We start from the raw sequence: 57,671 nt of genomic DNA on the forward strand, positions 1-57,671 counted from the left end.
CGGTGGCGGGGGGCGGGGGCTAGTCGTAGGAGGCGTCGGTTAGGAGTTCTGAGGCTCGGTCGGGTTCGTTGAGGACGGCGCGGATGACGTGGCGGCGGTCCCAGCGGGTGCTGGCCCAGGCTAGGGCTTTGGCCAGGCCGTCGAAGGTGGCGGCGTGCGGGGCGCCGTCGGCGTCGACCCACCAGGAGACCTCGACGCCGTCGACGGTGAGTTCCTCATGCTCCCACCACACATCCGGGACCTCGGGGACGAGTTCGCGGACCAGCTCCGGTACGTCGGCCGGCGTTCCTGTGCCGTCGATCTTGCCTTCGGCAACTTCTTGGGCGAGCGGTACGTCGAGGAGGTCGCTCAAGCCGTCGGCCGCGGCGCCGGAGGCGACCACGAAACCGCCGAGATCGGCGCGCTGCAACCACATCGGGCTGTCCGCGACGACTGCCGCATCAGCCTCGACCACCTCGGTCCAGCCGTCCTCCCCGAGCACGCGAACGTGTTCTGGAGCTTCACCGGGAAATAAAGGCAACGTCCCCAGCTGCCGCCAGAAACGCAGAAGAGCGCTCTCTGAGATCTCCTGCTCCGGATCGGCCAGGCGCTCCAGCACCAGGCTGATCCCGTCGGCGTCGAGATCGCCGACCTCACGCACCAGACCGACGGCTGAACGGATCTCAGGATCGAGATCACGGGTCCACGCGGGGGCTTCGTCCAGAAACGCCGCGAGAACGTGATCCGCCTCGGGATCAGCGCGGCCGGCCAGCGGTTCGCCGTCGTCCAGGAGAACGCGTTCTCTGATCCACCACGCGGAATACGATGGTACGCCGAGTGGCCGGTCGTCGGGCCCGACCACGCGCACCTGGGTCACGAGAGCACGGCGTAGCTCGGGAACGGTTCCCAAGATCGCGAGAACGCGCGGCCAGGCGTCGTCCTTGATCCAGTCGAGATCGCGGATCGCGGTCAGTTCGCCGACGGTTGCGCCGTACCGGGAACCGTCCGGCGCAACGTCGTACGCCCAGTCCTCGATTGCATCGAGATCCTTGAGTGCCTCCGGCAACCGGTCCAGAGCGACATCGGAGGACGTGACAGTCCCGAGAGTCGCGAGTACGCCGACCGCCGCCAGCGCGGGCAGTCCGTACCGCTCGACGAGCGCAGGATCGATCGGCGCAACCTCCTCGTCGTCCAGCACCGCCTCGGCGTCGGAGCCGGGGACCACGAGGGCGTTTGCCGGGACCAGTTCGCCATCCACATCACGCAGTACGAGATCGGACAGCCACCAAAGACCCTCGGCCTGTGCCGGGTCAGTCGCCACCAGACTCAGGACGGCGTGCGCGACCGCGTCCGGGTCGTCTGCCTCCGCGGAGTGCTCAACAACGGTCCGTACGGCGCTGTCTTCCAGCAGCGAGCGTGGTGATGCCGGGATCGCGCCGAGCCGCTCGAGCGCCGGGTTCACGGCAGCCGGGTGGACGACGCGAACGCCGTACTCGCCGAACTCAGCGAGGACATCAACAGGGAGCTCCGGACCGGGCAGCAGCAGTGCGCGTGCACCGCGGACCAGGCGGCCGTCGGCGAGCGGAACCGGCAACGTACCAAGGGATTCGCGCAGGAGCGCGTCCGTCACCATGCCAGACAGCGATCCGTAGAGAGCGCTCCACCACTCCGGCGACTCGTCGGCTGCGGCGGTCCCGAGCTGATCGACTACCTCGGCCAGTTCGAGCCGGCGGACCCCGAGTGCATCCAGCGCGAGCCGATCCTGGCGGGTTGAACCGATGAGCCCGGGGACGATCGGAGCCAGTACCCGGTTGAAGGCCTCATCGGCACCTTCGACCACCACCGCATCCCGTGGTCGCAGCAGAGCCCCGTCCTCGACGGCGCGCACGATCGGCGTCCCCGGCAGTACCGCGAGAATCGCCTCTCGCAACGCCTGATCCAGCACACCCGCCGCGAGTCCGGTGGGAACAAGCCGCAGCACGTCCTCCTGGCCAGACCCCGTGGTGGAGTCCGCGCTTGGGGGTGAGGCCGCAGCTTCGGCGCGTTGGTGGAGAAGTTCGGCATACGCCGTGGCTGCCTCTCGGACCAAGCGGTCGGTCAGCGGTCCCTTGGCGACGTGGCGGCGGGTTGGGTCCAACGGGAAACTTGCCAGCAGCAACGCGGGCAGAGAGAGCGCTTCCTCCGTCGGAGTCGGCGCCTGAACGACGTTCGGGAGAACGGTGCCGGGATCGCGTGGGAGCGCCCAGAGCACGGAATAGTACGGGCGAGAGCGCTCTTCGATGGGCCGGTCCGCGAGCAGGCGTTCGCGTTCTTCGGCGTCGAACGTTCCCGCGGTGCGGTGGATCCACCAGCGAGATCGCGCGTTCTCGAGAACGCGGGTCCCGTCAAGGGTCTCGAGAACGATGCTCTCGAGGCCAGGGAGCGCGAGCAGCAGCGGATCTCCGGCTTCGGCCAGCAGACGACTCACGAGAGCAGCCGCGGCCTCGTCGCGCAGCGGCAGGATCACCGCGGTGTCGTATCCGGTGGGCGGTTCGCCCTCGGCATCGAACGGCAGCCGCAAGACCGGGACCTTGCCGTCACGCCGCCGAACCTCGGTGTCGAGCCCGGCCCCGCCCCGCGCCGCGATCGCCGCAGCGGTATCGGCCTTGGAGAACCGCACACCACCGGACCGTGACAACACCACCGGCTCGTCCGACACCGCAAGGACGGCCGCGAAACCCACACCGAACCGCCCGACGGCACCATGCCCGTCCGCCGGCGATCCGGCCGGCAACTCATCGCGTTTGGCCGAGGCGCGTAGCGTGGCGAGCGATTCCACACCTTCCGCGGAGAGCGGCGTACCGGTGTTTGCTACGACCAAAGTGTTCCCACGGAACTCGAACAGCACCCGGCCGGGAACGCCGGCCCGGACAGCAGCGTCGGCAGCGTTCTGGGCGAGCTCGACGACCAAGCGATCGACGTACCCGCCGAGAGCGAGATCTTCCTCCGCGTTGGCGTCCTCCCGGAACCGCACCGGCGCTGCGGACCAGCCTGCCAGGACGCGTTCGCGAATCCCGGCCGTTCCGAACACATCGTCGCTCACGCGGTGCAGTATGCCGGGGCGTGGGCCGACCGGTACGGCGAGGGTGCCCGCCGGGGCGCGGTGATCTGCCCCGGCGGACCCTGGATCACTGGAACGAACAGCCCGGGTTCGCCGCGTCCTCGGACAGCGGCGCGCCCTTCGGGTTGAAGTAGTAGACCAGCAGCACGATCGGCTTGTCGGTCAGATTGCGCCCGATGTGGACCTGGTGGTCGGGCTCGTGGAAGACAGCGCCCTTGTTGTAATGACCGTCGGACTTGCAGTCGCTGCCGAAGTGGTCGAGCGTGCCTTCGGCCACCTTGGCGATCAGGTTGCCGTCGTGGAAGTGCCAGCCGGTGGTCCCGCCCGGCTGAATGGTGATCTTGCGGTAGACGACGTCCGTGTCACCGACCGTCTTCTGCCACAGGATCTCGCCGGTGACGCCGGACGGCGGCGTCGCGTTCGCCGCGACCGGTCCGCCGACGAGCGTCGCCGCCGCCAGTCCGGTGATCGAGAACGCCGTGAGCGCTCCCCGCGTGACTCCGCGCATGAGTTTCCCTTTCAGAGAGTTGTTGGTTTCGTCAGCTGAAGACCGGAGAGCTGTCTGCGTTGTGACACTGCCCTCCCACAATCCGGTCAGTCACATTCCGGTCAGCCACATTCCGAACAGTTATGGTGCCACCTCGCGGCTATGGTTGAGCGGTGATCCCACCCGGCAGTCGGTACGTCGCCCTCGGAAGTTCGTTCGCAGCGGGTCCCGGAATCGGCCCGATCGTGCACAAGCCAGCAGGCCGATCGGGCCGCAACTACGCGCACCTCGTGGCCGTGGAGCTCGGTCTCGAGCTGACCGACGTCACGTATTCCGGCGCGACCACCGCTCACCTGCTCGACACCCGCCAGGACGACGCGCCACCCCAACTCGATGCCGTCGGCCCCGATACTGCCCTCGTCACGATCACTGCCGGAGGCAACGACCTCGAGTACGTCGGCACCTTCATCCGCGGGAGTGCGCTGAACACCCTCGCCAAGCCGGCGACCCTGCTCGGCCGCCGGGTCGCGAACCGGATCCGCGCGCGCGTCAGCTACCTCAAGGACGATGCCGACTACCAAACTGCCGCCGACTCGCTGACAACCGTCGTCGAGAAGGTCAGAGAGCGCTCTCCGGCCGCTCGTGTTCTGCTCGTCGACTATCTGACCCTCGTCGGCCCGAGCACCCGCCCGCGTCTCGACGTACCGCTGAACGAAGAGCAGTTGCCGAGCGTCGCGATGATGGCCGACGGCCTTGCCACCGCTTTCGCCAAGGCCGCAGCCGCCACCGGCGCGGACCTGATCGCGGCCTCCGCAGCCAGTCGCGATCACGCCATCGGCTCCCCTGAGCCATGGACGACCGGTTTCACCCTGCGCCCACCCGGCTTGCTCGGTGGCTTCGTGCCATACCACCCGAACGCAGCCGGCATGCGTGCCGTCGCCGATCTCGTGGTCGATCGTCTCCGCGCCTGAAACTGTCGGCGGCCGTTGTTACGTTCACGGTGCAGGTTCGGAGAGAGGACGAAATCATGGCTGAGGTGGCACTGCGGGAGGTCGAGGACGGCGACCTCGACGCACTGTTCGAGCAGATGCGGGATCCGGAGTCTGTCCGGATGGCCGCCTTCACCGCCCGGGATCCCGACGACCGCGCTGCCTTCGACAAACACATCGCACGGCTGAGATCGGATCCCGAGCTGACCTTCCTGGTGATCACCCGGGACGGCGAGCTGGTCGGGACCATCGGCAGCTTCGAGATGGAGGGCGACACCGAGGTGACCTACTGGGTCGATCGGTCCATGTGGGGGCAGGGTGTGGCCGGCCTAGCCCTCGCGCTGCTGCTCGAGCGCATCACGGTCCGGCCCATCCACGCACGCGCGGCCAGTGACAACGCCGGTTCGATCCGGGTGCTGGAGAGAGCCGGGTTCGTCGCCATCGGCACCGATGTTGGCTACGCCAATGCACGTCAGGCCGAGATCGAAGAGACTATTCTCCGTCTCGGCTGACGCTACTCGGGAGCCGGTACGCCGAGAGTCCGCCGCAGGAAGTCGAGTTCGCGGTGCAGCAGGTTGGCGATCGTGTCCTCGTCGGAGATGCTGTGCCCTTCGCCGGGGAGGACGATCAGTTCGTGCTGCTTGCCCGCTGCGGACAACGCTCCACTCAGGCGAAGCGCGTGCGAACTCCAGACGTTGGTGTCCGCGAGCCCTTGGACGATCAGCAACGGCCGGGTGAGCTCGGTTGCGTAGGGCAACAATGATCCGCGGCGATAAGCCTCGGGCTCCTCATCGGGATGCCCGAGGAAGCGCTCTTTCCAGTAGCTGTCGTACTGGCGCTGGTCAGTGACCGGCGCACCAGCGATCCCGGCCCGGAAGACATCCGGACGATGGATCACCGCGGCAGCTGCCAAGAAGCCGCTGTAGCTCCATCCACGCAGGGCAACGCGCTCCAGATCCAGATCGCCGTACCGCTCGGCAACATGATGCAGGGCAGCGATCTGGTCGTCGAGTGCGGGACCCTTCACGTCGCCGTGGACAGCACGCTCGTACGACGGTCCGCGGCCCGGCGTACCTCGCCCGTCGGCGCTGATCACGACGAACCCTTGCTCGGCGAACCACCGCGACACCGCATAGTACGGCGCCGGATACGCCATCACGAGCTGGAAGCCGGGACCGGCGTACGGGTTCAGGAGGACCGGGAGGTTCGGCATGCCGGGGCGATGCCAGGAGGGCCGGAAGACGGCGGTGCGCAGTTCGTCGGGGCCGGCCTTGATCAGCTCGACGTCGAGCTCGAGATGCGGTCGCTCCGGGCGGGACTCGATGCGGTGGCTGTTGATCGCGATCCGGCGCCCGGTCATGGTGCGGCGATCGAGCAGCAAGGTGCCTTCGGCAACGAATCCGTCGTTGACGCCCGGTTCCGTGGTGAGCGGACGCAGTTCGTCGTCGTAGAGGTAGAGCTGAGTCTCGGTCGGTTCGGTCTGCGCCAGGAGAGCGATCCCGGCCGACGACACGGACCGGATCTCGGCAACCTGCAGGCCCGGCCCGTCGCCGGATCCGCCTCGAGGAGCTGAACGCGGCGCTGGTCGCGACTCTGCACCGCGAACAGTGGCTTGTCCGTCGTCCACGTGGCCTGCACCAGGTACTCGAACTCGACGTTGTCCCACTCGACTTCCAGCTGACTGCCGTCCAGAGCGATCAGGCTGAGCGTCACGTGTGCGTTGAGTGTGCCCGCGCGGGGATAGCGGATTCCCTTCGGCGAAGCATCCGGATGGGTTGGATCGGCGAGGTAGCGCAGCTCGACCCGGCTCTCATCGACGCAGGCAACCAGGAGTTGGGCGCCGCTCGGGGACCACCAGATCGCGCTCTCTCGTTCCATCGACAGCGCCGCCGCGAACTCGGGAACGCCCCATCGCACGGCCTCGCCGTCGGGTTTCGCGACGGTACGGCGATTACTGCCGTCGATCCCGACGATCTCGAGCGCCCCGCGCTGCGCGAAGGCGATCACGGTCGCGGTCGGATCGATCCGGGCGGCGTCGACAGCACCGATCGGCAGGTCGATCCGTTCACCGGTCTCCAGGTTGGTGACCGAAACACCTTCCGCGGTCTGCAGGCAGACGCGTGCGAGCGCCGTACTGTAGCCGTCGGCCGGGCCGATGCGCTGTGCGCGACCGCGTTGGGCGTCCACGGCCCAGAGCGAGCGGTCGCGATTGAACATCGCGTACCGACCGGTGCTGTCGAGCGCGAGACCCGTGACGGCTCCGGCGGTGAAACGTCGCGTCCGCGCGTACTGGCGAGGAAGGTCCTCCGGCGGCGGCGTCACTCGGCGGCCTCGAGGAGGGTTCGGAGGAGGGCTTCGAGGTGGTCCTGGTCGGCTTCGGGGAGAGTGCGCACGAGGGATTGCTCGACGTCCTGGATGTCGCCGATGCCGCGCTGCCAAATGTCGAGGCCGGCCGGGGTGAGGCGGGCGAGGACCTTGCGGCGGTCGTCACGGTCGTGGTGCCGCTCGACGTAGCCGCGGCGTTCCAGAGCGTCGAGGCGGTTGGTGAGCGCGGCGGGCGACATGGAGAGATGTTTGGCGAGCTCGCCGGGGGTTGCCTGGTACGGCGAACCGTTGCGGCGCAGCAGGTGCAGTGTCTTGAACTCCCACCATTGCATCTCGTACTTCGCCAGCACGGCGTCGCGACTGCGGTCGAGATACTGGCCGAGTGATTGCAGACGGACCGCGATCCCCTCGACGCGGCGGTCGAAGCCGGGGATCTCGCGTTCCCACTGGTCGACGTGCCAGTTCACGAAGTCTTCTTTCACCGGCCTGATCTTTCACCGACTGAAGCTTAGTTGTCAAACATTTCGACGTCGAAGTACTTTCGGTGCACCAAGTTTTCCGGATCGGTGAGGAGACGTCAGATGGTGCAGGTCGAGGTATCGGCAGTAGTGGCCGCGGCGGGGCAACTGACCTTGGCGGGGCAATGGGGAGTTGCTCGCGCGCTCCTGGAAGCGACGCAGGCGACCGAGCCGGTGGATGTTCGGACGGTCGCGCTGGCGCTGGCCGAGGTGTCGGTGGATGAGGACTTCGCGCGGCGGACGCAGACCGGAGAGCGCTCTCTGGCGGCGCTCGGGCGCGCTCTCGAATTGTTGCCGGACGCAACGGTTCGCTGGGATGCCGCGTTGCTGCAACTGCGGTCGGAATACTCCCCGGCCCTGTTCAGCGGCGCGGCCGAACGCGGCGAGTCTCTGGTGGCCCAAGCCGTTGTCCTGCGGGACATCGCCCCGGACGACCGGCGGGCCGGAACGGCCGCCTTCTACGCCGGTGCGATCGCGGACAATCTGCTGAGCGACTCGGACACCGCATTCCGGCACTACACCGAGGCCCTGAAGCTGGGCGAGAACGCGAGCGACGATCTCGTGATCTCACTCGCGCTGCGGCACCTCGGAGATCACGCGCACACGGCCGGCGATCTGCAACTGGCGCGGGCGCAGTGGGAACGCTCGACGGAGCTGCGCCAGAAGATCGGGCATCTCTTGGGAACGCTCGCTCAGCAGGTCCTGCTGTGCGTGTTACTCAAGGCCGAGGGCAACGAGGCGGGATCACGGGCACTGGCAACGGAGGTGCACCGCTGGGCCGGTCAGGCCGGCATCCCGTTCATCGAGCAGCAGACCGCCGAAATGATGGTTTGACTGGCAGCCCGAACTCCGCCGGTACGCCGGGGCTGTACAGCACGTGGTCGGGAGGCCCCGCTGGTTCGGGCAGGCCGACCGACGGGAACAGACCCGGCATGTGCAGCTTGGTGACTGTTGCGGAGTGAAGCTCCCAGGCGGGGTGCTGGTTCGGCAGGTACCAGGTGCGGCCGCCCCGATGGGCATGCAAACCCCAGCGGGCCGTGAGGAAATCGGACAACGGATCAGCGCGGACTGCCAGCCCGGTGTCGACCGTGATCAGGGCGGCCACGGGCACACCGGGCCGGCGCAATCTCGATGTGTAGGTCTGCGTACTCCCTGAACTGCTGTGGGTCATCTCGGCCCAGCGATACGGGAGCGCGAAGACCGCGCGGGCGATCGCCACCACCGCGAGACGGTTCGCATCGAGGCTCAGGAAAACGACACCACGACGGCCGGCATCGTCGATCGAGTAGAGCCGGATATTCGTTTCGAGGAAGGTGCCGACGTACGGGACAGCAGGGCCGAGCGGGAGACCGGTACCGACCATCCGGAACGGGACCAGGCCGATGTAGGTGCGTCCCTCGAAGACATCCGGTCGAGTGCCGGGCGGGAAGAAGCGCGCGACGACAGCGGGATCCACTGCCCAGTGCAGGAACGTGAGGTCGAGCCATTGCTGCCGCAGTATCCGCGGGCGCCGCAGCTCCGGCGCGACCGGCCAGCTGACGCGATCACTCATGGCGCCGAGCGTATCCGGTAGCGGACAACAAGTGGCCGCTACTGTCCCTAAGGTCGACAACATGACAGCGAACGAGTTCCGGGTCGAGATTCCGCAGGCAGAACTGGACGAATTGCGACGGAGGCTGGAGACGGCTCGCTGGCCGAATCAGCTGGCCGGCGTCGAGTGGTCATACGGCGTCGAGCTGGGCCGGCTGCGGGAGTTGGCTGAGTACTGGCGAACGTCGTACAACTGGCGGCGCTTCGAGGACCGGATCAACGCGATCCCGCAGTACACGACCGAGATCGACGGCCAGCGCCTGCACTTCCTGCACCTGTCCAACCCGGGCAAGCCGGTCCTGCTCCTGCTGCACGGCTGGCCGGGTTCTGGCGCCGACTACCTGAGCGTCATCGAGCAACTGGCGGCCGACTTCGCCTTTGTGGTGCCGTCCCTGCCCGGCTTCGGGCTATCGGGGCCGACGGCAACGACCGGCTGGGGCGCCGAGCGGATCGCCCAGGCCTGCATCACGTTGATGGAGAACCTGGGCTACGACCGGCACGGCGTCCACGGTTACGACTGGGGTGCGCGGATCGGCCCCGTCATCGCCCGGTCGGCGCCGGACCGCGTGCTCGGCCTGCACCTCGACAGCTACCTCGCCTTCCCGCAAGAAGACGAGGAGCTGACCGAGGCCGAGCAGAAGATCCTCAGCGGACTCGACCGCTGGGAATCCGAGCGCTCCGGCTACGCCGCGATCCAAGGCACCCGCCCCCAGACCCTCGCCTACGCCCTCGACGACTCCCCCATCGGCCAGCTCGCCTGGTTCCTCGAGTGGTACGACGACTACGGCCACCGAGTAGGTGCCATCAGCAACGACCTGATCCTGGACGCGGTCACCCTGACCTGGTTCACCGGTACGGCGGGCTCGTCCGGCCGCATCTACCGCGAAGCCGCCGCAAGCTGGGGCGCCGAGATCGAGTACTGCCCCGTGCCGACCGGCCTCGCCGTCTTCCCCAACGACAGCACCGTCCGCCGCCTCGCCGAACGCGAGTTCAATGTCGTCCACTACACAGAGATCAGCGAAGGCGGCCACTTCGGCGCCCTCGAAGTCCCCCACCTCGTTGCCGCAGACCTCAAGTCATTCTTCACAAGCTAACCGACTCAGGCGAGTGTCGCCGGGGTCTCCCGCAGGGTGACGTTGGCGTGGCTCTCCTGGAAGCTCTGTTCGGATACCAGGGTGAGCCGGGCGGTGGACTGGAACTCCGGCAGTGTGGTGGAACCGCAGGAGACCATCGTGGTCTTGAGCTTGGCGATGGTCACGGCGAGGCCCTCGTTGAGGTCACCGGCGTAGGGCACGTAGCCGTCGACGCCTTCCTCGAAGATCAGCCCCTGGCCGCCCTGGCCGTAGCGCTGCCAGTTGCGCGCACGGTTCGAGCCTTCACCCCAGTACTCCTTCACGAAGCCGTCATGCGTGGCGAGCTTCGCGCCGGCGGCTTGGTCGAAGCGTGCGAAGTACCGTCCCATCATCACGAAGTCGGCTCCCATCGCGAGCGCCAGGGCCACGTGATAGTCATGCACCAGCCCGCCGTCGGAGCACACCGGCACATACTCGCCGGTGCGTTCACGGAAGGCATCCCGGGCCGCGGCAACATCCAGGACGGCGCTGGCCTGTCCACGACCAATGCCTTTCTGGTCACGGGTGATGCAGATGGAGCCGCCGCCCACACCGACCTTGACGAAGTCGGCACCGGCCTCGGCGAGGAAGGTGAAACCCTCGCCGTCGACCACGTTGCCGCCGCCGACCGGGATCTCGGGATAGTGCTTCTTCACCCAGGTCAGGGCCTGCGCCTGCCAGTCGCTGTAGCCATCTGACGAGTCGAAGCACAACACGTCCGCACCCGCTTCCAGCAAGGCGGGGACTCGCTCCTGGTAGTCGTGGGTGTTGATACCCGCGCCGACGCGCAGACGCTTGGCGGCGTCCACGACCTGATCCGGGAAGCGCTTGTTGTCGGCGTAGTCGGATCGGAAGACCAAGTACTGCAGGTGGCCCTCGTCGTCCAGCACCGGGAGACAGTCGAGCCGTTCGTCCCACAGCCGGGCGTTGGCCTCGGACAGAGTGGTGTCGGGCCCGGCGTGGGGCAGGTCCGCGATGGGGATCATCCGGCCGCTGACCGGTCCGTCGAGGTCGTGCCGCTGCGGGTGGAAGTCACGTGAGGTCACCAGGCCGAGCAGGCGGCCGGAAGCACTCCCGTCGTGGGTGACCGCGGCGGTGCTGTGGCCGGTACGACGCATGACGTCGACCAGCAGGCTCAAGGTGTCGTCGGAATGGACGTTCGTGTCGCTGGTGACGAACCCGGCCTTGAAGTTCTTCACTCGGCGGACTGCGGCTGCCTGGTCCTGGATCGGCTGGTTGTGGTGCAGAAAACTCAGACCGCCGTTACGCGCGAGGGCGATCGCGAGTTCCGGTGTGCTGACGGCCTGCATGATCGCGGAGGTGAACGGGGACTGCAGTTCGATCGCCGAAGGTTCTCCCCCGCGGTATCGCACCAGAGGCGTGCGCAGGTCGACCGTCGCGGGCGAGCAATCGGTCCGGGTCCGGTTCGGCAGGAGCAGGAACTCGTTGAACGTTCGCGAGACCTCGGCGATGACCTGTGCCACTCGTTGCTCCTGATCCGTCGACGGGGTGCGGTCGTGACCTGGCACCCTATCGGCTGCCCATCGCCGGCCAGCAGACACCTGCGTGTCGCTGTCCAGCAGCACAGTGCTTCCAGTCGACGACATACTCCCCCCACTCGCCGGTGGGGGGCCCTTAGCTAAGCGGCCTTGGGCCCACCCACCAGACGCCCCGGGTTGCGGTGGTTAGGAGGAGAAGGCTGCGTCGAAGGAGGCGGTGGGTGGGTCGAAGGCTAGGGTGCGGACGAAGGTGAGGGCTTCGGCGGCGCCGACGAGGCGGTCCATGCCGGCGTCTTCCCATTCGACGGAGATCGGGCCGGTGTAGCCGATCGTGTTGAGCATTCGGAAGCAGGCTTCCCAGGGGACGTCGCCGTGGCCGGTGGAGACGAAGTCCCAGCCGCGGCGGGGGTCACCCCAGGCCAGGTGGGAGCCCATGCGGCCGTTGCGGCCGTTGCCTACCTGGCGTTTCGCGTCCTTGCAGTCGACGTGGTAGATGCGGTCCTTGAAGTCCCAGAGGAAGCCGACCGGGTCGAGGTCCTGCCAGACGAAGTGCGACGGGTCCCAGTTCAGGCCGAAGGCCTCGCGGTGGCCGATCGCTTCCAGGGTGGCGGTGGTCGACCAGTAGTCGTAGGCGATCTCGGACGGGTGCACCTCGTGGGCGAACCGGACGCCGACCTCGTCGAAGACGTCCAGGATCGGGTTCCAGCGGTCCGCGAAGTCGCGGTAGCCGGCCTCGATCATCGCCGGTGGGACCGGCGGGAACATCGCGACGGTCTTCCAGATCGACGAGCCGGTGAAGCCGACGACGACATCGACACCCAGCGCCCGGGCGGCCCGGGCAGTCGTCTCCATCTCCGTGGCCGCGCGCTGCCGAACGCCCTCGGGGTCACCGTCGCCCCAGATGTGGGCCGGCAGGATCGCCTGGTGCCGCTGGTCGATCGGGTCGTCGCAGATCGCCTGGCCGAGCAGGTGGTTCGAGATCGTCCAGACCTTGAGGTTGTGCTTCTCCAGGATGTCCAGCCGGTCTCGCACGTACGCCGGGTCTTCGGCAGCGCGCCGTACGTCGAGGTGGTCGCCCCAGCAGGCGATCTCCAGGCCGTCGTACCCCCAGGAGGAGGCCAGCCGGGCCACCTCCTCGAACGGCAGGTCGGCCCACTGGCCGGTGAACAGGGTGATCGGTCGTGCCATGCCTTCTCCTCCATTTTTACTATCGATGCAGTTGACTGAAGTTGGTGTCCCCGGCGGCACCGGAGCGCGGGTACCGCCGGGGACGAGGACCGGATGGTCCCCCGCCGGCCGCCGGAGAGCGCTCTCTGGTGTTCCCGGGTGGGGCCGAACCACCCGGGAACGGAGCGTTCTCCCGCAACGGCGTTCATGAGATCCCGCTCTCACGGGATCGGGATCGTTAGCGGATCTTGCTCCTCAGGTCCTGGCCGACCGCGATCAGCAACGTCCGTGTGGGCACGTCCTTGACCGTCTTGGCCTGGTGGAGGAACAAGTCGATGGCGACGCGGGCGACCAGGGGCTGGTTCCGGGCGACGGCACGTTCCGCCAGCCCGAGCTGCACCTTCATCGCCGTGGCTGTTCCCGCTGGGATCTTCCCGGCGGCACGGAAGCGCTCGACGAGCTTCACCGCCTCCGGGTACGACGTGACGACGGTGAACGGCACCGTCGTCACCGACTTGTTGCCTGCAGCATCGAGCGCGGTAGCGGTCAACTGATGAGCACCGAGCCCGAGCGCAGCACCGTCAAGCTTCCCGCCGGCCGGCACTGGCTTCCCATCGATGGCCAAGGTCACGCTGGCCGGACCGGACCCCGCATCCGCAGCCTTGGCACTGACGGTCGCCGTTGACGCGACCCCGAGCGACGCACCGGCCGCGAGACCACTCACGGTTGCGGTCGGCGCCGTACGGTCGATCTTCACCGTCACCGTCGACGGTTCCGACACATTGCCCGCGGTGTCGGACGCCCGCACCTGCAACGTGTGCGTGCCGTCGGCCCTGAATTTCACCGGAGCCGTGTACTCGGACCAGTTGCCGTCGCCAACCTTCTGCTCGAGATACGTCTGACCACCTTGGTCGTCCGTCCCGAGAGCAGTTGCCGTGACCTCGTCGACCCACCAACCGGCCGCACCACTTGGCGTGGCCGGATTCAGCGAGAGCGCCACCGTCGGCGCCGTCGTGTCCCGGACCAGCTTGAAGTACTCGAACCGAGCCGTCTTCGAAGCGACCTGGTCGACCCCGAACGCATAGACCCCGAACTTCGCCCCAGTCGCCAGCGCAGTGTTCGCCACCGACTGCATCGCAGTCCAGGTCAACCCGTCCGAACTGTAGGAGCCGGTGAAGTTCGACCCCTTCTTGGCCAACCGGAACCACCAGATGCCCTGCGTCGCCCCAGCACCCGGCTGCGGCTGCTGCAGTACGTCGCCGACCTCACTCCGCAACTCCAAACCCCGAGCAACCGGAGAACCGGACGGGTTCGTGGTCAGGTAGTCCAGCTTCACGTAGTTCGCGTCGTCCTTGTAGACCATCAACCCGGCCTGCTGAAACGCCTCGTCGAACGACGAACCGTCCACCTTCGTCTCGATCGTCCAGTCACCGTCAGGAGCCGGCTGCAACATCAGGTTCCGCGGGTTCGTCGCCGTCCCCTGGTAGATGTCGCCCTTGCTGGTGTCGATCTCGAGACCGCCACCGGTGACCCGGTACGCCGCGGGATCCGGCCGCACGGTCTCCGCCCAGCGGCACGCGTCGAGCGTCGTACCGGTGAACTCGTCATCCGGCGCCGGCTGCTCGGCGGTGTCGTCCGGCGTCAGCTGGAAGTAGTCGAACGCCGCCGTGATCGGGAGTGCCTCGGTCCGGTTCGCCAGCCCGAACATTCCGATCCGCGGGTTCGAGATCCCGGCCAGCTGCTTGGTCTCCGGCATCTCGGTGAAGGTCGCGCCATCAGCCGAGTACGACGCCTTGAGGTTCGCGCCGTCGGAGGTGAACCGCACCCACACGGTGTCCGGGTACGCCGCACCCAGGTTGGCCGTGTTCGATCCGGTGACCTCGTTCGGTACGCCGTTCTCCTCGCGGATGAACTGGAAGATCCGATCGGCCGCCGACGGCGCACCGGTCGACCGGCCCTGGATCACCATCTTCGCGTAGTTGTCGTCGTCGCCGTACAAGAGCAACCCGGCCTGCTGATACGCCAGCCGAGCCGGCATCGTCAGCTTCGTGGTCGCCTGCCAGCCACCGGCCGGCAACGGCTGCAGCACGAGGTTCGGCGTACCCGTGTTTCCGGTGCCATAGATGTCAGTTGCCGTCAGCGGGAGCGACAACTTGCCATCGGCAACCGACATCTCCTGGTTGCCTCGGACAACCGATGACCAGCGACCCGTGTTCAGAGCAGTCCCGTCGAATCCGTCGGAACGTCCGGTCAGGCAGGTCGGGAGCGACGGCGAATCCACCGTGACCACGACCTTCGCCGTACCGGCCGCACCTCGGGCGTCCGTCACAGTCACGACCGCGGTATGCGTCCCTGCCGTGGTGTAGGTGTGACTGACCGACGCTCCGGTGGCCGTCCCACCATCACCGAAGCTCCACGCATAGCTGAGCGGCAGGTCGCCTTCCGGATCGGTCGCAGCCGCCGTGAAGTCGACCTTCAGCGGTGCCTTGCCCTGCGTGGTCGAGGCCTCCACCGTCACCGCCGGGCGCTCGTTCTCCGTGACGCCCTTGCCGATGAACTTCACCCAGTTGACGTTCAGCTGCCCAGTCGTCTTCACGAAGTACAACGGGCCGCTCGCCAGCGACGCGCCACTCACCGGCGCGGTGAAGTTGCCGTACGTCTGCCAACCACCGGTCGGCGTCACCTGAATGGTCGCGATCACCGGACCATCAGTGGGCGAACCCTGCCGGACCTGCACAGTCGCACCGAGCTCCGGAGATGCCGCCCGCAGTTGGAGCTGCCCGATGTTGGTCAGGTTGGTGGGCTTCCAACCCCACCAGTCGCCGTCCTCGATCCAGCCGATGTTCTTGCCACCGCCGGCAGTATCACCAGTGTCCTCAGTCTGTACGCCGGGTGTCGTACCCGGACCGCCGGTCTCGCTGAAGTACTCGGCCTCACGCAGTTTGGGTTGCAGCTGGACGATCTTCTCGGTGGTGATCCGGCCGGTCCCCGGTGCACCCTTGTCGGTGTACTTCACCTTGATCAGGCCGAAGATGTTCGCCCCGACATGGCCCTGGTCGCCGTTCACCGGGATGACCGCCCCGCAACCGCGGTACTCCTCGTAGTCGTGCGCGTGCTCGTCATGCCCGAGCGCCGGCTTCGTGACGACGTCGTTGCAGTCGACCGTCCCGTCCTCGGGATCCGTGACCGTCACCTTGTAGCGAACGGTGTCCCCGAAGTCGAAGAACCCACCGTCCGGCGGAGCCTCGACGGTGATCGTCGGCGCGGTGTTGCCGGCCGTGATCGTCTGATTCGAGACCGCCGTCCGCCCGTCCGCATCCGACACGGTCAACCGGGCCGTGAACACGCCTGGCGTCGTGTAGGTGTACGACGGTTTGGCCTCGGTACTGTCGGTCGTCCCGTTGCCGTCGAAGTCCCAGGCGAGCGTGATCGGCTGCCCGTCCGGATCACGCGACCCGGTCGAGTCGAACGCGACGACGAGCGGAGTCGGCCCGGATGTCTTGTCGGTCGAGAACTGGGCGATCGGCGCCCGATTCCCTTGCACGTAGTCGATCCGGTAGATGCCGGAGTCGGCGTTGTTCCCGCCGAAGCCACTCCCCCACTCGATCACGTACAGAGCGCCGTCCGGCCCGAACTGCAACGCGTGCGGCCGGATGAAGCTCAACCCGGACAGCATCCGGGACACGTCATTGACACCGCTGCGGGCGTCGTTCAGCTGGACCGAGAACAGCCGGCTGTCGTTCCAGTCGGCGAACACTGCCTTGCCGTCGAAGTACGCCGGCCACTTGCGATCCGACGTACTGGCGGCGTCGAACTTGTACGCACCACTCGTCATCGGCGCGCCGCTGCCACCGATCTCCGGAACACCCGTGGTCGACTTACCCATCCACAGCGAGGCCGGGATTGCCGCCGGCAACTGGTTGATACCGGTGTTGTTCGGCGAGTTGTTGACCGGAGCGTTGCAGTTGAAGGTCGCTCCCGACGTGCCGGTCGCGAAGTCATGATCGTTGTACGGCGTATTCGCGCCGACGCAGTACGGCCAACCGTAGAACCCGGGCTTGTCGAGGACATCCCATTCGACTCGACCATCCGGACCACGCGTCGGGGATACCTGGCCGGCGTCCGGACCGTAGTCGGCGACGAACAGGTTGTTCGTGGTCGGGTCGATGCCGATCCGGAACGGGTTCCGGAAGCCCATCGCGTAGATCTCCGGCCGGGTCTTCGCCGTACCGGAGGGGAACATGTTGCCGTCCGGGATCGTGTACGTCCCGTCCGCCTCCGGGTGGATCCGCAGGATCTTGCCGTTCAGCACGTTGCTGTTCGCGGAGCTGCCCTGGGAGTCCCAGGCCGAGCGGCCCGCGCGCTCGTCGATCGGTGAGTAGCCGTCGGAGTCGAACGGGTTCCGATTGTCGCCGGTGGCAACGAAAAGGTTGCCGTTGCCATCGAACTCCAGTGCGCCACCCGCGTGACAGCACTGGTCGCGCTGGGTGTCGACCCGCAGCACCTGCTTCTCGCTGGCCAGTTCCAAGGTGTCACCAGTCACCTTGAACCGGGAGACCCGGTCATGTGGATCGGGCCCGGCCGGCGAGTAGTACAGATAGAGGAAGCCGTTGGTGTCGAAGGCCGGGTCGAGCGCGATCCCCAGCAGCCCGAACTCCTGACCCGTATAGACACTCAGGGTCCCCGCCGTCACCACGGTGCCGTCAGTCTTGACGATCTTCACCGCGCCGTTCCGGTCGATGTAGAAGACCCGGCCGTCCTTCGCGATGGTCAGTTCCATCGGGTTCGACGTGTTGTCGTCGAGCGTGACCTTCTGGTAGCTGTCGCTCAGCGACGCACCGCAGTCAGCCGGCAGCACGCCTGCCGCAGTCTTGATACCGCCCAGCATGACGTTGCGGAACTCCGGTTCGGAGAACGAGGCGATCGTGTGACCCATGCCGGTGTACCAGGCGCGGCCGCCGTCGTAGTCCTGGCACCACGTGATCGGGTGCTCGACGCCCATGTTCCCGCCGGTGTACGTCGATTCGTCCAGCGACTCCAGCACGTGCACGGTTCCGCGCGGGTTGGTCTTGTAGTTGTACCACTCGTCGGTCCGCTGCCAACTGGTCGGCGCTTCGGCGGTCGACGGGTGCGCGTGATCCTCGGTCTTCACGGTCGCGGTCGGCGTACCGGGTGGGTGGCTGTCGAAGTAGCTGCCGACCAACTTCCCGTACCACGGCCAGTCGTACTCCGTGTCCGACGCCGCATGAATGCCGGCGTACCCGCCACCGCCCTTGATGTAGCGCTCGAATGCTGCCTGCTGATCGGCGTTCAGTACGTCGCCGGTCGTGGACAGCCAGATGACCACCTCGTACTTGGCCAGCTCGGTGTCGTTGAACAGCGCGGCGTCCTCGGTCGCGGTGACCGTGAAGTTGTTGCCTGCAGCAAGCTCCTGGATCGCCTGGATCCCCGCCGGGATCGAGTCGTGCCGGAAGCCGGCGGTCTTGCTGAAGATCAGAGCGTTGAAGGTTTCGTCACCGTGGCCCGGATGGGCCCGGGCGGGTAGCGGGGCCAGTAAGGCCGCGATCAGGGCGAGCACGAGCGCACACATGGCTGTGCCGTGCCTGCGTAGCTGGATCATGCGGAGCTCCTCATGGGTCGGATAAGGTGCGCGCTCCATCTATTCCCGTGCTCTGCCCTGCGCGGGACGTAAGTACTACCAGCTGAGTCAGCGAACGCCGAGCAGGTGCTCCATCGCCAGCTGGTCCAGCTTCTCGAACCCGAGTCCGCGCTCGGCCAGCGCGTTCGGGTCGTAGGACTGGGCACGGAGGTCGGCCAGACTCTCACCCTCGGCCAGGGTGGGTTCGGACAACTCCGCGACGCGGGCCGCGGCCAGCGCTTCGGTCACTTCCGGGTCGGCCCGGAACGCCGCCACCTTCTCCCGCAGGATCAGGTAGTTGCGCATACAGCCCCGCGCGGTCTCCCAGACGCCTTCCTCGTCCTCGGTGCGCGGCGGCTTGTAGTCGAAGTGCACGTATCCGTCGTACCCGGGCTGTCCTTCGGCGCCCTGCAGTACGTCGACCGTCCAGAACGCCTCGCGGAGATTCCCGGCCCCGAACCGCAGGTCCTGGTCGAACCGCGGACCGTGCTGCCCGTTGAGGTCGATGTGGTAGAGCTTCCCGTGCCACAGCGCCTGGGCGATCCCGTGCGCGTAGTTCAGGCCGGCCATCTGCTCGTGCCCGACCTCGGGGTTGATCCCGACCAGCTCCGGGTCCGCGAGATCGTTGATGAAGGCAATCGCATGGCCGATCGACGGCAGCAGGATGTCACCGCGCGGCTCGTTCGGCTTCGGCTCGAGGGCGAACCGGATGTTGTAGCCCTGCTCGCGCACGTACGCGCACAGGATGTCCATCGACTCCTTGTACCGGTCGAGTGCGGCCCGGACGTCCTTCGAACCGCCGGACTCCGCACCTTCGCGACCGCCCCACAGCACGTACGTCGACGCGCCCAGCTCGGCGGCCAGGTCGACGTTGCGCAGGATCTTGGCCAGCGCGTACCGCCGTACCTGGCGATCGTTGGCGGTCAGGCCGCCGTCCTTGAAGACCGGGTGGCTGAACAGGTTCGTGGTCGCCATCTCCACGACGATGCCGGTCTCGGCCAGTGCCTTGCTGAAGCGTTCCAGGGTCTGGGTCCGGGTGCTGTCGTCCGGCACCAGGTCGTCGTCGTGGAACGAGATGGCGGCGGCGCCGAGCTCGGCGAGCTTCTCCACCGCGTGGACCGGGTCCATCGCGGGGCGGACCGCCGTACCGAAGACGTCGACGCCTTCCCAGCCTACGGTCCAGAGACCGAAGGAGAACTTGTCATCTCTACTAGGCGTATATGAGGTCATGCTGGAATCTCCTGCCATTGTCGGGACGTCGAACTGGCCTCGACGGCGGCCAGCACTCGCTGGACCCGCAGCCCGTCCGCGAACGACGGCGCCGGATCGGTGCCCTCGGCAATCGCAGTGACCAGATCGACGACTTGGTGTGTGAATCCGTGCTCGTAGCCGAGCAGGTGACCGGGCGGCCACCAGGCCTCGACGTACGGGTGTGTGGGTTCGGTCGCGAGGATGCGGCGGAAGCCGGCCGTCCGGGAGTCTTCGGCGGCGTCGTAGTAGTGCAGGACGTTCATGTCCTCGAAGTCGAAGGCGAGACTGCCCGCACTGCCGTTGATCTCGATCCGGATCGCATTCTTGCGGCCGGTCGCGAACCGGGTCGCCTCGAAGACACCGAGTGCGCCCGACGCGAACCTGGCCAGGAACACGGCCGCGTCGTCGACCGTGACCGGCCCGCGCTCCGTCCCCGCCGTACCGGACAAGCCGGTGTGCTCCGAGGCCGCCACCGGACGCTCCTTGACGAACGTCTCGAGCTGACCGCTCACCTCGGCGATGTTGTCGCCGGTGATGAACTGCGTCAGGTCGATGATGTGCGCACCGATGTCACCGAGCGCCCCGGAGCCCGCCTTCTCCTTGTCGAGGCGCCATGACAGCGGCGCCTCGGGGTCGGCGATCCAGTCCTGCAGGTACTGCGCGCGGACGTGCCGGATGGTACCGAGCTTGCCCTCGGCAACCAACTGCCGGGCCAGCGCTATCGCCGGCACCCGGCGATAGGTGAACCCGACCATCGAGCGGACGCCCTTGGCACTGGCTTGTGAAGCTGCCGCAGCCATCGCCTCGGCCTCGGCGACCGTGTTGGCCAGCGGCTTCTCGCACAGCACGTGCTTCCCGGCCTCCAGGGCCGCGATCGCGATCTCGGCGTGGCTGTCACCCGGCGTACAGACATCAATGACCTGTACGTCGTCACGCGTGAGCAGCTTGCGCCAGTCGGTCTCGGTCTCCTGCCAGCCGAGTTTGCCCGCGGCGGCCTGGACCGCGTCGGCGTTGCGGCCGCACAGCACCGTCATCGCCGGGTCCAGCGGCAGGTCGAAGAAGCGCGGTGCGCTCCGCCAGGCCTGCGAGTGGGCCGCGCCCATGAACGCGTAGCCGATCAGGCCGATGCCGAGGTTGGTCATACTTGCTCCTCTTCAGCTCTCGCTTGTCGATCAGCTTTCGAAGGCTGTGGGCAGGTACTGGTCGACGTTGTCCTTGGTGACGACCGGCGCGTACAGCTGGATCTCGCGCGGAACCTCGACCTCCACCAGGTCGCCGAGGGCCTTCTTCTGGACCAGCAGCCGGGCCAGCCGGATGCCGTCGGCACCCTGCGTCGACGGGTAGATCACGGTCGCCTTCACCAGCGACGTACCGGACTTGATGTCGCGCATCACGTTCGCCGAACCGGCGCCGCCGACCACGAAGAACTCCTTGCGGTTGGAGTTCTTGATCGCGGCCATCACGCCGACACCCTGGTCGTCGTCGTGGTTCCAGATCGCGTCGATCTTCGGGGCCGCCTGCAACAGGTTGGCGGCCTCCTTCTCGCCGGACTCGACGGTGAACGCGGCCGCAACGCGGTTGCTCACCTTCAGGCCGCAGTCGGCGAGCGCGTCCTTGAAGCCCTTGCTGCGGTCCTGAGTCAGCCCCAGCGAGTCGATCCCGGCGATCTCGGCGACGATCGAGTCCTTCTTGTCCTTCAGCTGGGAGCAGACGTAGGTGCCGGCCGACACCCCCATACCGTAGTTGTCACCGAGGATCGTGGTCCGTGCAGCGGCCGGGCTGTTGAACTCACGGTCGACGTTCACGACCGTGATCCCGGCCTCCATCGCCTTGGTCGCGACCGCGGTCAGCGCCGGGCCGTCGAACGGCAGCAGCACGATCGCGTCGACCTTCTGGTTGATGAAGGTCTCGACCTGGCTGATCTGCTGGTTCGGGTCGTTGGTGCCCTCGGCAACGAGCAGCTCGACGTCGGAGTACTTCTTCGCCTCGGCCTGGGTGGCCTTGGTGATCGCACCCATCCAGCCGTGGTCGGCCGCGGGCGCGGAGAAACCGATCTTGACCTTCTTGCCGGGTTCGTCGTTCTTACCGGCCGAGACGCCCTGCGGCGCCGCGTTGTTGTTGTTCTCGGCTTCTGGGGTGTTGCTGGTACACGCCGCCAAGGCGAGGACGCCGAGTCCGGCAATGGCGATCGTTCGGGCGGAACGGGACATCTTTGTCTCCTTGGCTATGAACTGGTGGTGCGTCTGGCGAGGCGCTGCTGGAGAAGAACCGCGATCACGATGATCACGCCCTTCGCCACCGACTGCGCGGAGAAGCTGAGGTTGTTGAGGGTGAAGACGTTGTTGAGAGTGGTGAAGATCAGGACGCCGAACACCGTGCCGACGATCGTGCCGCGGCCACCGGACAGCAGCGTGCCGCCGATCACCACCGCAGCGATCGCGTCGAGTTCGTACAGCTGACCGTGGGTCGAGCTCCCCGTGGTCGTGCGGGCCATCAGCATCACCGCGGCGATCCCGCAGCACAGGCCGGCCAGCACGTACAGCGCCACCGTGTGCCGCTGGACCTTGATGCCGGCCAGGCGAGCGGCTTCGGTGTTGCCGCCGACAGCGAAGGTACGGCGGCCGAACGTGGTGCGGTTGAGGACCACCCAGCCGGCCGCGGCGACCAGCACGAAGATCCACACCAGCGTCGGTACGCCGATCAGCGAGCCACCGAAGAGATCCACGAACGATCTGTTGTTGACGATCTGGGTCCTGCGGTCGGAGATGATCTCGGCCAGACCTCGCGCGGCCGCCAGCATCGCCAGCGTCGCGATGAACGGCACGATCTTGCCGTAGGCAATCAACAGGCCGTTCACCAGTCCACACGCGCCGCCCACCAGGAGGGCCGTGGAGACCATGAAGATCCAGTGATAGTCCGTCGCCAGCTGCTGGGTGGCCAGGGTGGTCGCCCACACCGAGGACAGAGCAACCATCGCCCCGACCGACAAGTCGATACCGCCACCGGTGATCACGAACGTCATCCCGATGCTGACCACACCGATCGTCGCGGCCGCCCGCAGGATCGTCAGCACGTTGGGCCCGGTCGCGAAGGTGTCGCCCGATGTCGCCACTCCGACGATGCAGAGCACGACCAGCGCCAACACCAGTCCGAGGTTCCGGCCGGCTCCAGTGCTCAGTAGACCGCCGGCTCTCTGCGCTGTCGGCGGGGCGACCGTCGCCTGAGTCGATGCTGTTGTGTCCGAAGGTGCCTCACTCACACTGAACTTCCCTCCATCACCAAATCGAGGACCTGGTGTTCGTCAATCTCTTGCGCGGGCCCCGTGTGGACGGCACGCCCCTCCCGCAGTACGACGACCCGGTCGGCCAGACCGAGCACTTCTTCGACCTCGCTGGAGACCAGCACGATCGCAACGCCACTGGCGGCCAGCTTGCGGACCAGGGCGTAGATCTCGGAGCGGGCGCCGACATCGACGCCGCGGGTGGGTTCGTCGAGCAGCAGCACCCGGCAGTCCCGGAGCAGCCAGCGAGCCAGCACGACCTTCTGCTGGTTGCCGCCGGACAGGTTGCGCACCGGCTGATCGACGCCAGGCGGGCGGACGTCGAGAGACTCTGCGAGCTGTACGGCGGCCGCGCGCTCGGCGTGGTTGTTCAGGAACCCGCCGCTCGCGAAGCGCTGCATGGACGACACGGTGATGTTCTTGTAGACGGCCTCGTCCAGCAGCAGCGCCTGACTCTTGCGCTCCTCCGGTGCCAGTCCGACACCGGCCTTCACTGCGGACTGCACCCAGCCGGGGCGTAACGCCGTACCGTCGACGCGGACCGATCCGGTCGCGGGCTTGCGAGCGCCGTACACGGTCTCGAGGACTTCGGAACGGCCGGAGCCGACGAGGCCCGCGAAACCGAGGATCTCACCGGCGCGGACGCTGAAGCTGATCCCGGCGAACTCTCCCGGGCGGGAGAGATCGGTGACCTCGAGAACGACCGGGGCGGTGGTCAGGATCTCGGCGCGGGGCGGGAAGACGTATTCGATCGAGCGTCCGGTCATCAGCCGGATCAGCTCCTTGGTCGGTGTCTCGCGTGCGTCGAGGCCGGTGGCGACGGTCGCGCCGTCCTTGAGAACGGTGACGCGATCACCGATCTCGCGGATCTCCTCGAGCCGGTGCGAGATGTAGACGACCGCCACTCCCTGCGCCGTGAGACCGCGGATCACGCGGAACAGGTTCGCGACCTCTTCGGGATCCAGTACGGCGGAGGGCTCGTCCATCACGATCAGGCGTGCATCCCGAGAGAGCGCTCTCGCCATGCTCACGACCTGCTGGCCCGCGGCCGGGAGAGAGCCGACCTCACGCCGTACCGGGATCTCGCCGTGCCCGAGACCCCGCAGGATCTCCCGAGCGCGGGCCGCAGCCTCGTGCCGGCGGCTGAACCCGAAGCGGGCCGGCTCATGGCCGAGAAAGATGTTCTCGGCCACCGACAGACCGGGAACGAGGTCGAGCTCCTGGTAGATCGCCGCGATCCCGCGCTGGATCGCGGCCGTCGGGGTGTTCAGCTGAACCTCGTCGCCGTTGATCCGGATCGTGCCGGCATCGGGCTGGTGCGCCCCGGTCAGCACCCGGATCAACGTGGACTTGCCCGCGCCGTTCTGGCCGAGCAGGCAGTGCACCTCCCCCGCGCGGACGTCCAGATCGACCCCGTCCAGGGCCCGGACACCCGGGAACTCCTTGACGATCCCGGTCATGGTGAGGAGAGCGCTCTCTGTGAGCACAGCTCCGCTCTCCCGGCCGGCCGGGGCCGGTGGGGTGGATGGGGTCATGGGGCGACTCCTTGTTCCGTGCGGCCGATCGTGGTGGGGTCGACGAAGACCTGGTCGAGGGCGATCTGGGCGCCGCCGCGGACGGCGGCGGCGAAACCGAGCTCGGAGCGGACCACGCGGCACCCGCCGCCGTCCGGCGCGATCACCCGATCGCGGAGAGCCTGTTCCAGCGGCTGCTTGAGCCAAGGTCCGAGGACCGCGAAGTATCCGCCGAGCACGAGGACGTCCGGGTTCAGGATGTTCACCAGGATCGCTCCCCCGATCCCCAGCCAGGCGCCGACGTCCTCCAGCGCGGCCAGCGTGCGCGCGTCGCCGTCCTGGGCGCGCTGGGTGATCACGGCCAGCCGCTGCTCGACATCGAGCGTCGGGTTCCGCACCGGGTCGTCGGGATCTGTTGCCTTGTGCAACAACGCGCTGAGGCCGACCACGGTCTCCCAGCAGCCGGTCCGGCCGCAGCCGCAGATCCGGCCGGACGGAGCGACCGGCATGTGCCCGACCTCACCGCTGAAACCGCTGCCGCCACGCAGCAGGTGCCCGTTGGACACGACGCCGCCACCGACGCCGAACGCTCCGGTCAGGAGTACGAGATCCTGCACCGGTCCATCCTTGCGCAACTCCGAGTACGCCGCGAGGGCTGCGAGATTCGCTTCGTTGTCGATCAGCAGCGGATACGACCGGCCGCCGAGACGCTCGCGCATTTCGGCTGCAACCTCCAGCTCGCCCCATCCCAGGTTCGGAGCGAGGCTGAGAGCGCCGGTGTCGCTGCGGACCAGACCCGGGACGGCCAGGGTGACACCGGCGAGCTGGCCGGACCGCGCTTCCACCGCGACCAGGGTTTCCCGGATCAGCTCGGCCAGCCGGTCGAGCGTCGTACCGGGGTCCAGGTGAGCGACGTCCACGGGAACGCGACGCTCGAGAACGGTTTCTCCGGAGAGATCGAGTGCGGTGACCGCGAGATAGTCGACATTGATCTCGGCGCCGACGCCGCAGACGCCGCTGCCGTCGAGCTCGACCAGCTGGCCGGGGCGACCGAGTGCGCGGGTGGAGTCGGCAGAGCCTTCGCGGAGCAGGCCGCGCTCGACGAGCTCGGCGACCAGGCTGCTCACGGTCGCCTTGTTCAGGCCGGTGTCGGCGGCGATCCGGGCTCGGGACTTCGGGCCCGATTCGCGGACGTGGCGCAGGACGACCGAGAGGTTGTTGCGGCGCAGCGAGACGTGATCGGCCGCGACCGCGCGATCTCCGGGACGGCGTCCATCGGTCAATGTCATCCGCCCCACCCCCAACCCTCTGCCCTGTGAGCCCGATCACAGACTTTGTCTGTTGAGCCAACAAACTAAGTTTCGGACAGTTTCGCGTCAAGGGGTTGTCACGATCGATTTCTTACAACACTCTGTTCACAATTTGCACGCTCCTCCTCCCAGGAGACCGCCCATGAAGCTTTCTCGTCGTACCCTGCTCGCTTCCGCTGCCGCGGCTACCGCAGCGGGATCCCTTCCACAGTTCAGTTATGCCGCCAGTCCGCCTGGTGACGTCGTCGGGAAAGTGACCGTCGGCTACCAGGGCTGGTTCGCCTGCCCCGGCGACGGTGCACCGATCAACGGCTGGTGGCACTGGAGCCAGAACTGGGGCCAGCCGCCCTCCCCCAGCAACACCGCCATCGTCAGCTGGCCGGACATGCGCGACTACAGCGCGACGTACCAGACGGCGTACTCGAATCTCGGGAACGGACAGGCCGCGCGGCTGTTCTCGTCGTACGACCAGCAGACCGTGAACACACACTTCCTGTGGATGCAGCAGAACGGCTGCGACACGGCCGCGCTGCAGCGGTTCAACCCGACCGGCGGTGAAGGACCGACCCGGGACGCGATGGCGGTGAAGGTCCGTCAGGCCGCGGAACAGTACGGGCGCAAGTTCTACATCATGTACGACGCGACCAACTGGGCGAACATGCAGTCGGAAATGAAGACCGACTGGATCAACAAGATGCGCGCGTACACGGCATCGTCGGCCTACGCCTTCCAGAACGGCAAGCCGGTTGTGTGCATCTGGGGCTTCGGGTTCAACGAGGCCAACAAGGCCTGGCCAGCCTCGGTCTGCCTCGATGTCGTGAACTGGTTCAAGGGCCAGGGCTGCTACGTGATCGGCGGCGTACCGACGCACTGGCGGCGCGGAGTCGAGGACTCGCGGGCCGGGTATCTCGACGTGTACCACGCGTTCAACATGTTGTCGCCGTGGATGGTCGGCCGGATCCAGGACGTGGCGGGCGCGGATCACTACTACAACAACGTGAATCAGCAGGACCAGGCCGACTGCAACGCGCACGGGATCGACTATCAGCCGTGTGTGATCCCGGGCGATCTGTCGTCGGGGCACCGGCGGCACGGCGATCTGATGTGGCGGCAGTTCTACAACCTCAAGCGCGTCGGCGTACAGGGCCTCTACATCTCGATGTTCGACGAGTACAACGAGGGCAACCAGATCGCGAAGACCGCGGAGAGCGCGGCCTGGATCCCTTCTGGGTCTGGGATCCGGGCACTCGACGAGGACGGTACGGCGTGCACGTCGGACTACTACCTGCGGTTGACGAACGACGGCGGGCGGATGTTCAAAGGCCAGGCACCGTTGACGCCGACCCGGCCGACGGTGCCGTGGCCCGCCCAGGGCGGAAGCGGCGTGATCTTCTACGAGCATGTGGACTATCTCGGCGCCGCCGGCGCAGTCCTTGCTAAGGGCAACTACACCCGGGCGCAACTGGTGGCCGCCGGGGTGCAGGACAACTGGGCCTCATCGGTTCGCGTCCCCGCGGGCTGGACGGTCACGATCTATGCCGAGGACAACTTCGGCGGCCAGACCTGGGTCCGGACCGCCGATACGCCGAACTTCACGACGCTGTCCCCGAACGCCAACGATCACTTGACGTCGGTGCGGATCACTTAGAACAGTTCGAGGCTGTCGCCGGCCGCGGTGATGACTGGATTCTCGAGGTAGAGACGGCAGGCGATCGCGTGCCCGGCGCAGGTGAGCAGCGCCGGGCCCGCGGCGTCGACGACTCGGTAGGCGACCGGATGCTCACAACGCTCGACTGCGCCCTCGTTCGGCTGGTTGCAGCCGAGAATGTGGCAGCTGACGGTCTCACCGACGTTCATCAGGGTGAGGCCGTGATCAGCGCAGACTCCCCATCCGACACCGCACGACTCACCGTCGTTCGCAGCGAGCCTGACGAGGCTTCCGGCGGTCGCTTCGAGCCGGCCGGCCAGAGTGCGGAACGTGCTCGCCGCCTGGTCGAGCTCGCGGCGAAACTCCCGCAGGGCAACGGATTCCGGCATTCCGCGGGTGGCGGCATCGAGGTTCTCGGACAACGCCATCGCGGCGACCGCGATCTCGTCGACCCGGACCGGCGTCGTGAACTCCCCCAACGGCGGAACGTCCACCCGCCCGATCGGCCGCTCCGACCAGTGCGCCTCAGCAACCGGTACCTCAGCAACCGGTACGTCGGCCTTCGCAGCGCTCGCCTTGCCGTTCGCCGCGTGACCGTTGGTGTCCTTGCCGTTCTTACCGGTGACCGGGTCCGTCCTGCCGTCGGTTTCGTCCGCCGGAACCCGGCTTTCCTGTGCTACCCGCCCGTTCATGCAGCCTCACTCATCAAGTGCCTGGCTCGCGCCATGCCCGCCCCCTGGTAATGCCCTTCACAACAGTGACCCGTGATGGGCACCGGGGCCGATCGTCCCACGTCAACGTCGCTTCAACCAGAGGAAATCGGTGGGCGTCACCCACCGCTCTTCCTCCTTTGCACACCGCAACGCTCTTCCTACTTTGCGCACGCAACGAAGGCGGTGGCCCCAGGCCACTACCCGTTCCCCGTCACTGCGCTGCGCAATCACAGCCAGGGGATTCCTCAACGCTGCTTTAACATTTCCGAACGCAGCGTTATGGAGACCTGCCGGTCCGGTGACGGCGCGTGTCAGCTCAAGCGTTCGCGGAAGAACTCGACAGTCCGGGCGCGAGCGTGGAAGGCCGAGTTCGGCGGATTCTCCTTGATCTCGCGGGTGAGCACGGAATGCGCGGACCTGCCGTAGCCCTCGGAGTTGCCGGGACCGGAATCCAGCTCGATGACCTCGAAGGCATCTCCCAGCTCGGCCCGCAGCGTCGTGAACCGATCGGCCGGTGCCATCGGGTCCTTGCTGAACCGCAGCCCGAGAACGCACAGCCCGTCCGTCTTGGTGCGCTCCTTGACCACGTCGAGTTCCTGGCGCGACAGGCCCGGATCGCGGCGCAGCTTGGGGGTCAGCGGCAGCGGGACGGACGGCTGGGCCAGCACCGGGGCCAGCACCACGTCGTCGACCGCGGTCGCGAGTCCGAACCCGCCGGTGAAGCACATCCCGACCACGCCGACTCCCCGGCCAGGAGTCCGGGCCGCGAGATCAGCAGCAATCGCTCTCAGGAACTGCGTGATCGGGCGTTCCGCGTTGCTCGCGAACGCCCGGAACTCCTTCGACACGCAGACCCGAGAGATCGTCCGGATCCCGTAGAGAGCGCTCTCTGGCTTGCCCGGCGTTCCGAACAGTGAGGCGATCACGACCGTGAAACCTTCGCTCACGAGATGTTCGGCGTACCCGAGGACCTCCGGGGTCAGACCGGGAATCTCGGGAATGACAATGATCCCGGGGCCCTCGCCCTTCTCGAAACAGTCGTAGGTCTGCCCGGCTCCCGTGAAAGGCTCCCGCCGCCAACCGGCCGCTTCCGGACTTGTCGCCATACCCGCTCCTCTGCATCGATGTAACACCTAGGTCGAAAGGCTTGAGCTCGGTGCCGGTGAAGCAGTGCACTGGGACTACTCAGCCCTCCGCCCCCGAGGAAGTGCTCATGTACCGTCCGCTCACCTTACTGACCGGCGTCGCGCTGGTACTCACCGCAGCCACGGTCGTCGGACCGGCCCAGGCCGCCCCAGACGAACGGTCCATCAGCTACCACGGGTACCAGGTCGCCGTACCGAAGTCGTGGCAGGTCGTCGACCTGTCCAAGGACCCGTCGGCCTGTGTGCGCTTCGACCGCCCGGCGGTCTATCTCGGCCGGCCCGCCGACCAGCAGAACTGCCCGGCCCACCTGGCCGGCCGCACCGCGGGCCTGATCCTGGAGCCCCTCTCCGGCGCCGCTCCCCGCGCCGCCGCGGTCGCAACCTCAGCCGGTACGGCGGCCGCCGTGGCACCGTCGGCCGACAACCAGATCCAGGTCGGTGTCGAGGATGCCGGCGTACTGGTGACCGCGATCCACGGCGCCTCCGCTTCGGAGGAGGCGTCCGTCCGGCAAATCCTCGGCCGGGGTCGCGTCACCTCCAAGGCCGACGCGGCAGCGATGGTCCGGCCGAAGGCTGCTGCGATGGCGCCCGCGGCCACGATCGTTGCCCCAGGCACCATGATCAACCAGCAGGCGTTCGACCAGTGCACGGCACCGTCGCTGGGTGCCATGAACGCTTGGAAGGCCTCGCCGTTCAAGGCCGTCGGCATCTACATCAGCGGGGCATCCCGCTCCTGCACCCAGGCCAACCTGACCGCGTCCTGGGTCGCGTCGAACGCCGCCAACGGCTGGTCGTTCATCCCGATCGACGTCGGCTACCAGGCGCCGTGTGGCGGCCGGAACCCGAAGATGTCCTTCAACCTGGCCACCGCCCGCTCGCAGGGCTCAAGCTCGGCGAACGTCTCGGCCGACGCGGCCGCCGCGCTCGGGATCGGCCCGGGGAGCGCTCTCTACTCCGACATCGAGGCCTACCCGACCGGTGACACCGCCTGCCGCGACGCGATCATGTCTTACATCTCCGGCTGGACCGAGACCCTGCACGCCCGCGGCTACCTCAGCGGCGTCTACAGCAGCGCCGGTTCCGGTGGCCGCGACCTGGCCAACTCCGCCGGTGACAGCCGCTGGCTGATGCCCGACCACCTCTGGTTCGCCTGGTGGAACGGCGCCGCCGACACCAACGGCGGCCAGTACATCCCCGCCGGTCTCTGGTCGAACCACCAGCGCCTGCATCAGTACAAGGGCGACCACAACGAGACCTGGGGTGGCGTCACCATCAACATCGACAGCAACTTCCTCGATGTCGCCGGCAATCCCCCGCCACCCATGACCGACGGCGTCTACCGGATCAAGGCCGAGGTCGGCGGCTTCGACCTAGACGTCCAGGACTGCCAGCCCCAGAACGGCGCCAACGTCCGCATGTGGGACCGCATCCTGACCAGCCCCTGCCAGCAATGGCACATCGTCCACACCACCGGCAACACCTTCAAAATCGTCGACGGCAACACCAACAAACCCCTCCAGGTCTCCGGCTGCTCCACCGCCGACACCGCCCCCGTCGACCTCTCCGACGACGTCAATGCCGACTGCCAGACCTGGACCATCGAACCCATCATCGGCGGCGCCTACAAGATCATCGGCACCGGCTCAGGCAAATCCCTGGACGTAGCCGGCTGCTCAGCCGCCCGAGGCGCCGACGTCATCATCTGGCCCTTCCACGGCGGCTCCTGCCAACGCTGGTACTTCACCGCCGTCTAGCCGACCTTGTCGCGATCCCGGGCATCCCCCGGGATCGCGACACTCACCTCACCGCGCGCTCTTGTCCTTCGCACACAGCGCCATCACCAGTCCGAGCGGGCCGAGAACGAAGTACTGCGGGTGGTAGATGTTCTTCTGCCGAGCCACCCGCTCGGCCCATACGCCGCAGCGCCAGTACAGCGCGATCAGCAGGGCAGCACCCAAGAAGCCCAGCAGTAGCCCCGGCACGCCATCGACAGCTGTGGCTGTGAACCTCAGGACAGCCAGCACAGCAATGATCAGCGTGATCTCGAGCCACATGGTCCAGGGCTTGCGGGCCGCGTCGTTCCTCGTTGTTGACATCGGTGCGTACATCGCGCAGGGCAGTGCAGACGTTACGGATTCTGCAGGAAGTTGCAGAGCGGGGAGCGAGGTTTCCCCGGTTTGGCGGGTCTTACACCTCCCTGGACGTCAGATTGCACGTTTTGTCATCGGGATCACAAAGCGGAGTGGACCGAAATGCTGCGATACTCCGGTCACTGTCACTCTGAGACCCTTGGGGGGGTCCCCTTGAAGTTTCGCCCTGCCCTTTTGCTGCGCGCGGCCGTCCCTGCGGCTCTCGTTGCCAGCTCGCTGGTCGTGCTGACCAGTTCTTCCGGCTCTGCCGCTGAGGACCGCACGCCGTTCGAGCCGAAGTTCACGAACCGGCACAAACCTGCTGGCAAGGCGGCGTACGAACCGAACGCCGTCATCGTCAAGTTCAAGCCGACTGCGAGCGTCACCAAGCGTAAGGCCGTGCTGTCGAAGTTCCGGACGACGACCGAGGACTCGGTCTCGGACACCACAGTCAAGATCACCGGCTCGGTGCCGGCGCCGGAGTTGCTGAAGAAGGTCAAGGCCGACCCGACGGTCGAGCTTGCCTCGCTCAACTACATCCGCCGCGCCACTGCTGTGCCGAACGATCTGTACTACCCGATGTACGCAGGTGGCGTCTGGGGTCAGGCGGATGCCATGAACACGATTCGGATGCCACAGGCCTGGGACCTGTCGAAGACCAACGGCAGCCAGCTCGTCGCCGTCCTGGACACCGGCGTCGACGTCACCCAGCCGGACCTCGTCGGTCATCTCGTGCAGGGCTTCAACGCCGTCTCGAGCACACGGCCGACCAAGCCGTACGATGATCACGGTCACGGCACTATGACGCTCGGCATCATCGCCTCCGCCGCCAACAACGGCAAGGGCACCGCAGGCGTCACATGGAACGGCAAGGCCATGCCGGTCAAGGTCCTGAACAACCATGGCGAGGGACCGGACAGCCAGATCATCAAGGGCCTCGACTGGGCCGTCGCGCATGGCGCGAAGGTCGTGAACATGTCCTTCGGCAGCGACGAGGAGGAAGGCACCCTCCTGCACGACGCGATCAAGCGTGCCGTAGCGAAGGGCGTTGTCATCGTGGCGTCGGCCGGTAACGACGGCGACGGACGGCTCCACTACCCGGCGTCGTACTCGGAGGTCATCGCTGTCGGTGCAACCGACAACGGCGGGTCGTTGACCAGCTTCAGCAGCTACGGCGACTGGGTCGACATCGCGGCGCCCGGCCGGCGGATCTTGACCACTGGTGTGGTTGCGATGACCGACCCTCAGGATGACCCTGTCTGGTCGTGCACCGGCACCTCTTGCTCAACCCCGCTTGTGGCGGGCGTTGCGGCTATGGTGAAGAACAAGTGGCCGTCGTACACGCCGGCGCAGGTCGCCGCACGGCTCAAGAGCACAGCCCGCGATGCTGGACCCCGTGGCCTCGACCCGTACTACGGTGCAGGTATCCTCGACGCGTACGGGGCACTTGGCGGCAAGTGGGGAGCCGACTTCGCGACTAATCCTGCGGACGGCAACGACCAGCCGGCCCGTGCGGTCGAAATCACTGGTACTCCTGTGCAGGGCACAAGCAGGACCGAGGGCGACGTCGACTGGTACAAGGTGGGCGCAGCGTCGGCCGCACGCAACATCAAGCTCTCTCTGACTGGGCCGATCTTCAACGAAGCGACCCAGACGTCGAACTTCGCGCCGAGGGTCGACGTGTACGACTCCGAGCTCCGGCGCCTGGGTGGCGCAGTAACGCCGTACCCGACGCGGACCGATCCTAACGGCAACCCGATCTGGGAACAGCTGAACGCGACCGCACTGGTCAGCGCGCCTGCAGGGGTCGCCTACATCGCTGTGCGGAACGACAACGGCTCTCGGGACAGCCGGTCATACTCGCTCGATGTCACGACGGAAGGCAACGGCGGAACGGCCTCCGGCATTGCGTATCCGGTGTCAGACGCACTGCCGGCGGATCTGTCAGTCGGAGCGGCCGTTACGACCAAGCCATCGGTGACGTTTGCTCGGGCGATTGACGCGGCGACAGTTACCGCGGCGACGGTTCGGTTGGTCAACGGCAAGACGGGGGCGGTCGTTGCGACGACACCGGCTTACACCGAGGACACCCGGACGGTCGTGCTGACTCCGTCAGCTCCGCTGCTGGACAACGCGCCGTACCAGATTCAGGTGAGCGGCGTTCAGGAAACGGGCGGGACTGCGCTGGCGCCGTTCCGCAGTGTGTTCTCGACTGTTGATCTGGTGCCGGCTGCGCTGGAGACGTTTGATGCCAGTGGGTCGTTCCAGAAGGCGAACCTCGGGTGGAAGATTCCGGCGCTCGGGGATCTGGATCAGATCATCGTGAGGCGGAACGCCGGGGGTAGGTACCCGACGCCGACGACTGGGACGCTCGTTTACTCCGGTACTGCGTCCAGCTTTGCGAACACGGCGCTGCCGCAGTCGACGACGTACACGTACTCGGCTTGGGTCAAGGACCGCAGTGGGAAGCTGAGTGCTGGTAAGGGTACGCAGTTGCTGGGGATGAAGTCGGGAATTTCGACGACGTCAACGAAGCTGAACATCGGTGGGTCGATCACGCTCAAGGGCAGCACGCTGGGGATCGACGGCAAGGCGTACCCGACGTTGCCGATGAGCATCTACTCGCGGCCGGCGAACGGGACGACGTTCAAGCTGCTGAAGACGCTGGGGTCGTCGTCGACGGGGACGGTCAGCTACACGTTCAAGCCGGGGTACTCGGCGGTGTACATGCTGACGTTCGCCGGGAACGGCGACCTGATGGGGACGCGGACCAACGACATCACGGTGCTGGTCACGCCGACCATCTCGTCGACGCTGTCGCCGTCGACGGTCAAGCTGGGTTCGACCACGAAGCTCAGTGGTGTGGTGACCCCGGCGCACTCCGGCAAGTCGGTGCAGTTGCAGCGGCTGGTCGGGAAGACGTGGACCGCGGCGGCTTCGGTGAAGCTGAGCTCAAGCGGCGCTTACGCGTTCGGGATCAAGCCGCCGTACAAGGGGAAGATCGCCTACCGGGTCTACTTCCCGAGCGACGGCGACCACACCCTCGCCTACAGCGCCATCCGGACCCTGACGATCACCTGATCCCAAGGATCCGCCTGTGTGCCCCGGTCGATTGCGGCCGGGGCACACGCATGTCCGGCGGAGGATCATCGCGCCGGCGGACTCCAGCCACTGACCAACCCACCCTGAAGGGCGGTCGGCGGCTCGCCTTGAGCGTGGTGGAGTGGGAGTTCGCGAGGTTGGTCAGTGTTGGCGGTCCGCCGGGTTCCCGCGATCGGACCGCGCGTGTGTCTGCGGTCGCGAGGCATGCGGCCGGCGACGTACAGCGGCGGCCGACTGAAACCAGAGGGCGCGCCGAGCGGATGGCTGAGCCGGATGGCGAGGCCCGGCGACCTCGGTTCCACATCGCCTGGGGCTGACGGGCTGTGGCTGAGGTACGTGCTGCTCGAGATCTTGCGTTACGCGGTGATTTTTCGGGTCTATACGCCGTTTTTCTACCGCATAGTGCGCCGACCACCCCCGGGACCCGAGATCGCGGGGCGAGGGACACCTTGAGCACCGATCAACCACCTCCCGGCCGGCCGGATGGTTGAACCGTGCTCAACGTCGTACCGGCTCGGTGGAGAGCCCTTTGCTGACTGGGCTTGGGGGCATTTGGCGAGGTGGCGGTGGGTCAGGGGGCGTAGTGCTGGATGGCGCTGCCTTGGGAGAGGTCTACGAGGGTGTGGGCGAGGGAGCGGGCGTCGGCTAGGACTTCGGCGAGGTCGAGCTTGGTGAGTTGGCGGTTGCGGACTACTACTTCGCCGGCTACCAGGACTGTGTGGACGTCGGAGGCTCGGACGGAGTAGACGAGGGCTGCTCTGGGGTCGTGGAGGGGTTGGTTGTGGGGCGCCGACAGGTCGAGGAGAGTGATGTCGGCTTGGCGGCCTGGCTCCAGTACGCCGAGGGTGGTCGGCTGGTTGGCCGCGGCGGCGCTGTGGCGGGTGGCTAGGCTGAGGGTGTCGGAGAGGGGCATCCACTCCGCGTTGTTTTGTTGGTGTTTCTGGGTGAGGGCCAGGAGGCGGAGGGACTCCCAGACGTCGAGGGTGTTGTGGACGGCGGCGCCGTCGGTGCCGATGCCGGTACGGATGCCGATCGAGTGGAGCTGCTTGACGGGGGTTCCGTTGCCCATGGCAAGTTTCAGGTAGACCTTGGGGCAGGTGGCGACGGTCGTGCGATCGGCGTAGCGGGCGAGGATCGGGAGGTCCGTGTCGCGGATGCCGCAGCCGTGGGCGATCAGGGCGCCTGCGTCGAGGACGCCGGTGCGATCGAGGATCTCGATCGGGGTGACGCCGTGTTTGTCGAGGGAGGCCTGGGTTTGGTCGTCCGTCTCGGCGGCGTGCAGGTGGATGCGGAGGCCCTCGGCGCGGGCGACGTCCGCGGTACGGCGGAGGTCGTCGTCTGACACCGTGTACGTCGCGTGCGGGCCGAGGCTCGCCGTGATGCGCGGGTGGAGGGTGGCGAGCTCGCGGGTGGTGGCGATGGCTGCGTCAATTGCTTCGGGCCCGGCCGAGGAGAAGTAGGTGGGCGCGAGGTCGGCGCGGATACCAGTCTCGATGGCGGCCTGCGCGATCTGGTCCGCGTGGAAGTAGTGGTCGACGAAGGTGGTCACGCCGGCCAGGAGCATCTCGGCACAGGCCAGGCGCGCGCCGACGCGGACGCGCTCGGGGGTGAGGTTGACCTCCATCGGCCAGATGCGCTGGTTGAACCAGTCGTCGATGGACAGGTCCTCGGCCGCGCCGCGCATCATCACCATCGGGCTGTGCGTGTGCGAGTTGATCAGGCCGGGTACGGCGAGCAGCCCGGTGCCGTCGATCACCTCGACGGGCGTCGCTGGTGGAGGTGTGCCGGTCGGGACGATGGCGGTGATGACGGAATCGGTGAGGTGGATGTCCTGGGCCTCGGCCACGTGGCACTCCCCTGCCTCGGGGACGATCAGGACGTCGACGTTGCGGATCAGCGACTGCGCCATACCGGAGCCTCTCACGCTCAGGGGTAACGGCCGGCGAGAACGCAGAACTCGTTGCCCTCGGGGTCGGCGAGGACGACCCAGGTCGCGTCGCCGCCTTGGCCCACATCGGCAGGACGGGCGCCCAGGTCGAGCAGACGGCGGACTTCTTCGGCTTGGTCGCGGTCGGTGGGATTCACGTCGAGGTGGAGTCGGTTCTTGACGGTCTTGGCTTCGGGGACCTGGACGAAGGTCAGGGTTGGCGGCACGGGGCCAGGTCGGTTCCTGCCCTCGGGGACCGGCGGGGAGCCGATGGTGATGAGGTCGTCCTCGACCAGTTGCACCTCGTAGTCCAGCACCGCGCACCAGAAGCTGGACAGGGCGCTAGGGTCGGCGCAGTCGATCGCCAACTCCGTCAGCTTGCTGGCCACGTCGGAACCTCCCGGTTGACGATGGAACGAATCAACGGCCATCTTTCCATCGGCTCCCTGGGAGGGAGAGCAACCCCTCATGCGGTCCCCTTCGGTGAACCGATGAGCGGAGCGAGCTCGGCTCCCCTCGACTCCGGCTGGTAGCTACCGCGCGCTCGCTGAATTGATGGGGCGCCGGGGCGCAGCGGGCGGCGCTGACTATCCGCAAACGCACACCGCCCGGGTTCCGGGCTGGGGCTGTGACCTGACTTCGGTCATTTGGGTCAGTGCCTGAGCCGAGCAACCGGTCGGCGAGTGTGGCAAGTGTGGCCTCCGCGCCGCTCTCCATCGTTTACCGGCGACAATTTCCCCACAGTCGAGACGGGACTGCTGGTGATGGTGCGTCGAGCGAAGACACCGTGCTGGATGGGAGGCCCGGTGAGGGCGGGGCGGACCGCCGCCACTGACCAACTCTGTGCGGCCTGCCTGGTTCACGCTCGGCACGGCGCGGCTGGACCGCTCGCGAGCGGGTTGGTCAGTGGCACAGCTCCGCCCCAGTCACCCGCACCCGATGAACCGGGGTCATGGTGTGCCCCACAGATCACAACGTCCGAAAACACGCCGACCACGTGCTGCAAGTCTTCGGACGCAGCGACACTCCACGCAACTGCTCGTCGTGCCCGCACCGGCCAGAGCCACGTCCGGCGGAACAGCCCCGTCCGGATCTCATGAGGGCCTGAGCTCGCCTGCTCGGACAAGCATCGTCGCAGGTCAGCGCCGTGCATACTTCCCAACGCGGCAAGGATGACCGAAGTCGGGTGACCATCCGCAAACGCACACCGACCGGATCCTGGCGCGGGCTGTGATTATGCGCGCCGTGGCTGGGTGATTCGCGTGGTGGTGGTGCGGGTCCCCCGGAGGGCATGCCTGCGGGCCGGCCTGGTGGGCCGGCTGTGGCGGTGGCACGGTGAATCTGTGGTGGGGGTTTATGGTCCGGCTGTTGGGGTGGCGTTGGTGGCCCAGGGGTCGGTGTAGCCGGCGGGAGTGAGAGCGAGCAGTCGTGCTCGGAAGGCTTCGCGGGGTGCGGCTCGTTCCGGGTCGGGGAGGATGCTGGCTGCGGGGAGCCAGGTGGGTTGCTCGTGAATGGGGTCGCTGCTGTCATCCGCCCGGGCGGCGGCAGCCCAAGCGGCGGCGGCAGCCCAGCTGGCGGCGGCTCTGGCGCTGCGGGAATCGGTGGTGCTGGGGTTTACGTTGCTGGGGCTGACCATGTCCGCACCAGGGCTGTCGGCGCTGGTGCCACTGCCACCGCCGGCACTGGCATTGGCGTTGCTGCTGCGGCTCGCGCCGGCGATGCCGTCGCTGCTGGTGTTGCGGGCAGGGGTGGCCCAGTCGATCAGTCCGGTGATCGCGGCGCGGTCGATGTTTGGTGACGGGTCGGCCCAAGCAGGGCGGGTGACCTGGACGCCTTCTGCGGTGATCGTGATAGCCCATTGACCGTTGTGCACGGCGCGGTGATGAACAGCGCACACCAGGGCCAAGTTTCGCAGGCTGGTCGGGCCTCCCTCGGCCCAATGAATCACGTGATGGGCGTGACACATCCACGGCGGTGCCTTACACACCACACATCCCTTGTCCCGCTTGTTCAGCGCCCGCCGGATGTACCGGTTCACGAACCTCTGCTCGCTCCCGACATCCAACGGCTGCGAATCACCGCCGAGCACAATCGGCAACACCGCCGCGTCACACGCGAGGAGCCGGACAGCGCCCGCGGACAGGTTCGCGCCGAACACCAACTCACCAACCGCACCACCGCCCGTCGTACCGTCACCGGCTCCCGCTTCACCACCGAAGGCGGCTGGGGCGGTGGCGGCCATGGCGGCTTTGAGGTCGTTGAAGTCGATCGTGACAGTGATGTGCGGAACCCCGGGATAGTCGGTATTGCCCGCGGCGGCATCCATCGTCACCTTCAACGCATCAGCGCGCCGCTGGTCCGCCGTCCGCGGGTCGCGTTCACCGTCGATGGTCTTGTGGGGCTTGGACAACTGGTGGTTCTGGGTGAGGAACTGTTCACCGCTGGCACCGGCCAGGAACCCGGAGAACTTCACTCCACCGTCGGTCTGACGCAGCCGCAGGTACTCCTTCGCGACCGCTTCGTCCTCGGCCGGTTCAGGGCCGTCGGTGTCCAGCCGGGCCAGGACGTCCTGCCCGAACTTGGCGAGTTCGCGCGGGTTACTGCCCCGGGCCACGTTGACCATCTGCTCTTCGGCAACGGCCAGGGTCTCGACCGAGACGGAAGCGGGCGCTTTCTCGAGGGTGGTGACGATGATCTTGGCGAGGTCGATCGACACGGCCGCGGGCTTCGACGGATCCGCAGGATCGGGCAACGCAGCGGCCACCAGCGGATACTTGCGCAGCCGCTCGGCGAACGTGAGGTCCTTGCGGACGTCGGTGCGGTCAAGGCGGTACCGCTCCGAGACCAGTTCGGCGGTGTCGCGGGCGCCGAGTTCTTGAGCGGTACCCATCTCGTCCAGTCGCGCCATCGTCTGCAACCGATCCGCCGCGATGAAGGCAGCGGCAGCTTCCAGTGTGTCCAGGCGGGTCAGCAGTTCACCGCCGCTCTGGGTATATACCGGGGGCATCGCCAAGATCTCCATACCTCAAAGCTTAGACATGCCCACCGACAGTTTCCGAGCCCGAGAACCCTTATTTACAAAGAGATCTGTGGGCTGTTTGTGGGCTGGTTGCACACTCAACTTGCCCACACCCAGCCCCATCGTTGCCTGCAGCAACTACAGCCTGATGGACGAGCCACCGTGGCACATCCTCGGCCGCATCCGAGCGACCCACCCGCCGGCGCCGGTTCGGATGGCGGTGATGCACAGGCCTGGGTCTCGCGGTCGCATCCGTGTCGCACGCGCGCCCGGACGCAGCCCCCATGCGATCAACCGGACCCGATGGGAACAGATGTTCGAATTTCGGGTAGAGTGCGGGTTATGGGTGCTGATCTTCAGGGCTCGTTGCTGGATGCGTTCGAGGATCCGGGGTTGGGATCGCTCGAGGGGATCACGCGGGCGGAGCTTGGGCAGGGCGCTTGGGTCGATGTGCTGCCAGGGTGGTTGCGCGGGGCGGACCAGGTGTTCGAGCGGCTTGTGCGGGAGGTGCCTTGGTATGCGGAGAAGCGGCAGATGTACGACCGCGTGGTGGATGTGCCGCGGTTGCTGTGCTTCTACGAGGAGAGCCAGGATCTGCCACTGCCGATCCTCGACGAGGCTCGCGACGCGTTGAGCGACCACTACCGCGAGGAGCTGGGCGAGCCGTTCCGGACGGCCGGGTTGTGCTACTACCGCGACGGCCGGGACAGCGTGGCCTGGCACGGCGACCGGATCGGGCGCGGGAATCACGAGGACACGATGGTGGCGATCCTTTCGGTAGGTGAGCCGCGCATGCTCGCGCTACGGCCGCGGCCGGGTGGGTCGAGCGGGCCGGTGAGTTCGGCGGTCCGGTATCCGCTCGGGCACGGCGACCTGATCGTGATGGGCGGCTCCTGCCAACGCACCTGGGAGCACGCCATCCCCAAGGCCAGCGGACGAGTCGGGCCCCGGATCAGCATCCAGTTCCGCCCCCGCGGCGTGCGCTGAGGCTGCTACTGGCGAGCGAGCGCGGCTGGATCCAGCTGCATCGGGTACGGCTCCTCGATCGTGGAGAGCACTCCCCCAAGAGCTGTCAGTGTCCGGCGGTACTTGCCGTTGCTGAGCTTGGAGGCGATCAGGCGTGGATGCTTCTCAAGCTCGAGACGCCAGTAGAAGTCGATGCCGGCTTCGGCATAGAGCTGGGGTTTGATGATCCGGTCCTGCGGCTGCGTGTGAGGTGACACGATCTCGACGACGAGAAGCACGGAGTCGCTGGGGCAGCGCGGAGCGTCGGTCGCCGTGACGGCGCTGTCGATCAGCAAGAGGTCCGGGGTGGCCAGCCGGCCGCCGGGGATCTCGACGTTGATCACCGGGAGCAGTTCATAGGGAGCCCGGGCTGCCACGACTGCCGCCTCCAGCAGGTTGGCGAGCCGGCGCGAGGCACGCTGATGAACAGATCCCTCCAGTGCTGGGGTCACCGTCAGGACGCCCGGGGTGAGTATTTCGTAGCGGGTGTGATTGCCGTCGTCCGGGAGCGCTTCGACGTCTTCGATCGTCCACGGCCCGACGTGATCCACGAATCCGATGCTCATCGATTGATCCTCCAGCTGGTGATGCCCGGCTCAGTCTTCCATGGGTCAGGCGGCGTTCGAGTTGGCGAGTAGGGGTTGGTAGATGTGGTCGGGGGTGGCTATGTAGAAGGCGAGGAGGGGGACTTGGGCGGCTTGGCAGAGGTGGTGGGCGGCGGTGGACCATTCGTCGTCTACTTCGGGCCAGGTGGGTGGGCCGGGGCGGCCGAGGGCCAGGAGGAGGCAGGAGCCGGGCTCGGAGCGGAGGGCGAGCACTAGCGGGTGCATGGCTGTTGCGCAGAGGCCGGGAGGGTCCAGGGGTAGGTCCTGCTCGGCGAACTCTTCGGGCAGGTCGATGGCTACTACGGCTCGGAAGCGGGCGTCGGGGCCGCAGAGGATGGCGGTGAAGGTGCCGTTGCGGCGGTCGCGGTCGCTGACCATCAGGTCGACGACGTCGGCGGCGAGGGTGGGATCGGTCAGGGGCTGGTCGGCCCACTCGGGGGCCAGGTCAAGGAAGGTCATACCAAGAAGGTGCCGTGGATCCCAGCCCGGATTCGAGTTATCCACAAGGCAGTTTGCCATCGGATAATTGGCCCACCCAACTGGCCATAAAGTGGATCTGTAGCGTGGGCCGCTGCGGTCATAGGCTCATCACATGATGACGAACAAGTTCTTGCCGCCCGCGGGAGCACCGCGCGATCTGGCGATGGCACAGCTGGCGAACTCGGTGGGCGACGGTGCGTTCGTCGTCACGTCGGCACTGTTCTTCACGCGGGTGGTCGGGCTGTCGGAGGCGCAGGTCGGGCTGGGGCTGACGATCGCTTGGCTGGTCGGGTTCCTGACCGGCGTGCCGCTGGGCAACCTGGCGGACCGCAAGGGACCGCGGATGGTCGCCATCCTGCTGGCATTGAGTACGGCGGTCTCGGTGGCGGCGTTCTTGTTCGTCCGCAGCTTCCCGCTCTTCCTGGTGGCCGCGATCGCCTACGCCTGCAGCCAGACCGGACTGACGGCTGCTCGGCAGGCACTGCTCGCCGGACTGATCGCGCCGGCCGAACGCACCCGGATCCGCGCATTCCTGCAGGCCACGGTGAACGGTGGGCTGGCGGTCGGTGCGCTGCTCGGCGGAATCGCGCTGCAGTTCGACACAGAGGCGGCGTACCTGATCGTCTTTGCACTGGACGCGGTGAGCTTCCTGATCGCCGCCGCGCTGATCAGGCGCGTGCCATCGGTCGCGGTCACCGTCCGGATCCAGGGTGAGCCGCGGCTCGCCGTACTGCGGGATCGTCCGTACGCCGTCCTAGCGCTGCTGAACTCGATCATGCTGCTGTTCATGCCGCTGATCAGTCTGATCGGCCCGCTGTGGATCGTGACTCGCACCGATGCGCCGAGCTGGGCGGTCGCCTCGCTGATGATCGTGAACACGCTCGGCGTCACGTTCTTCCAGGTGCGCGTGGCGCGTAAGGTCCGCGATCTGCGCACCGCGACGAAGTCGGTCCGGTACGCCGGGATCGCGATGCTGGCCGCCTGCGGCGTGTTCGCCTTCACCGCGATGGACCTGCACCCTGCCGTCGCTGCCGGAGTGCTCATCCTCGCCGCCGCGCTGCTGACGCTGGGCGAGATGAAGCTGGCCTCGGGCGCCTGGGAGATCAGCTTCGGGCTGGCGCCGGCCGACAAGCAGGGGCAGTACCAAGGGTTCTTCGGCACTGGTCCTGCGATCGCCAGGATGCTCGGTCCGGCGCTGCTGACCACGGTGGTCCTGGGCTGGGGCCCGATCGGCTGGATCCTCGTCGGAGCCCTGTTCCTTGGGACCAGTATGGGAACTGGTCCCGCCGTAAAATGGGCAGCGCGGACGCGGGCCGTCAGTGTGGACGGTCCGGCCGTGGTCGCCTGAGGAGCCTGATGGATATCCCCGGTCTGGTCGAGGTCACGACGTACGAGGAACTGCGCGAGATCGTCCCACCGCCCTTCGGCGCAGCGGTCGACAAGGAGCGCAAGGAACTGCATCCGCTGGACCGGGAGTGGCTTGCCGCCTCGCCGTTCGTGCTGATGGCCACCTCCGCGGCCGACGGCACCTGTGATGTGTCGCCGAAGGGTGATCCGGCCGGGTTCACGCTGGTTCTCGACGACACCACGATCGCGATCCCGGACCGGGCCGGCAACCGGCGGGTGGACAGCTTCGAGAACATCATCAGCAACCCGCATGTCGGGCTGATCTACTTCCTGCCGGGCCGGACGGACACGTTGCGGATCAACGGGCGGGCCCGGATCGTCAGCGAAGCGCCGTTCTTCGACCAGATGATCGTCAAAGGGAACCGGCCGCAACTTGCCCTCCTGGTAGACATCGAGGAGGTCTACCACCACTGCTCGAAGTCGTTCCTTCGCTCGAAGCTGTGGAAGCCGGAGAGCTGGAACGTCGACGCCGCGCCGAGCCGGGCCGAGATCTCGCAGGCGCTGGAGCGTAAGGACGCCAGTCTGGCCGAGCTGGAGAAGTACTACGGCAAGGAGTACGAAGAGAAGATCTACGACGTCAAGTACTGAGTACTGCGACCGGAGTAGCCACATGTACTCCGTGGCGACGATGACATCGAGGGGCGCCGCGCCGTACGGTTCCATACTGTGAGCACTGACCGCTGGGCCCAGGTACGGCGAATCGCCCTGCCGCTGGTGATGTCGGTCCTCGGTGTGGTCGGGTCGCTCGGGGCAGCGAACAACGGCCAGTACGACCGGCGGCCGGCGGACTGGTTCATGGTGCTGCTGATCCTGAAGGGGTCGCTGTCGCTGTACTGGCTGCGGACCCACGTGGTCCCGGTGCTGTGGGCAACGGTCGTGTCCACGCTCATCTACATGCTGATGCAGTACCCGTACGGCCCGGTGATCTTCCCGTTCATCATCGCGGTGTTCACGACCATCCGGCTCGGGCACCGGCTGGTCGGGTGGTCGGCGCTGGCTGCGCTGTACATCGGCCATGTCGGCGGGCGGATGCTGCTCGGCATCAACGAGGACGGCGTCTACCAGATCCTGCTGGTCGGCTTCTTCTTCGTCCTGCTGGGCACTGTCTCGGAGCTGTTCCGGGCGCACCGCGAGCGGGTGACCGCCTCCGAGCGCACGCGCCGGGAGGCCGAGCTGCGGCAGGCGAGCGAGGAGCGGCTCCGGATCGCGCAGGAGTTGCATGACGTGGTTGCGCACCACATCTCGCTCATCAACGTGCAGGCGTCGACTGCGCTGCACCTGGCCGACCGGCAACCCGAGCAGGCCGCACCGGCGCTCGCAGCGATCAAGGACGCCAGCAAGGAAGCACTGGTGGAGCTACGGTCGATTGTCGGCATCCTCCGGCAGACCGATGAGTCCGCACCGCGCCAGCCGGTCGCAGGGCTGGATCGGCTCGACCATCTGGTCAGCCGGACGTCCATGGCCGGTCTGGAGGTGCACACCGCGATCCATGGTGAGTCACGTCCACTACCGACCGGGCTGGACCGCGCTGCGTTCCGCATCATCCAGGAGTCGCTGACAAACGTCGTACGGCATGCCAAAGCGACCACTGCGACCGTGCGGATCCAGTACGGCGAGGAGTCGCTCGTGATCCAGGTCGACGACAACGGACGGTCGCTGGCCGGCGCACCAACCGAAGGCAACGGCATCGTCGGCATGCGCGAACGCGCCACCGCTCTCGGCGGGACCCTGGCGACGACCCGCACCCCCGCGGGTGGACTGCGGGTCGTCGCGACGCTACCCCTAGGGTGCGCCTCTTAAGTCCGCGCCGCCCTAGTCGGGCAAGCGCACGTGGGACGGGCTGAGCTCGGCGACGCTCGAGACGCCGAGCAGGGCCATGGTGCGGCGGACCTCCTTGGTGAGGATGTCCGCGGCGCGAGCGACACCGCGCTGGCCGCCGGCCATCAGGCCATACAGGTACGCACGGCCGACCAGGCAGGCGTCGGCGCCGAGAGCGACCGCAGCCACGATGTCGGCACCGGACATGATGCCGGTGTCGAGGTAGATCTCCGCGTCGGAACCGATCGCCTTGCGAACGTCCGGCAGGATGCGCAGCGGCGTTGGCGCGCGGTCGAGCTGGCGGCCGCCGTGGTTGGAGAGCACGATCGCGTCCGCGCCGGCCTCGACCACGCGGCGAGCGTCGTCGACGGTCTGGATGCCCTTGACGATCAGCGGGCCGTCCCAGATCGAGCGCAGCCAGGTCAGGTCGTCGATCGTCATGGTGGGATCGAAGAGCTTGTCCAGCAGCTCAGCGACTGTGCCGTCCCAGCTGGAGAGGGAGGCGAACGTCAGCGGGCGGGTGGTGAGCAGGTTGGCCCACCAGGCCGGGTGCATCGACGCGTCCAGCACGGTCTTGGCGGTCAGCGACGGCGGGATGGTGAAGCCGTTGCGTACATCACGCAGGCGTGCACCTGCGACCGGTACGTCGACCGTCAGCATCAGCGCCTCATACCCGGCAGCGGCGGACCGCTTGACCAGGTCCTCACCGGAGTCGCGGTCCTTCCAGACGTACAGCTGGAACCACTTCCGCGCCTCCGGGCCGGCCGCGGCGACATCCTCGATCGAGGTGGTGCCCATGGTGGAGAGCGCATACGGGATGCCGATCTCCTCGGCGACCTTGACGACCGCCCCCTCCCCCTCGTGGTTCATCATCCGGGTGAACCCGGTCGGTGCGAAGGCGAACGGCAGCTCCGAGCGCTTGCCGAGGATCGTCGTCCCGAGGTCGATGTCGGAGACGTTGCGCAGGATCGACGGCTGCAGCTCCATCTCGGCGAACAGCCGGCGGGCCCGGCTGAGGCTGATCTCGGCCTCGGCGGCGCCGTCGGTGTAGTCGAAGACCGAGCGCGGTGTACGGCGTTTCGCGATCGCCCGCAGATCCGCGATCGTGAGCGCCTTCTCGAGGCGGCGCTCGGTGGGGTTCGTGGTGATCGGCTTGGCCCGCAGCAGGGGCCTCAGCTCGGACCATTTGGGTAGCTGACGGTCGGTCATCGGGGTACTCCGGGGGCAGGCTCGGTGTGGTCGGACCACAGCCTATCCTGTGGTCCGACCACAGGGGTAGAGTCGCCGGGTGAAGAACTACGAGCTGGTGCTGCATCGGGTGGAGGCAGATCTGGCGGCCGGGCGGCTGCGGATCGGCGGGCGGCTGCCGGGAGAGCGCGTTCTCGCGGAGCAGCTCGGGATCAGCCGGCCGTCCGTGCGGGAGGCGGTTCGGGTGCTGGAGGCGATGGGGGTCGTGCGCACCGCGACCGGGTCGGGGCCGGAGGCGGGTGCGGTGATCGTGGCCGAGCCGGTGTCCCCGTTGACCGCCGTACTGCGATTGCACCTGGCAACCAATCATCTGCCGATGGGTGACGTCGTGCAGACCCGGATCCTGCTGGAGTCCTGGGCGGCTCGGGAGGCGGCGGGGCGATCTCCGGAGTTGGGTCCGGTGGTGGAGTTGCTGGATCGGATGGATGCGCCGGGGTTGTCGCCGGAGGAGTTTCACCTGCTCGACGCGGAGTTCCATGTGGCGCTGGCGGGTCTTGCGGGGAACGTGCTGATCGCGGCGGTGATGGAATCGTTGCGGTCGGCAATTCACGGGTACGTGCTGGCCGCCGTACCGAGCCTGCCGGATTGGGAGGCGACCGCGGTCGGGTTGCGCGGTGAGCATCGGGCGATCGTGTCGGCGCTGGCGGCCGGGGATGCGGACGGCGCGGCCGGGCTGGTGACCGCGCACATCCAGGGGTTCTATCAGGCTGCACGGTTGCCTTCGTAGCAGCGTTCGACGGCGGACAGGGCAGTCCTGCGAAGGCCGAGGATGACGATCGCGCCGACCAGCAGGTGGAAGGACGCGAGGCCGAGCTTGGCGCCGACGCCGATCCCGCCGGTGAGCGGGCTGCCGAGGGACAGCAGGCAGGCGATCACGGCGACGATCGTCCAGGCCTTGCGGGCGCCGATCGCGTAGCGCTCCAGAACGGCCAGGAGCGCCCAGCCGGCGAACGCGAGCAGCGCGGTCGAGATCACGATCGCCGGAACACCGACGTGCTGGAGAACGCCGTTCTGGCGGGCATCCAGCGTCAGCCCGGCCACGGGAACGAGGATCGCCCACCAGGATGCGGCCGCGATGGTGGTCAGTCCGACCACCAGCAACCTGCTCCGATCAGTACGGCGCTTGGCCTGTTTGGCGGTGGGAACGGACGAGGTGATGGTCTGCATGTCAGCCTCCGGGAGTGGTTTGTTGCGATCACTGTCGTTGAAAGCAACCTGGCCGGGCATCGGTCCGATGGCTGTGCAGCATCTACTTTGGTCGGTGGTGGGCGAGCCGACGGCGGCCTAGGGTCTGGGCATGGAGAGAGACGACTGCCCGCCGGCGGGGCGGCGGTGGGTCTGGGATGTCTGGGCTGTCGTTCCCATTGGGGTTTTCACGGCGATGACTGTCGTGGGGCGGATGACGGACATGAGTCATCCGCGGCGACTGGTGCTGGATATTGCGGTGGGTGTTGTCAGTACCGGATTGATGATTCTGTTGCCGCGGCGACCGGTGCCCACGGCGCTCGGGATGGCGCTGCTGGTGATGCTGTCGCCGGCGGGGACGCCAGCCAGTACGGCGGCGACGCTCGGGATTGCGTTGCGTTTACCTCAGCGGACAGCAATCGCGGTGACCGCGGTTCAGGTCGTGGCACATCTGGTGCAGGGGGCCTGGCGGCCGATTGCCGACTTGCCGTTCTTCTGGTTCGCGGTACTGGATGTCGCCGTCCACGCGGCCTTGCTGGGTTGGGGATTGTGGACCCAGGCACGGCGGCAGTTGTTCGACTCGTTGCTGGATCGGGCGCGGCGAGCGGAGGCCGAGCAGGGGCGCCGGGTGGCCGAGGCGCGGACGCTCGAGCGGACGAAGATGGCTCGGGAGATGCACGACGTACTGGCGCATCGGCTGTCGTTGCTGGCGACGTATGCGGGGGCGCTGGAGTACCGGCCGGACTCGTCGCCGGAGAAGCTGGCGCAGGCTGCGGGCGTGATTCGGACCGGCGTGCATCAGGCGCTGGACGAGCTGCGCGAGGTGATCAGCGTGCTGCGCGACACCGAGATCGAGGAAGGACCGGGCGGGCGGCCGCAGCCGACGTTCGGGGATGTTCAAGGGCTCGTGGCGGAGTCGCGGGCGGCTGGGACGACGGTTGTGTACGACGAGCAGGTGGACGAGGCCATGTCGTTGCCCCCGGCAACCGGACGGACGGCGTACCGGATTGTGCAGGAGGGACTGACGAACGCCCGCAAACACGCGGCCGGCCATCCGGTGACGGTCATCGTTACCGGGCGGCCGGGGAGCGGTCTGCGGATCGAGCTGACCAACCCCGGGTCGAACGGCGTACCGCTGACGCCGGGGAGCGGAACCGGGCTGGTCGGGCTGACCGAGCGGGTACAACTGGCCGGCGGGACGCTCGACCACCAGCGAGAGCCCGGTGGCGGTTTCCGCCTGGCTGCCTCGCTACCGTGGCCTTCATGAGTGAGCCAATCATCCGGGTGCTGGTGGTGGATGACGATGCGCTGGTTCGGGCGAGTCTGGAGATGATGCTGGACGGGGCTCATGGGATCTCGGTGGTCGGGCAGGCGGCCGATGGGGACGAGGTGCAGGCGGCGGTCGACGCGCACTTCCCGGATCTGGTGCTGATGGATCTGCGGATGCCGCGGGTGGACGGGATCGTCGCGACCCAGCGGGTGCGGGCCCGGCCGAATCCGCCCGAGGTCGTCGTACTGACCACGTTCGACACCGACGAGAACGTGTTGCACGCGCTGCGCGCCGGGGCCAGCGGGTTCCTGCTGAAGGACACGCCGCCGGCCCAGATCGTCGACGCCGTCCGGCGGGTTGCGGCTGGGGACCCGATCCTCTCCCCCGCGATCACCCGGCGGCTGATGGATCGCGCGGCCACCCAGGCGGACGCGCACACGATCGCGCAGGAGTCGCTGAAACGACTCTCACCGCGCGAGTACGACGTGATGCTGGCGGTCGCACAGGGTAAGGCGAACGCACAGATCGCGGCCGAGCTGTACATGAGCCTGGCGACGGTGAAGGCGCATATCTCGCACATCCTGACCAAGCTGGAGCTCGGGAACCGCACCCAGATCGCGCTCCTGGCCCACGACGCCGGGCTCGCATGATGGTGATGGCCCGCGGCAAGCACTAGGTTGACCGCATGATCAGGGTGTTGCTGGCGGATGACCAGGCGTTGGTGCGGGCCGGATTCCGGGCGTTGCTGAACGCCGAGGACGACATCACCGTGATCGGTGAGGTGGCCGACGGCGCCGAAGCGGTGGCGGTGGCGCGGGCGGAGAAGCCCGATGTGGTGCTGATGGACATCCGGATGCCGGGGACCGACGGGTTGGCCGCGACCCGGATGATCGGTGCGGACGAGTCGCTGGCCGACGTCCATGTGGTGATCCTGACGACGTTCGATCTGGACGAGTACGTGTTCGAGGCGCTGCGGGTCGGGGCCAGCGGGTTCCTGGTGAAGGACACCGAGCCGGTTGAGTTGCTGCAGGCGGTTCGGGTGGTGGCGCGGGGTGATGCGCTGCTCTCACCCGGGGTTACCCGTCGGTTGGTGGCCGAGTTCGCGAGCCGGAGCCGGCAGCCGCATGCCAGCAAGGAACTCGATGTGCTGACCGAGCGCGAGAAGGAGATCGTCGCGCTGGTCGGTGAAGGTCTGTCGAACGACGAGATCGCCGAGCGGCTCGTGCTGAGTCCGGCCACGGCGAAGACACACGTCAGCCGCGCGATGATCAAGCTCGGTGCGCGCGACCGTGCCCAACTTGTCGTCGTCGCCTATCAGACCGGCCTGGTCCGTCCCGGCTGGCTCGGCTGACGCGGACCCAGCGGTCCGGTCTACTCCGCAGGACGTAGGCCGGTTCACTCCCGGCGGCCGACGCGGAAAGGGTGCGACGACCGGCAGTCTCGGGGTATGAACGAGACAGGGGTTCCACTGGTCGAGGTGATCGGCCTGACGAAGAGGTACGGCGACACGCTCGCGGTCGACGGGGTCGACCTGACGGTTCTGCCGGGTGAGGTGTACGGGTTCCTCGGACCGAACGGTGCGGGGAAGACCACGACGCTGCGGATCCTGACCGGGTTGATCGCGCCGACCACCGGCCGGATCAAGGTGCTGGGTGGGCGGCCGGGCAGTCCCGACGTCCTGGGGAAGACGGGGTCGATGATCGAGTCGCCCGCGTTCTACCCCTATCTGTCGGGGCTGGACAACCTGCGGTTGCTGGCCGAGTACGCCGAAGTGCCGCGGCAGCGGGTCGACGAGGTGCTGGAGCTCGTCGACCTGAAGGAACGTGCCCGGGACCGGTTCTCGGCGTACTCCCTCGGGATGAAGCAGCGGCTCGGCGTGGCCGCGGCGCTGCTGAAAGATCCGGAGCTGGTGATCCTGGACGAGCCGACCAACGGCCTCGACCCGGCCGGTATGCGGGACATGCGCCGGCTGATCCGCGAACTCGGATCCGACGGACGCACCGTCCTGCTCTCCAGCCACCTGCTCGGCGAGGTCCAGCAGATCTGCGACCGGGTCGGCATCATCGACTCCGGCCGGATGGTTGCCGAGCACAACGTCGAGGATCTGCGCGGCGAGCAGGAGCTCCTGGTCCGAGCCGAACCACAGCAGACCGCGCACGCCGTACTGACCAAGTTGCTCGGCGCGAACGCCGTTCACCGGTACGACGAAACGCTCCGCGTGCAAGTGGATCCGGGGCGCGCGGCCGAGGTGAACCGCGTTCTCGTCGAGGCCGGGGTCGCCGTGTCCGAGCTGCACAGCACCGAACGCGCTCTCGAGGACCTGTTCTTCGAACTCACGACCAGCAAGGAGAGGGCCGATGTTGGGTAGCTATCGCGCGGAGATCCTGAAGCTCCGCAAGCGCTCCGCGGTCTGGGTACTGTTCGGCGCCGGTCTGGTCCTGAGTCTGATCTTCGGCTACCTGCTCCCCTACCTGGGCTACGTCACCGGCGACGACAACCAGCAGACCGCCGGTGTCCCGAGAGACGCCGTTCTCGCCGGAATGCTCCCGGCCAGAGTCATCGACAACACGATCGGCGGCTACCCGATCTTCGCCGGTGCCCTCGCGCTCGTCCTGGGCGCGATTGTGATCGGCGGCGAGTACAGCTGGGGCACGCTGAAGACGATCTTCACCCAGCGCCCCGGCCGGGCGGCGATCCTCGGCGCCCAGTTCCTCGGGCTGGCCACGATGATCGCGGTGTGGGTGCTCGGGATCTTCGTGACCTGCGCCCTGTGCAGTATCGGTATCGCGGCCGCTGAGGACGGGGCCACCAACTGGCCGGGCGCCCTCGATCTGGTCAAGGGTCTGGCGGGTGGCTGGCTGGTCCTGATGACCTGGTGCCTGGCCGGCGCAGCGCTGGCCGTTGCCTTCCGCAACGTTGCGCTGCCGATCGGCCTCGGTGTCGTGTGGATCCTCGGGATCGAGACCCTGCTGGCCGGCGTGGTCAACAGCCTGCTGCCCGCCCTGAAGTTCCTGTCCGACGCGCTGCCGGGTGCCAATGCCGGCTCGCTGGTGTTCGCGGTCTCCGGAATGGCCGCCGGCGACGCACCTCCCGGCATACGGGATGCGGTCGACGGCGGCCGAGCCCTCGCGACCTTGCTGGCCTACTGCCTGATCTTTGCCGCAGTGGCCGCCTGGACGACCCGGCGGCGAGACGTCACCTGATGCCGGCGTGGACCAGGGCGAGCTCGCAGAACATCGCGTTCGCCCAGGAGAACCACTCGCGGGTGAACTGGGTCGGATCGTCGACGTCGAACCCTTCATGCATGAGTCCGGTGCCGCCGGTCGTGTCCCGGAGGAGCTCTAGCAACTGCTGGCGCTCTTCCGCGGAGGTGCTCGAAATCCCCTGCACAGCAAGGGCGATGTGCCAGATATAGCGCGGCGGCGTGTGCGGGCTGCCGATGCCCGAGGCCGCCGTACCGCTGTAGTAGTAGGGGTTTTCCGGGCTCAGCAGGAGCTTGCGAGTCGCCAGGTACGTCGGGTCGTCGGGCGCCGCGAACCCGGACAGCGGAGCGCTCAGCAGCGACGGCATGTTGGCGTCGTCCATCAACAGCGACTCCCCCATCCCATCCACCTCATACGCATACACGCGCCCGTACACCGGGTGGTCGACCGTCCCGTGCTGAGCGATCCCGTCCTCGATCGAGGCCTTCAGCTCCTTGGCCCGGGCCGCCAGCGACTCGTCGCCGAACACCTCGGACGCGATCTCCTGCAGGTAGCCCAGAACGACCGCGGCAAACATGTTTCCGGGCACGTTGAACCCGAGATCGGTCGCGTCGTCACTCGGCCGGAACGCGCTCCACGACATCCCGGTCGGCTGCGTGAGCCGCCCGAGCCCGCCGCGCACCAGGCTGTCGGACGGCCGGTCGTCGTGCCGCTGGAACCGGTACGGCGAACGCGCCTCGTGATCCTGCTCGACCGTCCACAACTCCAGGATCGCTTCAGCCGCAGGCCGGAACCGTGCGTCGATCACGTCCGCCCGACCCGTTGCCTTCCACAACTTGTAGGCCAGGTCGAGCGGGAAACACAGCGAGTCGATCTCGTACTTGCGCTCCCACACCCACGGCGACATCTCGGTCTCGTCCCCGGTGTGCCCGGCCCCGTTCGCCGACTTGTTGAAGGCGTTCGCATACGGATCCAGTACGACGTACTCCAGCTGCCGGTGCAGTACGCCGATCAGCACGTCCTGCAGGCCCGGATCGTCCTTGCACAGCAGCAGGTACGGGCGCAGCTGCGCCGCGGAGTCGCGCAACCACATCGCCGGGATGTCACCGGTCAGCACGAACGTCGTACCGTCCGGCAACCGCTCGGCCACCGCCGGCAGGTTCTCGGCCATCGACCGCCGGAACATCTCCGCGATCAGGTCGTCCCCACTGGCCGCGCGGACCTTCTCGGTCGCAGCGGCCAGCACGTCGGGATCGATCATCTTCTCCATCTACCTTTCAGCAACGAGTTCGCGTTCCGGCGAGAACGTGTGGTCCAGCACCAGGCTGCCGGCTCCGATCGCCCCGGCATCCGCGCCGAGCGCCGTACCGGTGACTTCGACCCCGTGGATCGTGCGGACCGTGAAGCGGCTCTGCAGAGCGGCCCGGACCCGGTCGGTCAGCAGCGGGGCGAGCTGCTCGAAGTACGGTCCGCCGAAGACCACCCGATCCAGGTCGAGCAGGTTCGCCACGTCCTCGACGACGTACGCGATCCGCTCGGCCAGTGCCGTGATGATCTCTGCCCCGGCCCCGGGCCCGGCGGCGGCCAGCGTACACAGCTGGGTGAAGGCGGCGTCCACCGCCTGGCGGTCGTCGAGGTCGATGCTCTGGGCAAGCACTCCGGCCTGGACTGCCTGGTGCACGAGGTACCGCGGGCGACTGGTCTCGCCGACGCAGCCCCGGCGGCCGCAGAAGCAGATCGGCCCGTCCGGATCGACGATCACGTGGCCGATCTCGCCGGAGTTGCCGGACGAGCCGCGGACTACCTCGTCGCCAAGGACCAGACCGGCGCCGACTCCGGTGCCGAGGTAGAAGAAGACGAAGTTGCCCGGCCCGCTGACCCATTTCTCGGCAGCGGCCGCGGCGGTGACGTCCTTGTCGAGAAGCACCGGCATTCCGGTCCGCTCGCGGAGTTCGTCCCGTAGCGGCACGAGGTGCCAGGCGGACAGGTTCGGTGGGTCGACGACCACGCCGCGCTCGACATCGATCGGCCCGGGCGCGGCAATCCCGACGCCGATCACTCGACTCCGCACCGCCTCAGACGCTGCGATCACGGCTTCGACGGTGTCCGCGATCTTGGCGATCAGAACGTCCGGATCGTCGTTCTCCGGCGGAGCGAGCTGCCGCCGCGCGACCACGCGACCCGTCAGATCGAGCAGAACGACGGTCACAACCACGGGGTCGAGGTGCACGCCGACGGCGTACTGGCCGGTGGGTTCGAGCTCCAGCAGGGTGCGCGGTTTGCCGAGGCCGGTGCCCTTCTGACGACCGGCCTCGCGGACCAGACCGGCATCGAGCAGGCGGCGGGTGATGTTCGAGATGGCCTGCCCGGACAGGCCGGTGGCCGCGGCGAGCTCCACCCGGCTGAGCTGCGCGCTGCGGCGAATCGCGTCCAGGACCACTGCGTCGTTGTACCCACCGACACGATCGAGATTCGTCCCTCGGCGGATGCTCACCACGAGACGGGGTCCACTCCCCATGGCCGCGACCAGTCGTAGTGGATCGTCTCTCCCCCGCTGCGCCAAGCCGTCGGCGTCGTGTTGACGAGCCAGTCCGCCGGCTCGATTCCACCCGCGTCACCGCCGTCGAGCGCCAGCCGGATCCCCGCCCGCAGCGCGCGGTCTGTGCGCTCGGTGCGAGCTGCTGGATCGATTGACAGGAACAGCGCGGTGCCCGACCTCGCGATGAGATCGAGGAACCGTTCGTTCAGCTCCCACGGAGTCTGCGGCGTACACGGCACGCAGTCGGCATCGACGGTGAAGAACCGCCCGTGCTGCGGCAGCCGGAAGGCGAGCGTGTTGACGCCCATCTTGCGCGTCCGCTCCCAGTCGCGCCCGGACGTGTCATCGCCGGTCCGCTGGACGTCGACGAGCCCGGCAGCGAGGTGGCCGACCGTGTTGCACCCGATCAGTACGACGTCCTGCGCAGCGCTGCGGATCTCACGGTAGAAGGCGAGCAGGATCTCGGCGGTCGTCCGGCTCGGATCGTGCAGCTGCCAACCGCTCTCGGTCAACCGCGATCCCATCGCGGGACCGAAGGCGCCGAACACGTCGTACGTGCTGAAGTCGTGTTTGACGAGCTCGAAACCCCAGTCCTTGAACCTGGTCAGGTCCGCCCGGACAAGGTCCAGGACCTCCGGGTACGACGGGTCCAGCGCTCGCCCGGGCTTGTCGTGCGGACCGGAGCTGGCATGGCGGTCGGCCTCGCGAACCAGGAGCGGGCGGAACCACAGTCCGGGCCGGGCGCCGATCGCCGCGATCGAGGCCGCCGTACCGGCGAGGTCGTCGAAGACGCCCGGGATGCCCTGGTCCCACGGTCCGCCGGAGGCGATGCCGCCCGGATACCAGCCGTCGTCGACCACGCTGAACGGCTTGACCGGATGGCCGTCGGCAAGCTCGACGATCGTGGCGGCGTCGGTGAGGACTGCCTTCTCGTCGAAGTTCTCGCCGTACGCGTAGTACCAGTTGTTGGCCCCGACCACCGGCGCGGGCTCAGGTCGCGCCGGCAGTCGGGAGCTCATGGTGGCGACCGCTGCGGAGAGGGTCTGCCAGGGGGATCCAGCGTCGTCGAATAGTTGGACGGTAGCTGCTGGGAGGGTCCGGCCGTTCAGCTTGGTCGGGCCGCCGCCGTTGCGGAGGTCGAGCCAGAGGGTGAAACCGTCCGCGTCGACGGTCCAGGCGGCGAAGGCATTCGGCTGCACCGCGACCCCGGCGCCGGTGGTGCGGCCGGTGGCTGGGTCGTGGGCGAGGAAGTACCACGGGAGGAAGCGTTCGGGCTGCTGGTGCCTCCACTGGAGGTCGCCGTACGAGCGTTCCCAGGCGTCGCCGAGGATCAGGGCGCCGGAGGGAAGCGGTTCGGACCAGCGCAGGGCGACGCGGGTGATCGTGTCGGCGGTGACCTCGACGGTGCCGTCGTTCCAGCCGACCTCGATGCCGTCGGCCGACCAGGTGCCGTTCCGCCGGGCCTCGACCAGGTCGTCGCCGCGCTGGACGAAGACCGCGCTGGGTTCCCTCACTGTCCCCCCTCGACTTTCCCCATTGACTTTAGTTAGTGGATCGGACAAGCGTCAAGACAGCCTCGACCAGGCGGTCGACGTCGGACTGGTCCGTGTACGGCGCGAGCCCGGCCCGGACCGCGCCTTCGGTGAGCCCGAGGCGGCGGGCGGGTTCGTACGCGTAGAAGGTGCCGGCGGGGGCGTTCACTCCGGCTTGGGCGAGGTGCTCGGCGACCGCCGCCGGGGTGTGACCCGCGACCGTGAACAGCAGGGTCGGGGTCCGGCGCGCGGCATGCCCGTAGAGCGTGATCTCGGGGATTTCCTTGAGGCGGGCTTCGAGGTCGTCGCGGAGTGCGTCCTCGTGTTCCTCGACCAGGCGGAGCGAGTCGTTCAGCTGCTCACGCCGGGTCGCGCCATCGCCGCCCAATCCCGCTAAGAAGTCGACAGCCGCCGTCGTACCGGCGAGCAGTTCGTACGGGAGAGTTCCCAGCTCGAAGCGCTCCGGTACGACGTCGGTCGCGGGCAGCAGCTTGTCCGGGCGGAGGGTCTCGAGCAGCTCCGGGCGTGCGCTCAGCACCCCGAGATGCGGACCGAAGAACTTGTACGGCGAGCAGACGTAGAAGTCGGCGTACGACGTGGCGACCGGGGCGTGGGCGGTCAGGTGCACGCCGTCGACGTACAGGAGGGCGCCGGCTTCGTGAACCTGCGCGGCGATCGCCTCGATGTCGGGGCGGGTGCCGATCAGGTTGGAGGCGCCGGTGACGGCGACCAGCTTCGTGATCTCGGAGAGGAGGGGCTCGAGGTCGTCGAGCTCGGAGGTCCCGCGGTCGAACTCGAGCCAGCGGACGGTCGCGCCGACTGCCTCGGCGGCCTGGACCCAGGGGCGGACGTTCGCGTCATGGTCCAGGCGGGTGACAACGATTTCATCGCCGGGGCCCCAGCCCTTGGCGAGCGTGCGGGAGAAGTCGTAGGTCAGCTGGGTCATGCTGCGGCCGAACACGATTCCGTCCGCCGTGGACCCGAGCAGGTCGGCCATCGCCGTACGGGCGTCCCGGACGATGCCGTCGGCCCGGCGCTCGGCGGGGGTGAGCTGCCCGCGGTTCGCCAGGGCTGACGTGAGGGTCTGCGCGACGGCGTCGGCGACCGCCTGCGGGGTCTGCGAACCGCCGGGTCCGTCGAAGTGCGCGGCACCCTCACCGAGTGCCGGGAACTGCTTGCGGACCGCTATGACATCGAAGGCACCCATGGTCGTCATCCTCTCCCGCCGAACCGGTTCTGAGCCAGCGCTTGCCCGCAGGCAGACATTGGCCTGCCCGGATCCGGAAATCGCAGTACGAATTGTCGGTGCGGTGGTGCAGGATGTCAGGAGTGAGCACCCCGACGACTACTGACAAGGTTCCGACGCGAGCCTGGCTTCCGACCATGCTGACCCTGGCCGCCATCTGGGGTTGCAGCTTCCTGTTCATCTCGGTCGGCGTGCGGGAGCTGCCGCCGCTCTACCTGGCGCTGGGGCGAGTGATGGCCGGCGCGATCGTGCTGCTGGTGTTCCTCGCGATCAAGCGCGAAGCACTCCCCCGCGACCGCCGCCTGTGGGCGCACTCCTTCGTGGTCGGCGCAGTCGGCTCGGCCATCCCGTGGACCCTGTTCGGGTACGGCGAGGAGCGGATCCCATCGTTGCTGGCCGGCATCTGGAACGGCATCACCCCGCTGGTCGTGCTGCCGATCGCCGTCCTGATCTTCCGCACCGAGCTGTTCTCGCTGCAGCGCGGACTCGGCCTGGTGATCGGCTTCGTCGGGATGCTCGTCGTCCTCGGTGCCTGGAATGTGAGCGGCGGCGCCGACCTGACCGGCCAGCTCCTCTGCATGCTCGCCGCGGTCTGCTACGGAATCGCCGTTCCGTACCAGAAGCGCTTCCTCGCCGGGAGCAGCGTCTCCGGCACCGCACTCTCGGCGACCTTGTTGCTCTGCGCAATGGT

At 67.5% G+C, this 57,671-nt stretch carries 47 protein-coding genes (1 of these 47 running past the window's edge); 18 read left to right on the top strand and 29 right to left on the bottom strand.

Annotated elements, in window-relative coordinates; genetic code table 11:
- Window positions 1–19 precede the first annotated feature (19 nt).
- Both E1261_RS06280 and E1261_RS06285 read right to left on the bottom strand, forming a co-directional pair.
- Window positions 20–3,061 carry a sacsin N-terminal ATP-binding-like domain-containing protein gene (locus E1261_RS06280; protein WP_238176038.1) on the bottom strand — a complete coding sequence of 1,014 codons (3,042 nt, stop codon included), beginning with the start codon at window positions 3,059–3,061 and terminating at the stop codon, window positions 20–22.
- Between the two features lie 85 nt (window positions 3,062–3,146).
- A complete protein-coding gene (locus E1261_RS06285) occupies window positions 3,147–3,587 on the bottom strand; it encodes a cupin domain-containing protein (RefSeq protein ID WP_132403281.1) in 441 nt (146 codons plus the stop codon).
- A gap of 152 nt (window positions 3,588–3,739) precedes the next feature.
- On the opposite strand from E1261_RS06285, the gene E1261_RS06290 reads away from it, so the two are divergent.
- Together E1261_RS06290 and E1261_RS06295 are read left to right on the top strand one after the other, a co-directional pair.
- Window positions 3,740–4,537: an SGNH/GDSL hydrolase family protein gene (locus tag E1261_RS06290; RefSeq protein WP_132403283.1), complete on the top strand. Its 798-nt coding sequence runs from the start codon at window positions 3,740–3,742 to the stop codon at window positions 4,535–4,537.
- Window positions 4,538–4,593: 56 nt separating this feature from the next.
- Window positions 4,594–5,067 (top strand): GNAT family N-acetyltransferase, encoded by a 474-nt coding sequence (locus E1261_RS06295; protein WP_132403285.1) that lies wholly within the window; start codon window positions 4,594–4,596, stop codon window positions 5,065–5,067.
- A 2-nt stretch (window positions 5,068–5,069) separates the two neighbouring features.
- Here E1261_RS06295 and E1261_RS06300 read toward each other — a convergent pair whose 3' ends face one another.
- Genes E1261_RS06300 through E1261_RS06310 form a run of 3 tightly spaced genes read right to left on the bottom strand, consistent with a single transcriptional unit; the run spans window position 5,070 to window position 7,362 of the window.
- Entirely contained in the window at window positions 5,070–5,915 is an 846-nt protein-coding gene (locus E1261_RS06300; RefSeq protein WP_165952397.1) for a S9 family peptidase, read from the bottom strand.
- A complete protein-coding gene (locus E1261_RS06305) occupies window positions 5,912–6,877 on the bottom strand; it encodes a DPP IV N-terminal domain-containing protein (RefSeq protein WP_132403289.1) in 966 nt (321 codons plus the stop codon). Before E1261_RS06305 ends, E1261_RS06300 begins: the two co-directional genes overlap by 4 nt.
- Window positions 6,874–7,362, bottom strand: coding sequence for a MarR family winged helix-turn-helix transcriptional regulator (locus tag E1261_RS06310; protein WP_238176039.1), 489 nt, complete (start codon window positions 7,360–7,362; stop codon window positions 6,874–6,876). Before E1261_RS06310 ends, E1261_RS06305 begins: the two co-directional genes overlap by 4 nt.
- 99 nt (window positions 7,363–7,461) lie before the next feature.
- On the opposite strand from E1261_RS06310, the gene E1261_RS06315 reads away from it, so the two are divergent.
- Window positions 7,462–8,232, top strand: a complete 771-nt coding sequence (locus E1261_RS06315) for a hypothetical protein (RefSeq protein ID WP_132403291.1) — start codon at window positions 7,462–7,464, stop codon at window positions 8,230–8,232.
- Here the strand turns inward: E1261_RS06315 and E1261_RS06320 are convergent.
- Window positions 8,198–8,950: a YqjF family protein gene (locus E1261_RS06320; protein WP_132403293.1), complete on the bottom strand. Its 753-nt coding sequence runs from the start codon at window positions 8,948–8,950 to the stop codon at window positions 8,198–8,200. The genes E1261_RS06315 and E1261_RS06320 overlap by 35 nt on opposite strands.
- A 61-nt stretch (window positions 8,951–9,011) precedes the next feature.
- Between E1261_RS06320 and E1261_RS06325 the strand changes: the two genes are divergently transcribed.
- On the top strand, window positions 9,012–10,082 hold the full coding sequence (locus tag E1261_RS06325; RefSeq protein ID WP_132403296.1) for an epoxide hydrolase family protein: 1,071 nt from the start codon (window positions 9,012–9,014) through the stop codon (window positions 10,080–10,082).
- Window positions 10,083–10,087: 5 nt separating this feature from the next.
- Here E1261_RS06325 and E1261_RS06330 read toward each other — a convergent pair whose 3' ends face one another.
- From E1261_RS06330 to E1261_RS06370, 9 genes are all read right to left on the bottom strand, one after another.
- Window positions 10,088–11,584: an IMP dehydrogenase gene (locus E1261_RS06330; RefSeq protein WP_132403299.1), complete on the bottom strand. Its 1,497-nt coding sequence runs from the start codon at window positions 11,582–11,584 to the stop codon at window positions 10,088–10,090.
- Between the two features lie 201 nt (window positions 11,585–11,785).
- Window positions 11,786–12,787, bottom strand: a complete 1,002-nt coding sequence (locus tag E1261_RS06335; protein ID WP_132403302.1) for a sugar phosphate isomerase/epimerase family protein — start codon at window positions 12,785–12,787, stop codon at window positions 11,786–11,788.
- 217 nt (window positions 12,788–13,004) lie between these two features.
- Window positions 13,005–18,386, bottom strand: a complete 5,382-nt coding sequence (locus E1261_RS06340) for a ThuA domain-containing protein (protein ID WP_132403305.1) — start codon at window positions 18,384–18,386, stop codon at window positions 13,005–13,007.
- 87 nt (window positions 18,387–18,473) lie between these two features.
- Window positions 18,474–19,634, bottom strand: coding sequence for a xylose isomerase (gene xylA, locus E1261_RS06345; RefSeq protein WP_132403308.1), 1,161 nt, complete (start codon window positions 19,632–19,634; stop codon window positions 18,474–18,476).
- Entirely contained in the window at window positions 19,631–20,797 is a 1,167-nt protein-coding gene (locus tag E1261_RS06350) for a Gfo/Idh/MocA family protein (protein WP_132403310.1), read from the bottom strand. Before E1261_RS06350 ends, xylA begins: the two co-directional genes overlap by 4 nt.
- A 30-nt stretch (window positions 20,798–20,827) precedes the next feature.
- On the bottom strand, window positions 20,828–21,865 hold the full coding sequence (locus tag E1261_RS06355; protein ID WP_132403313.1) for a substrate-binding domain-containing protein: 1,038 nt from the start codon (window positions 21,863–21,865) through the stop codon (window positions 20,828–20,830).
- A 14-nt stretch (window positions 21,866–21,879) separates the two neighbouring features.
- The gene (locus E1261_RS06360; RefSeq protein WP_132403316.1) at window positions 21,880–22,914 is read right to left on the bottom strand and encodes an ABC transporter permease; all 1,035 of its coding nucleotides are present in this window, start codon (window positions 22,912–22,914) and stop codon (window positions 21,880–21,882) included.
- Window positions 22,911–24,470 (bottom strand): sugar ABC transporter ATP-binding protein, encoded by a 1,560-nt coding sequence (locus tag E1261_RS06365; protein ID WP_132403319.1) that lies wholly within the window; start codon window positions 24,468–24,470, stop codon window positions 22,911–22,913. Before E1261_RS06365 ends, E1261_RS06360 begins: the two co-directional genes overlap by 4 nt.
- Window positions 24,467–25,738, bottom strand: coding sequence for an ROK family transcriptional regulator (locus E1261_RS06370; protein ID WP_132403322.1), 1,272 nt, complete (start codon window positions 25,736–25,738; stop codon window positions 24,467–24,469). The genes E1261_RS06365 and E1261_RS06370 overlap by 4 nt, the downstream gene beginning before the upstream one ends.
- Before the next feature lie 163 nt (window positions 25,739–25,901).
- On the opposite strand from E1261_RS06370, the gene E1261_RS06375 reads away from it, so the two are divergent.
- On the top strand, window positions 25,902–27,407 hold the full coding sequence (locus E1261_RS06375; RefSeq protein WP_132403325.1) for a glycoside hydrolase family 99 protein: 1,506 nt from the start codon (window positions 25,902–25,904) through the stop codon (window positions 27,405–27,407).
- On the opposite strand, the gene E1261_RS06380 is transcribed toward E1261_RS06375, so the two are convergent.
- Together E1261_RS06380 and E1261_RS06385 are read right to left on the bottom strand one after the other, a co-directional pair.
- Window positions 27,404–28,099, bottom strand: coding sequence for a hypothetical protein (locus E1261_RS06380; protein WP_132403328.1), 696 nt, complete (start codon window positions 28,097–28,099; stop codon window positions 27,404–27,406). The genes E1261_RS06375 and E1261_RS06380 overlap by 4 nt on opposite strands.
- A 332-nt stretch (window positions 28,100–28,431) precedes the next feature.
- Window positions 28,432–29,226, bottom strand: a complete 795-nt coding sequence (locus tag E1261_RS06385; RefSeq protein WP_132403331.1) for a dienelactone hydrolase family protein — start codon at window positions 29,224–29,226, stop codon at window positions 28,432–28,434.
- Window positions 29,227–29,333: 107 nt separating this feature from the next.
- On the opposite strand from E1261_RS06385, the gene E1261_RS06390 reads away from it, so the two are divergent.
- Window positions 29,334–31,019, top strand: coding sequence for a glycoside hydrolase domain-containing protein (locus E1261_RS06390; RefSeq protein WP_132403334.1), 1,686 nt, complete (start codon window positions 29,334–29,336; stop codon window positions 31,017–31,019).
- Window positions 31,020–31,067: 48 nt separating this feature from the next.
- On the opposite strand, the gene E1261_RS06395 is transcribed toward E1261_RS06390, so the two are convergent.
- Window positions 31,068–31,361 (bottom strand): hypothetical protein, encoded by a 294-nt coding sequence (locus tag E1261_RS06395; protein WP_132403337.1) that lies wholly within the window; start codon window positions 31,359–31,361, stop codon window positions 31,068–31,070.
- 207 nt (window positions 31,362–31,568) lie between these two features.
- Between E1261_RS06395 and E1261_RS06400 the strand changes: the two genes are divergently transcribed.
- Window positions 31,569–34,475 carry a S8 family serine peptidase gene (locus E1261_RS06400; RefSeq protein WP_238176040.1) on the top strand — a complete coding sequence of 969 codons (2,907 nt, stop codon included), beginning with the start codon at window positions 31,569–31,571 and terminating at the stop codon, window positions 34,473–34,475.
- Window positions 34,476–35,067: 592 nt separating this feature from the next.
- Here E1261_RS06400 and E1261_RS06405 read toward each other — a convergent pair.
- The 3 genes from E1261_RS06405 to E1261_RS06415 form a co-directional block, all read right to left on the bottom strand.
- Window positions 35,068–36,405: an amidohydrolase gene (locus E1261_RS06405; RefSeq protein ID WP_132403343.1), complete on the bottom strand. Its 1,338-nt coding sequence runs from the start codon at window positions 36,403–36,405 to the stop codon at window positions 35,068–35,070.
- A gap of 17 nt (window positions 36,406–36,422) precedes the next feature.
- On the bottom strand, window positions 36,423–36,812 hold the full coding sequence (locus E1261_RS06410) for a VOC family protein (protein ID WP_132403346.1): 390 nt from the start codon (window positions 36,810–36,812) through the stop codon (window positions 36,423–36,425).
- A gap of 965 nt (window positions 36,813–37,777) precedes the next feature.
- Complete coding sequence (locus E1261_RS06415; RefSeq protein ID WP_132403349.1) at window positions 37,778–39,445, bottom strand: HNH endonuclease signature motif containing protein; 1,668 nt, start codon at window positions 39,443–39,445, stop codon at window positions 37,778–37,780.
- 339 nt (window positions 39,446–39,784) lie between these two features.
- Between E1261_RS06415 and E1261_RS06420 the strand changes: the two genes are divergently transcribed.
- The gene (locus tag E1261_RS06420; RefSeq protein ID WP_132403352.1) at window positions 39,785–40,429 is read left to right on the top strand and encodes an alpha-ketoglutarate-dependent dioxygenase AlkB; all 645 of its coding nucleotides are present in this window, start codon (window positions 39,785–39,787) and stop codon (window positions 40,427–40,429) included.
- Window positions 40,430–40,434: 5 nt separating this feature from the next.
- On the opposite strand, the gene E1261_RS06425 is transcribed toward E1261_RS06420, so the two are convergent.
- On the bottom strand, window positions 40,435–41,013 hold the full coding sequence (locus tag E1261_RS06425; protein WP_132403355.1) for a Uma2 family endonuclease: 579 nt from the start codon (window positions 41,011–41,013) through the stop codon (window positions 40,435–40,437).
- Window positions 41,014–41,058: 45 nt separating this feature from the next.
- The gene (locus E1261_RS06430) at window positions 41,059–41,511 is read right to left on the bottom strand and encodes a hypothetical protein (protein ID WP_132403358.1); all 453 of its coding nucleotides are present in this window, start codon (window positions 41,509–41,511) and stop codon (window positions 41,059–41,061) included.
- Between the two features lie 133 nt (window positions 41,512–41,644).
- Between E1261_RS06430 and E1261_RS06435 the strand changes: the two genes are divergently transcribed.
- The 3 genes from E1261_RS06435 to E1261_RS06445 all read left to right on the top strand — a co-directional run bounded on the left by E1261_RS06435 (window position 41,645) and on the right by E1261_RS06445 (window position 44,739).
- Window positions 41,645–42,880 (top strand): MFS transporter, encoded by a 1,236-nt coding sequence (locus E1261_RS06435; protein WP_202874362.1) that lies wholly within the window; start codon window positions 41,645–41,647, stop codon window positions 42,878–42,880.
- A gap of 8 nt (window positions 42,881–42,888) precedes the next feature.
- Entirely contained in the window at window positions 42,889–43,527 is a 639-nt protein-coding gene (locus E1261_RS06440) for a pyridoxamine 5'-phosphate oxidase family protein (protein ID WP_132403361.1), read from the top strand.
- 78 nt (window positions 43,528–43,605) lie between these two features.
- On the top strand, window positions 43,606–44,739 hold the full coding sequence (locus E1261_RS06445; RefSeq protein WP_238176041.1) for a sensor histidine kinase: 1,134 nt from the start codon (window positions 43,606–43,608) through the stop codon (window positions 44,737–44,739).
- 12 nt (window positions 44,740–44,751) lie between these two features.
- Here the strand turns inward: E1261_RS06445 and E1261_RS06450 are convergent, their stop codons facing one another.
- Window positions 44,752–45,966 carry an alpha-hydroxy acid oxidase gene (locus tag E1261_RS06450; protein WP_132403364.1) on the bottom strand — a complete coding sequence of 405 codons (1,215 nt, stop codon included), beginning with the start codon at window positions 45,964–45,966 and terminating at the stop codon, window positions 44,752–44,754.
- A gap of 79 nt (window positions 45,967–46,045) precedes the next feature.
- Here E1261_RS06450 and E1261_RS06455 point away from each other — a divergent pair, with 79 nt between their 5' ends.
- The gene (locus E1261_RS06455) at window positions 46,046–46,732 is read left to right on the top strand and encodes a FadR/GntR family transcriptional regulator (RefSeq protein ID WP_132403367.1); all 687 of its coding nucleotides are present in this window, start codon (window positions 46,046–46,048) and stop codon (window positions 46,730–46,732) included.
- Here the strand turns inward: E1261_RS06455 and E1261_RS06460 are convergent.
- Complete coding sequence (locus E1261_RS06460) at window positions 46,708–47,172, bottom strand: DUF6069 family protein (protein ID WP_132403370.1); 465 nt, start codon at window positions 47,170–47,172, stop codon at window positions 46,708–46,710. The genes E1261_RS06455 and E1261_RS06460 overlap by 25 nt on opposite strands.
- Before the next feature lie 130 nt (window positions 47,173–47,302).
- Here E1261_RS06460 and E1261_RS06465 point away from each other — a divergent pair, with 130 nt between their 5' ends.
- The 5 genes from E1261_RS06465 to E1261_RS06485 all read left to right on the top strand — a co-directional run bounded on the left by E1261_RS06465 (window position 47,303) and on the right by E1261_RS06485 (window position 51,663).
- Window positions 47,303–48,457: a sensor histidine kinase gene (locus E1261_RS06465; RefSeq protein WP_132403373.1), complete on the top strand. Its 1,155-nt coding sequence runs from the start codon at window positions 47,303–47,305 to the stop codon at window positions 48,455–48,457.
- Window positions 48,454–49,110 (top strand): response regulator, encoded by a 657-nt coding sequence (locus tag E1261_RS06470; protein WP_132403377.1) that lies wholly within the window; start codon window positions 48,454–48,456, stop codon window positions 49,108–49,110. The genes E1261_RS06465 and E1261_RS06470 overlap by 4 nt, the downstream gene beginning before the upstream one ends.
- Before the next feature lie 35 nt (window positions 49,111–49,145).
- Window positions 49,146–49,811 (top strand): response regulator, encoded by a 666-nt coding sequence (locus E1261_RS06475; protein ID WP_132403380.1) that lies wholly within the window; start codon window positions 49,146–49,148, stop codon window positions 49,809–49,811.
- 96 nt (window positions 49,812–49,907) lie between these two features.
- The gene (locus E1261_RS06480) at window positions 49,908–50,828 is read left to right on the top strand and encodes an ABC transporter ATP-binding protein (RefSeq protein ID WP_132403383.1); all 921 of its coding nucleotides are present in this window, start codon (window positions 49,908–49,910) and stop codon (window positions 50,826–50,828) included.
- The gene (locus tag E1261_RS06485) at window positions 50,818–51,663 is read left to right on the top strand and encodes an ABC transporter permease (RefSeq protein WP_132403386.1); all 846 of its coding nucleotides are present in this window, start codon (window positions 50,818–50,820) and stop codon (window positions 51,661–51,663) included. The genes E1261_RS06480 and E1261_RS06485 overlap by 11 nt, the downstream gene beginning before the upstream one ends.
- Here E1261_RS06485 and E1261_RS06490 read toward each other — a convergent pair.
- Genes E1261_RS06490 through E1261_RS06505 form a run of 4 tightly spaced genes read right to left on the bottom strand, consistent with a single transcriptional unit; the run spans window position 51,656 to window position 56,941 of the window.
- Window positions 51,656–52,924 (bottom strand): glycoside hydrolase family 125 protein, encoded by a 1,269-nt coding sequence (locus E1261_RS06490; protein WP_132403389.1) that lies wholly within the window; start codon window positions 52,922–52,924, stop codon window positions 51,656–51,658. The two genes, E1261_RS06485 and E1261_RS06490, sit on opposite strands and share 8 nt — an antisense overlap.
- A 9-nt stretch (window positions 52,925–52,933) precedes the next feature.
- On the bottom strand, window positions 52,934–54,157 hold the full coding sequence (locus E1261_RS06495; protein WP_238176042.1) for an ROK family transcriptional regulator: 1,224 nt from the start codon (window positions 54,155–54,157) through the stop codon (window positions 52,934–52,936).
- Entirely contained in the window at window positions 54,154–55,716 is a 1,563-nt protein-coding gene (locus tag E1261_RS06500; protein WP_132403395.1) for an alpha-amylase family protein, read from the bottom strand. Before E1261_RS06500 ends, E1261_RS06495 begins: the two co-directional genes overlap by 4 nt.
- Before the next feature lie 28 nt (window positions 55,717–55,744).
- Entirely contained in the window at window positions 55,745–56,941 is a 1,197-nt protein-coding gene (locus E1261_RS06505; RefSeq protein ID WP_132403397.1) for a cysteine desulfurase-like protein, read from the bottom strand.
- A 122-nt stretch (window positions 56,942–57,063) separates the two neighbouring features.
- On the opposite strand from E1261_RS06505, the gene E1261_RS06510 reads away from it, so the two are divergent.
- Window positions 57,064–57,671 carry the 5' portion of a DMT family transporter gene (locus E1261_RS06510; protein ID WP_202874364.1) on the top strand. Its footprint extends 355 nt past the window's final position, so 608 of the gene's 963 nt are visible here — the first part of the coding sequence; it begins with the start codon at window positions 57,064–57,066; the stop codon falls past the right edge of the window.

Source organism: Kribbella albertanoniae, assembly GCF_004348455.1.
Taxonomy (GTDB): Bacteria; Actinomycetota; Actinomycetes; order Propionibacteriales; family Kribbellaceae; genus Kribbella; species Kribbella albertanoniae.

Excerpts from the sequence above, each read along its gene's own strand:
- E1261_RS06285 (WP_132403281.1), bottom strand. The coding sequence starts at position 3,587 with ATGCGCGGAGTCACGCGGGGAGCGCTCACGGCGTTCTCGATCACCGGA.
- E1261_RS06295 (WP_132403285.1), top strand. The coding sequence starts at position 4,594 with ATGGCTGAGGTGGCACTGCGGGAGGTCGAGGACGGCGACCTCGACGCA.
- E1261_RS06300 (WP_165952397.1), bottom strand. The coding sequence starts at position 5,915 with ATGACCGGGCGCCGGATCGCGATCAACAGCCACCGCATCGAGTCCCGC.
- E1261_RS06315 (WP_132403291.1), top strand. The coding sequence starts at position 7,462 with ATGGTGCAGGTCGAGGTATCGGCAGTAGTGGCCGCGGCGGGGCAACTG.
- E1261_RS06320 (WP_132403293.1), bottom strand. The coding sequence starts at position 8,950 with ATGAGTGATCGCGTCAGCTGGCCGGTCGCGCCGGAGCTGCGGCGCCCG.
- E1261_RS06325 (WP_132403296.1), top strand. The coding sequence starts at position 9,012 with ATGACAGCGAACGAGTTCCGGGTCGAGATTCCGCAGGCAGAACTGGAC.
- E1261_RS06335 (WP_132403302.1), bottom strand. The coding sequence starts at position 12,787 with ATGGCACGACCGATCACCCTGTTCACCGGCCAGTGGGCCGACCTGCCG.
- E1261_RS06340 (WP_132403305.1), bottom strand. The coding sequence starts at position 18,386 with ATGATCCAGCTACGCAGGCACGGCACAGCCATGTGTGCGCTCGTGCTC.
- xylA (WP_132403308.1), bottom strand. The coding sequence starts at position 19,634 with ATGACCTCATATACGCCTAGTAGAGATGACAAGTTCTCCTTCGGTCTC.
- E1261_RS06350 (WP_132403310.1), bottom strand. The coding sequence starts at position 20,797 with ATGACCAACCTCGGCATCGGCCTGATCGGCTACGCGTTCATGGGCGCG.
- E1261_RS06355 (WP_132403313.1), bottom strand. The coding sequence starts at position 21,865 with ATGTCCCGTTCCGCCCGAACGATCGCCATTGCCGGACTCGGCGTCCTC.
- E1261_RS06365 (WP_132403319.1), bottom strand. The coding sequence starts at position 24,470 with ATGACCCCATCCACCCCACCGGCCCCGGCCGGCCGGGAGAGCGGAGCT.
- E1261_RS06370 (WP_132403322.1), bottom strand. The coding sequence starts at position 25,738 with ATGACATTGACCGATGGACGCCGTCCCGGAGATCGCGCGGTCGCGGCC.
- E1261_RS06375 (WP_132403325.1), top strand. The coding sequence starts at position 25,902 with ATGAAGCTTTCTCGTCGTACCCTGCTCGCTTCCGCTGCCGCGGCTACC.
- E1261_RS06380 (WP_132403328.1), bottom strand. The coding sequence starts at position 28,099 with ATGAACGGGCGGGTAGCACAGGAAAGCCGGGTTCCGGCGGACGAAACC.
- E1261_RS06385 (WP_132403331.1), bottom strand. The coding sequence starts at position 29,226 with ATGGCGACAAGTCCGGAAGCGGCCGGTTGGCGGCGGGAGCCTTTCACG.
- E1261_RS06390 (WP_132403334.1), top strand. The coding sequence starts at position 29,334 with ATGTACCGTCCGCTCACCTTACTGACCGGCGTCGCGCTGGTACTCACC.
- E1261_RS06395 (WP_132403337.1), bottom strand. The coding sequence starts at position 31,361 with ATGTCAACAACGAGGAACGACGCGGCCCGCAAGCCCTGGACCATGTGG.
- E1261_RS06405 (WP_132403343.1), bottom strand. The coding sequence starts at position 36,405 with ATGGCGCAGTCGCTGATCCGCAACGTCGACGTCCTGATCGTCCCCGAG.
- E1261_RS06415 (WP_132403349.1), bottom strand. The coding sequence starts at position 39,445 with ATGGAGATCTTGGCGATGCCCCCGGTATATACCCAGAGCGGCGGTGAA.
- E1261_RS06420 (WP_132403352.1), top strand. The coding sequence starts at position 39,785 with ATGGGTGCTGATCTTCAGGGCTCGTTGCTGGATGCGTTCGAGGATCCG.
- E1261_RS06425 (WP_132403355.1), bottom strand. The coding sequence starts at position 41,013 with ATGAGCATCGGATTCGTGGATCACGTCGGGCCGTGGACGATCGAAGAC.
- E1261_RS06430 (WP_132403358.1), bottom strand. The coding sequence starts at position 41,511 with ATGACCTTCCTTGACCTGGCCCCCGAGTGGGCCGACCAGCCCCTGACC.
- E1261_RS06435 (WP_202874362.1), top strand. The coding sequence starts at position 41,645 with ATGATGACGAACAAGTTCTTGCCGCCCGCGGGAGCACCGCGCGATCTG.
- E1261_RS06440 (WP_132403361.1), top strand. The coding sequence starts at position 42,889 with ATGGATATCCCCGGTCTGGTCGAGGTCACGACGTACGAGGAACTGCGC.
- E1261_RS06450 (WP_132403364.1), bottom strand. The coding sequence starts at position 45,966 with ATGACCGACCGTCAGCTACCCAAATGGTCCGAGCTGAGGCCCCTGCTG.
- E1261_RS06460 (WP_132403370.1), bottom strand. The coding sequence starts at position 47,172 with ATGCAGACCATCACCTCGTCCGTTCCCACCGCCAAACAGGCCAAGCGC.
- E1261_RS06465 (WP_132403373.1), top strand. The coding sequence starts at position 47,303 with ATGGAGAGAGACGACTGCCCGCCGGCGGGGCGGCGGTGGGTCTGGGAT.
- E1261_RS06470 (WP_132403377.1), top strand. The coding sequence starts at position 48,454 with ATGAGTGAGCCAATCATCCGGGTGCTGGTGGTGGATGACGATGCGCTG.
- E1261_RS06475 (WP_132403380.1), top strand. The coding sequence starts at position 49,146 with ATGATCAGGGTGTTGCTGGCGGATGACCAGGCGTTGGTGCGGGCCGGA.
- E1261_RS06480 (WP_132403383.1), top strand. The coding sequence starts at position 49,908 with ATGAACGAGACAGGGGTTCCACTGGTCGAGGTGATCGGCCTGACGAAG.
- E1261_RS06485 (WP_132403386.1), top strand. The coding sequence starts at position 50,818 with ATGTTGGGTAGCTATCGCGCGGAGATCCTGAAGCTCCGCAAGCGCTCC.
- E1261_RS06490 (WP_132403389.1), bottom strand. The coding sequence starts at position 52,924 with ATGATCGATCCCGACGTGCTGGCCGCTGCGACCGAGAAGGTCCGCGCG.
- E1261_RS06505 (WP_132403397.1), bottom strand. The coding sequence starts at position 56,941 with ATGGGTGCCTTCGATGTCATAGCGGTCCGCAAGCAGTTCCCGGCACTC.